Consider the following 57671-nt stretch of genomic DNA (forward strand, 5'->3'; position numbering starts at 1 on the left):
CATTGATTCTATAAACATAAGGAGGTGTAGGAAGTTGATAATAATCGCCTAACGTATTATTTTTTTTGAAAGATAAACAACTATTTAGAAAAACAACAAAAAATACCTTACTGCTTTGCCAAATAACTACCTATATAAATCCGCCCTTATACCAAACGCCTGAACTTTACTCTTAAATCATTAATAGTCAATATTCGAAAAGAGGTAAATTGATCAAAATGTGCCTTTGCTCGGTTTTATGAGTAAAACTGACAGAAAGCGATAAAAAAAAGATAGCTACTGCTTGATTGTTCAAGGTAAGTAAGGGTTAAGAAATAGAGCAAATGTTTCTACATTGAGAGTTAAATTAATAAGTGGTTAAGAATTTATTGAACTGGTGGTATGATGAGTGAAGTTATTTTATATAAAGATTGGATTGTAAACTTGTATGGTTATTAAGGCTAAAAGTCCAGCAGCATTTGCTGAAAAATACATTATTGAAAGTATTTGGAACGGTCGTTTCCCACCAGGGTCGATTTTGCCCGCTGAGCGTGAGCTTTCTGAGCTTATAGGTGTGACTAGAACAACATTGCGTGAAGTTCTTCAGCGTTTAGCTCGTGATGGTTGGTTAACAATTCAACATGGTAAGCCAACGAAGGTAAATAATTATATGGAGACATCGGGTCTTCATATTTTAGATACGTTAATGACATTGGTTGATGCGAACAATGCGACGTCAATCGTAGAAGACTTATTAGCCGCTCGAACTAATATTAGTTGTATATTCATGAGACAAGCCTTTAAAGCTAATAAAGAAGGTTCATTGCGTACTCTTGACCGTGTTATTGATTCATGCGAGCAACTTTTAGCGGCTGAAAGTTGGAATGCATTTATCGAAGAGTCACCTTTTGGCGCTAAAATTAAAGCTGAAGTAAAAGAAGATAATGAAAAAGATCCTGCTAAGCGTGAAGAAATCTTAATCGCTAAAACATTTAATTATTACGATTATATGTTATTTCAAGGCGTGGCTTTTAAATCTGGAAACCAAATTTATGGACTAATTTTTAACGGACTTAAAAAGCTATATGCACGGGTTGGTAGTTATTACTTTTCAAACCCAGAAGCACGTGAACTTGCGTTACAATTTTACCGTGATTTAAAACAAATTTGTGAAGAAGAAAGAAAAGACGCAGTAATGCCAAGAATGCGTCAATATGGTATGGAAGGTAATCTTATTTGGAATGAGATGAAACTGAACTTACCAAGTAACTTTAGAGAAGATGATAGTTAATTTATTAGCTAAAAATATAAAAAAAGCAGGCCATAAAAGCCTGCTTTTTTTATATCTGAAATTTGAAGATAAATGAAGGGATAACTAATACTGATTGTTATTTTATTTGAGTACAATAATTGTATTTTCACGATTAATTTACAAAATAAACCTAAAAAACCGTTAAAATGGTACGCCATGCTGTATGGTGTCTTTGTTATGTTCTAGAGTGTTTAAAATATACAAAGTAATAAAAAGGTTTTTATCGTGAATAAACTCGTAAATGGATTGATTGTTGGAGCTGCATTAGTTGCTGCTGCTAACGTAAGTGCAAATATTTCTCAATGGTCGATTGGTGCAGCAGCAGCCTATTCGCCTTCTTTTTATAACGAAACTCCTTCAAATACAACGGTAATTCCAGTTGTTGGTTATGAGGGAGAGCACCTTTTTTTACGTGGTTTTAGCGGTGGATATCGTATTTACCCTGTAGGAACACCTCAAAATATTATTCTTCGTTTTGTTTATGACCCACGTACCTTTAAGCCTGAAGATTCCGATAATATTCAAATGCAGAAATTGGATGAACGTAAAGCAACTATTTTAGGAGGTGTTACTTATCAAGCAATTACTCATATTGGCTTATTTGAAATAGGTGCAGGATCAGATATTGGTAATACGCATAATGGAATTTATGCAGAAGCAGTATGGAAATTACCAATTCGAAGAAAGGGCTGGGCAATTACTCCGTCATTGGGTTACTCATATAATAGTGAGCGCCTAAATAATCATTTATATGGCGTGTCTGCTGAAGAGGCGCAACGAAGTGGTATTGCAGAATTTGATGCCAATTGGGATGGACAATTCTTTGTTGGCTTATCTACTTATTTTCATTTAACGTCAAATATTCGTGTAACTGGTGGTCTTCGATATGTGAACTTAGAAGGTAATTTAGAAAAGAGTTCAATGATAGAGCATACGGCAAGTACGACGGGTAATGTTGGTATAGCGTATGTATTTTAGAGCAAGTAACGTGTTGAATACCAATAACGAAGTATTTTAATCAAGCACATTGATATGATTAAACTTTTGAAACAATTTAAAAGAATACTTTTATGAAAATAAAGTAAGTAGTAGAAATAAAAAAGCCACTTCAATGAGTGGCTCTTTTTGAATCAAAAGTATATTAATCTTAGATTAAGAAATCTTCTAGTGCTTTACCTGCATCTAGTTGAGTTTGTAGTGCTGATGGAGTACGACCTTGGCCTGTCCATGTTTTTTCTGTACCAGCATGATCTAAGAATTTGTATTTTGCAGGGCGAGGTGCACGTTTTTGTTTTGTTTTAACGGTAGTAGAAGACATAGTATCTAGTAGGTCTTCTGGAGCGATACCACTTTCAAGCATCATTTGACGGAACTCTTCAAGTTTTGCTTGTTTTTCAGCAAGTTGAGATCGTTCTTCAGCTTCAGATTCTTGGCGTTCAGCAACAACTGATTGTAATTTCTCAAGAGCTTCTTCTAGTTGTTCTAGTGTCATTTCACGAGATAATACACGAAGGCTACGTAGGTTTAATAGTGTTTTAATTGTATCAGACATGATTTATTCCATAATTATTTTGATAATACATTTATTATATAACAAGAAAATAATATAACAAACTTTCCAATAAAGAAATAAGAATTTAATAGTGATAGAAATATTAAAAGTGAGATTTAATAATACATTTGTAGCCTATTCACCAAGATAAAGTATCTCATTCTGATCGTGGTGATGGGTTAATGTTAAAATACTCAGATATAGTATTGCAAAATTGTGTTCAGTCCGTACAATGACTTTCACCTAAACGGGTAGAGGCGCATTGCCTAAGAGTAGATTGTTAGAGGGTGATTCTGATGACAGCAATCGAAAGGAGTCAGTGCCGAAGTTAATTACGTTAATCAGACGTGTTAGCTGGGGTTATTTCGAAAAGGAATAACACTGCCATAGTCAATTTTATTTTTTAACTATGGAGCGCTACTGTGGGGAATTGTTTTAACATTCACTTCCTTTAACGGCATTGCCGTATCAACAGTAGATCTCCAACCAAACTGGTTGTTGTAGATCATGAACTTAGCTGATTTTTCAAATTCTCCGATATCAATATTGCCCCCATTATTCGCATTGGGTTTAGCAATTTTAACTCGCCGAGTTTTACTTTCTCTTGGTGTTGGTATCGTTTTAGGCGCAATTTTGCTGTCTAATTATTCTATTTCTGGCACCGCTTCTTATGTATTTACTTCTGTTAAAGGCGTGTTCATCGATGATGGCGCAATTAATAGCTGGAACATGAGTATCGTTGCTTTCCTTATTTTATTGGGAATGACAACTGCGCTTCTGACCCTTTCTGGTGGTACTCGCGCTTTTGCTGAGTGGGCTCAGACAAGAATTAAAAGTAAACGTGGTGCGAAACTTCTTGCCGCCTTCCTTGGTGTTTTCATTTTTGTTGATGATTATTTTAATAGCTTAGCTGTTGGTTCAATATCCCGCCCTGTAACTGACCGTTTTTATGTATCAAGAGCAAAGCTAGCTTATATTCTTGACTCAACTGCTGCCCCTATGTGTGTATTAATGCCAGCATCAAGTTGGGGTGCGTACATCATTACTATTATTGGTGGTATTTTGGTGTCGCATGGTGTTACCGAATACTCTGCACTAGGTGCGTATGTTCGTTTAATTCCAATGAACTTTTATGCAGTCTTTGCTTTATTAATGGTATTTGCAGTAGTTTGGTTCCAACTCGATGTAGGACCAATGCGTGATCATGAAAATGAAGCCGCTCGCGGTAATGGGTTTGATGATCAAACTGTCAATAAAGAATCTAAAGATTTAAACGAAGAACTGAATATTACGGAAAGTGAAACAGGTAAAGTATCTGATCTTATTTTCCCTATTATCACGTTAATTGTTGCAACGGTATTCTTTATGATTTATACCGGTGGACAAGCATTAATTGCTGATGGTAAAGAGTTTAATATTCTTGGTGCTTTTGAAAATACCGATGTTGGCGCGTCATTGTGTTACGGTGGATTAATCGGCCTAGGCTCTGCGCTTATCACTGTTTTCCGTCAAGGTATTTCTTCAAGAGATATTGGCATGACAATGTGGATTGGTGCAAAGTCAATGTTCGGTGCTATTTTGATCCTTTTCTTTGCATGGACAATTGGTTCTGTAATTGGTGATATGCAAACTGGCTCTTACTTATCTAGTTTAGCGCAAGGCAGTATTGGTATTCACTGGATCCCTGTTATCTTATTTTTATTATCAGGCTTGATGGCATTTAGCACAGGTACGTCATGGGGCACATTTGGCATTATGTTACCAATCGCAGGTGATATGGCTGGCGCGACAGACATTGCTCTTATTTTACCAATGTTAGGTGCGGTATTAGCAGGTTCTGTATTTGGTGATCATTGTTCTCCAATCTCAGATACAACTATTTTATCTTCGACTGGTGCTCGTTGTAGTCATATTGATCATGTAGCTACGCAATTACCTTATGCTCTTTCAATTGCAGCGGTTTCTGCTGTTGGTTATATCGCACTTGGCTTTACTGCTTCAGTATTAATGGCATTCATTGCTGCAACAGCCGCATTCATCTGCGTGTGTGGTGGGTTAATGGTTATGTCTAAAAAACGAGCAGTAACAGCGTAGTGTTATTTATAATATAAACAAACCGGTCTATATGGCCGGTTTTTTATTGCTTTTTATTCATGAAGTCGCGATCATTATATTAAGTTATTTATGATTGGAGTTCTTCGTGTCTCGTTATACTTTACCTGTTATTGATAAACATTCTCCTTTTCAAATAGAGTTTGAATCTGTCATTCGAGATCTTATTCTGCATATTCGCTCAGCAGCCCCTAAATCGGTTCATAGTATTTACTTATATGGCAGTGTGGCACGACGTGAAGCAATTCCAACGCGTTCAAATTTAGATGTAACTTTAATAACCACCGTACCATTAACAAATAAAGAGCAAACCTTAATAAATACAATAAAAGTACGTTTTCAATCTAAATACCCACAAATTACTGGCGTGACATTTAATATCGGTGAAACAAACGATGTATTACAACTTGAATCTATTTTTAGTTGGGGCTTTTGGCTTCGTCATTGCTGTGTATGTATTTTTGGCGATGATTTATCGACTCGATTTGGTGATTTTGAACCAAGTTGGGAAATTGCTAAGAATATGAATATGGATATTGAAGAGTGGTTAGGTGCTTACACGAAAAAAATCTTAGCTAGCCAAGATATTGATCTACAAGTTGAGCTGCAAAAAACGATCGCTAAAAAGCTATTACGTAGTTGTTATTCTCTGGTTATGCATAAAGATAAAGGTTGGTATGATCACCCTATATTATGTGCAAGAAAATTTTTAGAATATTACCCAGAAAAACAAACGGAAATTGAACGTGTTGTTATGTTATTAAAGGGGCGTAAAATACCAAAACGCTCAACCATCGCTTTATTACAAGAGTTTGGTGGTTGGGTTGTTAGTGAATTTAATAAAATAGAAAGAAGAATAGGCTAAAGATTGAATTCACATCAGACAGGCTTTTTACTTACTCGACAAAACAAAGAAATAAATTCACAAAGCTTGGTCGATTTATGGGTTAAGTGTGATGACCATATTGCTCACCTTTTAATTGAGAGTGAACTTGCTGTCGCTTTTATTTTGACAGAGCGTTTATCTGAGTATAAGCGTGTTTTACATAGCCAACAGATCTCATACACACTTAAAGAAACACAATTAAGTACTTTTCATCATCAAGCCGTCACTGCTATTTATTTCTCAAGTACACATCAAAAGCGTCAAGTCGCTCAGTATTTTGAGCAAGCCGAATTACCCATTTTTGAAAACGATATTAGATTAGCTGATCGCTATTTAATGGAGCGATTTATTTGTGGTGGGCTTACTTTTATAGGCATTCCTATACAACGAAAAAACCATATTGAATATCGAAATGTCAAAATTAAAGCCGCCGAGGTAACTCCATCTTTCAGTAAAGTATCATTGGATATAGAGTGTTCTGAAAAAGGTATCCTGTATTCCGTTGCTCTACATAGCGACTTAGACACTCGTATCATTATGGTTGGAAAGCCAGAAGAAACAGAGTTATCGATTGAATGGGTAGAAAATGAAAAAGCATTATTACTTGCATTAGAGCATTGGTTTCAAACCTTTGACCCCGATATCGTTATTGGTTGGAATGTCGTTAATTTTGATTTTCGTTTGCTTATTCAGCGTGCTAAATGGCATAACCTCTCATTTCGATTAGGGCGAAGTAACAGTAATTTGTATTGGCGGGATTCAGATAAGAATCGCCAGCAAGGTTTTCTTTCGTTTCCTGGTCGAGTGGTTCTTGATGGTATTGATGCTTTAAAAACAGCGACTTATCACTTTTCGAGTTGGTCTCTAGAGAATGTTGCGCAAGAGTTACTTAATGAAGGCAAATCAATACATGACCCAAGCGATCGTATGGGTGAAATTAACCGTATGTATCGAGAAGATAAGCAAGCGCTTGCCAATTATAATCTTCAAGATTGTATTTTAGTGTCACGAATTTTTGATAAAACCCATTTGTTAGAGTTTGCAATTGAAAGAACAAAACTAACAGGGGTAGAGCTGGATCGCGTTGGTGGTTCCGTAGCTGCATTTACGAATTTATATTTACCAAGGTTACATCGCTCGGGCTATATTGCGCCTAATCTTGAAAGTGAAAATTGGATTGCCAGTCCTGGTGGCTATGTCATGAATTCAAAACCAGGATTATATGACTCCGTATTGGTGCTAGATTTTAAATCACTTTATCCTTCAATAATTAGAACTTTTCGTATTGATCCTCTCGGCCTTATCGAAGGACTAAAACAGGAAGTTGGAATTGGAAAAGACGAAGCAATTGATGGCTTTAGAGGTGGACGTTTTCATCGAACAAAGCATTTCTTACCGAGTTTAATTGAATCTTTATGGTCAGCACGAGATGTCGCTAAAAAGAATGATGAGAAAGCATTTTCTCAAGCGATAAAAATTATCATGAACTCTTTCTATGGGGTTTTAGGCTCGTCAGGTTGTCGTTTTTTTGATCATCGTTTGGCCTCTTCTATCACAATGAGAGGGCATGAGATAATGAAAACCACTCGTGAATTGATAGAAGAGAAAGGCTATGAGGTGATCTATGGTGATACGGATTCAACATTTGTTACATTAGGAAAAAAAGTATCTTCTAAAGAGGCTGACAGCATTGGACTCGATTTAGTGAAACATATTAATGAGTGGTGGAGCGAATATTTACTTTCGACCTACGCCATAGAGTCTTCACTAGAGCTTGAATATGAAACCCATTACCGTACTTTTTTAATGCCTACTATTCGTGGTTCTGAAACAGGATCAAAAAAGCGATATGCAGGTTTAATCCGAAAAGATGGCGTAGAGAAAATGGTTTTTAAAGGGTTAGAGACAGTTCGTACAGACTGGACTCCTTTATCACAAACTTTTCAAAAAGTGCTTTTTGACAAAGTATTCCATCAGCAAGAAGTAAAAGAGTATGTTCGTAATTATGTTGACGATACAAAATCAGGACGGCTGGACGAGCAACTTATTTATCGCAAGCGCCTTAGAAGAAAATTAGACGATTATCAAAAAAATGTACCGCCTCATGTTAAAGCTGCTCGATTAGCAGACTATTATAATCAGCAAGCGGGTAAACCTGCTCAATATCAATATGGTGGCTGGATTGAGTATGTGATAACAACAGCAGGCCCTGAGCCCATTGAATATATAAAAAATCCGATCGATTATGACCATTATGTTGAAAAACAACTAAAACCAATTGCTGATGGGATACTGCCTTTTATTGGTTTGGATTTTTCTGAGCTATCAGCATCGCAATTAGGTTTGTTTTAACAATCACTTATAAAGTCAATAGGATTTTAATAGTAAAAATTTGCGTCCTAACGCATAATCAATATGCGACAGTCTTATTTTTTAAGGTAAAATAGGTACTGAAATTAACCTCAAGTGAGGTTGCAGTAGATTTATATCGGAGTGTCAGTTGTGATTAAAGTTTTCCTTGTAGATGATCATGAGCTGGTTCGCACAGGGATTCGACGTATTCTTGAAGACGTCCGTGGAATTAAAGTAGTAGGGGAAGCTCACAGCGGTGAAGACGCCGTAAAATGGTGTCGAACAGAGCAGGCAGATATTGTCCTAATGGATATGAATATGCCTGGTATTGGTGGCTTAGAAGCCACTAAAAAGATCTTACGCTTCAACCCAGATATGAAAGTAATCGTATTAACTATTCATACTGAAAATCCATTCCCAACAAAAGTAATGCAAGCCGGAGCTGCTGGTTACTTAACAAAAGGGGCTGGTCCGGACGAAATGGTTAATGCCATTCGTATGGTTCAGAGTGGTCAGCGTTATTTATCACCAGAAATCGCGCAACAAATGGCATTAAGTCAATTTACACCTGATTCTGAAAATCCATTCAAGGAGCTTTCAGAGCGTGAATTGCAGATTATGATGATGATTACCAAAGGCGAAAAAGTGACGGATATTTCCGAGCAATTAAACTTAAGCCCTAAAACGGTAAACAGCTATCGCTATCGTTTATTCAGTAAATTGAATATAAGTGGGGATGTTGAATTAACCCATCTAGCTATTCGTCATGGTATTTTAGATGCCGAGACGCTTTAGTGCCTTCTTTTGATTCAAATGCTTTTTTAAAGTCTGTAACACATCAGCCCGGTGTTTATCGTATGTATAACACTGAGGCTGAGGTTATTTATGTCGGTAAAGCGAAAGACTTAAAAAAACGGTTATCCAGTTATTTCCGTAGCAATATCCCATCTGAAAAAACCAAAGTCTTAGTCAGTCATATTGATCATATTGATGTGACGGTAACTCATACTGAGACGGAAGCTCTTATTCTTGAACATAATTATATTAAGCAATATTTACCTAAATATAATGTGTTACTGCGAGATGATAAATCTTACCCTTATATTTTTATTTCAAACCATAAGCATCCTAGGATCTCAATCCACCGTGGCTCGAAACGAAAGAAAGGGGAATATTTTGGTCCATATCCTGATTCTGGAGCGGTACGAGAAAGCCTTCATTTAATTCAAAAGCTGTTCCCTATTCGTCAGTGTGAAGACTCTGTTTATTCGAATCGTGCTCGTCCTTGTCTAATGCATCAAATTGGTCGTTGTTTAGCACCGTGTGTAAAAGGCATTGTGAGTGACGAGGAATACAAAGAACAAACTGAGTTTATTCGTTTGTTTTTACAAGGCAAAGATCGGCAGGTGATTCAAACTCTTGTAGGGCAAATGGAAGAGGCGAGTCAGTCGCTTAAATTTGAAAAAGCAGCGATTATTCGAGATCAAATTCAAGCAATGAGACGTATGCAAGAGCAGCAATACGTATCAGACGACAGCGGTGATGATTTGGATGTATTAGGTTTTGCTATTGAAAATGGCTTGGCTTGCATACACTTATTAATGATCCGACAAGGTAAGATACTTGGAAGTAGAAGCTTTTTTCCTAAAATACCGGCTAAGACAGATAAAGAGGAAGTGTTTTCAAGTTTTTTAACTCAGTATTATTTGAACCACTCACAAGGGCGAACCATTCCTAATCGTGTTGTAACCAGTTTTGAGTTTGATGAAAAAGGACTAGAGCAAGCATTAACCGAGCTTTCTGGTCGTAAAGTACAATTTCAGTTAAACCCTAAAGGAATGAAAGGGCGCTATTTAAAGTTAGCTGATACCAATGCATTGACGGCACTAACCAGTAAATCAAACCATAAATTAACCATTTATCAACGCTTTAAGCAATTAGAAGAAGCACTGTCGTTAAATTCTATTCAACGAATGGAATGTTTTGATATTAGTCATACTATGGGGGAGAAAACCGTAGCTTCTTGTGTTGTGTTTAATCAGGAAGGACCAGTAAAAGCAGAGTATCGACGTTATAATATAACGGGTATTACAGGAGGCGATGATTACGCTGCAATGGCTCAAGTGCTTGAGCGTCGTTATAGTAAGCAGCTTGATGTAGATAAAATTCCTGACATTGTTTTTATTGATGGAGGGAAAGGGCAATTAAATCGAGCTTATGAAGTCATTTCTAAGCATTGGGTTGATTGGCCAAAGCAACCATTGTTGTTAGGTATAGCCAAAGGTGTAACACGTAAACATGGGCTTGAAACATTAGTCAAAGTATCTGGTGAAGAGTTTTCTATGCCAAGTGATTCTCCTGCGTTACACTTAATACAGCATATTAGGGATGAAAGTCATAATCATGCAATTAGTGGACATAGGGCTCAACGAGCTAAAGTGAGAAAAACCAGTACATTGCAAAACATTGACGGTGTTGGTCCAAAACGAAGACAAGCATTATTGCAGTATTTAGGTGGTCTACAAGAATTAAAAAGTGCAAGTGTTGAAGAAATAGCCAAAGTCCCCGGCATTAGCCGTTCTTTGGCAGAAAAAATACAGGATGCGTTGAAACACGGATAAAAAAAGCGCACCATAGGCCCAGCGGACCAAAACTAAAGAATTATTATGCGATTAACGATACCAAATATACTCACGTTTATCCGACTTGCACTTATTCCAGTGTTTGTTGTTGTTTTCTATCTGCCTTATGAATGGTCGGCTTTTGCCGCTGCAATGGTTTTTTGGGTTGCAGGTTTTACTGATTGGCTTGATGGGCTATTAGCAAGAAAGTTAGGCCAAACTTCTCGCTTTGGTGCTTTTTTAGATCCAGTAGCTGATAAAGTTATGGTAGCTGCTGCTTTAATTTTGATAACAGAGCATTATCATTCGATTTGGGTGACAATTCCAGCCATCACTATGATTGGGCGTGAACTGATTATTTCTGCCTTGAGAGAGTGGATGGCAGAGATTGGTAAAAGAGCCAGTGTTGCTGTTTCTTGGGTTGGTAAAGTAAAAACAGTTTCTCAAATGTTTGCACTATGGGTGCTAATTTGGCGCTATGATGATTGGATGATTTGGGTTGGTTATGTTGCTTTGTATGTCGCAACTATTCTAACGTACTGGTCTATGATCCAATACTTGGCTGCTGCGAAAGATGATTTGCTTAATGCAGACGATTGATTGAATTAAATATATGAAAAGCGAACTTAGGTTCGCTTTTTTTATGTTAATGCATTTCGTTTTTTATAGTGAATTGATATTCCTTACTTTTGTTGTCTCTTAATTGGAATGATTAGAGCTTATTTTTTAACTTATCTAGTGTTATCTGTGCCAAGAAATACATCTTTTCGTTTGTTTTATATTCATTTTGATCGCATTTTATCCAAACAGAGCAAAAACAGAAAAATAGTGTTGACTCTAAGTTCTGATTCAGTAGAATGCATCCCGTACCCAAGAGGAAGGCAGCAAATAAGCGGCTGGCCAATTGAGGATACATTGGCGCCTTGGCAGAGTGGCTATGCAGCGGATTGCAAATCCGTGGACCTCGGTTCGACTCCGGGAGGCGCCTCCAATCTCTTTTTAGAGATGACTTTGCGACACTAGCTCAGCTGGTAGAGCGCAACCTTGCCAAGGTTGAGGTCACGAGTTCGAGCCTCGTGTGTCGCTCCAAATTTGTAAAAGGCAGTCACGTAACATTGGCAGACTGTTTTAAAGATGGTGTCTAACCGTTCTTTTTAGAACACATTGGTTAGGAGCATCGCAATAAAGAATTGCGTGCCCTGGTGGTGGAATTGGTAGACACAAGGGATTTAAAATCCCTCGGCGTTCGCGCTGTGCCGGTTCAAGTCCGGCCCGGGGCACCATCTATAAAAGTCTATATTGAAAAATATAGCATGCGACACTAGCTCAGCTGGTAGAGCGCAACCTTGCCAAGGTTGAGGTCACGAGTTCGAACCTCGTGTGTCGCTCCAAATAAAAAAGCCTGTTCAGAAATGAACAGGCTTTTTTACGTTTAAAATCTCATGATTATGAATAAAAATTTCCAAAATATGAACAGCTGTGTTATTTTTCTTCACAATCTCGGAACTGTTCTGGGGGAGACGCGTTTTACCTTTATATTTGTCTAAAACTTAAAGAGTGAATACGTAGGGTAGGTATCAACAAAAGCTTGTTGATAGAAGGGATACTAGTGACGGAAACGTCATATTGATGGGAAACCCAACATTGAATACGTTTAAATTACACACTCAAATCTGCTTAATACTTCCATTATGCCCTGTATTAGAAACAGGGAGCATCACCGAGCCTTGATCCTTTAAAAACTTACTGTCTTTATGGCATATATCAATCCATATCTATTGTGCTATGGACAGCATTTCCACATCTTAAATTTCTTATTTAGACTATATCAATGCATATAGGCCTAACTAGAGATCACAGAAGTATAAAGAAAACGAGTTTTCAGGGTTATAAAAATGAGCACACTTATCGATGCGAATACTGTTATTTCTGTATCGCATTTATCAACTCAATTCGTAGAAGAAAATAGTCAAAAAGAGCCTAGCCAGAAGGAAAAATGGCAAAAATATTTTATTCAAACAGGTGAGGGGGGCAGCGATGAATTTCTTTCTATGTTGAATCATACTAATCGGACATTAGCTGCAGTATTTGAAAAAGTACAATCACCGTATTCAGGAGTAAAGCCTGAGCTGATTGAAAAAGCCATTCAAAGCGTAAATCTAGATAGTGAACCATCAGATCTACGACATGTTATTGATAGAACAACAGAGTTGGTTGTTAAAAACTCAATATTTGTTCAGCATCCAAACTGTATTGCGCATCTTCATACTCCGCCATTGCTTTCATCTATCGCTGCTGAAGCGATGATTGCAGCGCTTAATCAATCAATGGATTCTTGGGATCAAGCTTCGTCAGCAACCTATGTAGAACAAAAGGTAATCAATTGGGTATGTGAGAAATACCAGTTAGGTACACGCTCAGACGGCGTATTTAGCAGTGGTGGTACGCAAAGTAACTTAATGGGATTATTACTCGCTCGTGATTGGATAGCTGACAAAATAAGCCAACATTCAATTCAAAAAATGGGCTTACCAGAGTATTCAAATAAATTACGTATAATATGTTCTAAAAAATCACATTTCACCGTACAAAAATCGGCCTCTTTATTAGGGTTAGGTGAGCGTTCTGTATGCTGTGTTGAAATAAACTCAAATGGCACTATTGATATCAATTCATTAGAGGAAACACTTGGTGAATTGAAAGCAGAAGGGTTAATTCCGTTTGTTTTAGTGGGGACCGCTGGTACAACAGATCATGGGGCTATTGATGATTTATCTACGTTGTCTTCCATAGCACAGGCTGAAGGTATGTGGTTTCATGTAGATGCTGCTTATGGTGGAGCGTTGATATTCAGTCAGGACAAGTGGCGATTAACGGGTATTGAACATGCTGATTCTCTTAGTGTCGATTTTCATAAATTGTTTTATCAAACTGTCAGTTGTGGTGCGATCTTAATAAAAGATAAATCTCATTTCGGTTATCTACGACATCATGCTGATTATCTAAATCGTGAAGATGATGAACTGCCCAATTTGGTCGATAAATCCATCGCGACAACAAAACGTTTTGACGCCTTAAAAGTGTTTATGACAATGCAAAATGTAGGGGCAGAACAATTAGGACAAATGTATGACCATCTGCTAATTCAAGCCAAGCAAGTTGCAACCTTAATTCAAAATAATGATCGGTTTGAGTTACTGGCAGAACCATCACTTTCAACCGTATTATTCCGCTCTAAAAGTACAACGGTCAAAGAGTTAGATGATCTAAATAAAACGGTCAAGCTAGAAGCGTTAACGCGTGGTATAGCCGTTTTAGGCGAAACGATCGTTAATCATAATGTCGCGTTAAAACTCACCATCTTAAATCCATGTTTGAAGATGTCAGATTTTGAATCTTTATTGAAGCAAATTGATAACTTAGTAATTGAACAAGAAAAAATAAGGGTAAAACAATAATGTCTATTCTACAAATTGGTGCAGGTGGTGTTGGATGGGTTATTGCACATAAAGCAGCCCAAAATAATGACACACTGGGCGACATTACGATTGCTTCTCGCACAATTGAAAAGTGTGAAAAAATTATCGAATCAATTAAGGGCAAAAGCAACTTAAAAGATACGACTAAGAAACTGGAAGCAAAAGCTGTGAATGCTGATGACGTTGAGGCACTCCTTACTCTTATTAAAGAAGTTAAGCCTGATCTTGTTATTAATGCGGGTCCTCCTTGGGTTAATATTTCAATCATGGAAGCGTGTTATCAAGCAAAGGTTTCTTACCTAGATACATCAGTCGCAGTGGATTTATGCTCAGAGGGACAACAAGTACCCGAGGCTTATGATTGGCAGTGGAGTTATCGTCAGAAGTTTAAAGAAGTAGGCATTACCGGTATTTTAGGTGCAGGCTTTGACCCAGGCGTAGTCAGTGTATTTGCTGCGTATGCAGTTAAGCATTTGTTTGATGAGATTGAAACGATTGATGTCATGGACATTAACAATGGTGATCACGGTAAAAAGTTTGCGACAAACTTTGATCCTGAAACCAACATGCTAGAAATCCAAGGTGATTCTTTTTATTGGGAAAACGAAGAGTGGAAACAAGTACCTTGCCATACTCGTATGTTAGAGTTTGATTTCCCACATTGTGGTCGCCATAAAGTATATTCAATGGCACATGATGAAGTGCGCTCCATGAAAGAGTTTATTCCGGCAAAACGGATTGAATTTTGGATGGGCTTTGGTGATCAATATTTAAATTACTTTAACTGTATGCGCGATATTGGTTTGTTAAGTCCTGAGCCGCTGACATTGCAGGACGGTACAGTTGTTCAACCACTGCATGTATTAAAAGCGCTATTACCCGATCCAACTTCATTAGCTCCGGGTTATACCGGGTTAACTTGTATAGGTACTTGGGTGCAAGGCCAAAAAGACGGAAAAGAGCGTAGCGTATTTATCTACAATAATGCTGATCATGAAGTTGCGTATAAAGACGTAGAGCACCAAGCGATTTCTTATACGACAGGAGTGCCAGCGATTACTGCGGCGCTGCAATTCTTCCGTGGTGAATGGGCTGATGCCGGTGTATTTAATATGGAGCAGTTAAACCCTGATCCATTTTTAGAAACAATGCCAACTATTGGTTTAGATTGGCATGTGCAAGAGTTAACGCCAGAGCAACCAAAGGTTAATATTCTAAAATAATAATCAATAATTTATAGGCCGATGTATTACACATTGGCTTTGTTCGATTTTTAGAGAAGATAATAATGACAACTCAATTAAATAAAAATGAGTTAAAAACGCCATATTTCATGATCGATGAAGGCAAGCTAATCGCTAATCTTGAAGTCGCTAAACGCTTAAAAGATCTTTCTGGTGTAAAGCTTGTACTAGCATTGAAATGTTTTTCAACATGGGGCGTTTTTGACATCATTAAGCCTTACCTTGATGGGTCAACTAGCAGTGGTCCATATGAAGTCAAATTAGGCCATGAAACCTTTGGTGGAGAAACACATGCGTACAGTGTGGGTTACAGCGAAGATGATGTAAAAGAAGTGGTCGATATTTGCGATAAGATGATCTTTAATTCGCAGTCGCAATTGGCTGCTTATCGCCACTTAGTTGAAGGTAAAGCATCGATTGGTCTTCGCTTAAATCCAGGGGTTAGTTATGCAGGGCAAGATCTTGCTAATCCTGCGCGTGAATTTTCACGTTTAGGCGTACAAGCTGATCAACTCGATCCTCTTGTGTTTGAAAATTTGAATGGCGTTATGTTTCACATGAATTGTGAGAATAAAGACGTAGATGCATTTTCATCGTTGCTAGAGGCTATTTCAGCTAAATTCGGCACATACTTGGATGGCTTGGAGTGGGTTAGTTTAGGCGGCGGTGTCTTCTTTACTTGGCCTAATTATGATGTAGAGAAATTGGCGTTGGTGTTAAAAGCGTTTTCTGAAAAACATCAAGTTCAATTATACCTGGAACCGGGCGAGGCGATCATTACCAAAACGACAGACTTAGTGGTAAGTGTGGTAGATATTGTTGAAAACGGCAAAACAACGGCCATTGTAGATTCCGCTACTGAAGCACATCGTCTTGATACATTAATTTATAATGAACCAGCCTCAATATTAGAAGCGTCAGAGAAGGGGCAGCACCATTATTTTATTGGTTCATGTTCATGTTTAGCTGGCGATCAATTCTGCGAAACGCAATTTGATCAACCGTTAGCCATTGGTCAAAAGCTACACTTAGTAGATAGTGCAGGTTATACCATGGTGAAGCTAAATTGGTTTAATGGTTTGAAAATGCCATCAGTGTACTGTGAACGTACAACAGGAAAGATCGAAAAATTAAATGAGTTTGGTTACACTGATTTTAAACGTTCTTTATCCCAATGGGCGGTAAGCTCGTAAATTCTAAATAGATCAGATAATTAATGGAATTGGTGTAAGTATCAAACACAGTAAAAATGACCGTTTTTAGGCGGTCATTTTTTATGAGTTAACAAAAATAATCAAAGAGCTACGCTGGTTAGCATTAGATAACGGTAACGACCATATCTTCACTTAGCGCTTCGATCTCTGCGGCTAAGTCATTAATATTGGCGCTGATTGGTAGTTTTAAACTTAATGTTGCCGTAAACACGCTGCTGCCATTTGCGGGAACACCAATACGATGGCTATCCATATCTATCAATTCAACAGACTCTTTTTGCAGTATATTACTGATGTCATTTACGATACCAGCTCTGTCCTCAGCATCGACTTTTAGACGAGTGTGCTGATGCTCTACAATGGTTTCTAAGGCATCACTAAACGTAACGATGAGATCATCTTGAGAAGAAAAATAATCTTGCACGGCTTTTTTACGGCTTGTAGGTACTTCAATTTTAATGACCGCTGAAATATGCGCATCAAGATAGTGAACCTTACTGACTAACCACTTTCCCCCTTCTTCATGAGTTACAGAAGCAAGGCGCTTAATTAAGTCAGGGCTAGAAATACCAACAAACGCAGCAATAAATACACTTTTCATAGTGACGCCTCCAACAGAGTTATTATCTTTTTATAGTAAAGAGTAGCTACTATTTAGTGTAGACGTCTAAGTAGAAAAATGTTTGATAAGTATCAACTTACCGAGGTAAGACAATGATCTACTTCAAACTTTATCGCTCTACTTTTACCTCTTTAGTGCGTGAGCTTAGTATTTCAGACAGTGAATGCATTTCAGGTAAAATTTGATGAATTAAATGCAGTTGCTGCAGCACCATTTTTACTGAATTTTCATCCTCATCTCGCCATTCTGAGAGGCGTTGTTCAATACTTTCTTCAGCAATAATATTCAATTTATCATTACAATCCGTATTACTGAGTTGGCATTGAATTTGGTTCAAATGTGAATGGATAATGCGATGAGATTCTGCGACTAACTGATGTGTTTCTTCATCTTTTAAACGGGTTCGATGAGCACCAAGTGCCGAAATGTAACTCAGCATGGCATGACATAAACAAAGAAAACGGAATGACTCATCCACCGCTGTTTGATATTTACCCGGTTCAATCAACATATTACTGATGGCAGAGCTGAGTGCCGCCTCATTATTATGTGCTTGTCTGCGGGATAATCGATATTGTAAGGAATCTTTTTTACCAGCTCGATATTGCGAAATTATGTTAGCTAAATAATCCTGATGCGCATTCACTGTATCAGCCATTACCTTATGCAAACGTTTTGATTGCCAGTCGGGTAGGATATAAGTGACAGCGATAACCGCTAAAATACAGCCAACAATGGTATCTCCTAAACGAGGAAGGATGACTGCATAACCTTCACCTAATTGGTTAAAACAGAACAAAACCAAAATGGTGATAAAGGCTGTTGCAAAGCCATAGTTAGCAAGACGGAAAGCAAAAAATAACACTCCAGCGATAACCATGAGAACCAGTTGACTATCAAGAGAGGGAAACAGAACTAAGAGTGCCGTTCCTGCCAATAAACCAATAATCGTGCCTGCAACACGAGCGACTAATTTCTCTTTAGTTGCACTGTAGTTTGGTTGGCACACAAAAAGAGTGGTTAATAAAATCCAGTATCCACGTTCTAAATCAAACGCTTGGATAATGCCATAACCGGCAGTAAGTGCGAGAGCCATTCTAATAGCATGGCGAAATAGAACGGAATCAGTAGTCATATTGGCTTTTAAACGTTGCCACATTGCCTTTGGTGTGTGTGCTCCTTGGTCTGCTAATACCGTATCTTCTTCAATATCAAGACTACGTTCTGGATTACTAATATTAGCGAATTGACGCTCAACGGTTGCTAAGTTATTAAACAGATATTCAAGTTGAATAACGGAAAGTCGCCATTCAGGTCGTTGTTGTTCTTTTATTGCGATTAAAGATTGCTGTAGTTCATCTAATGCAAAAATGGACGTCTGTGCATGTTGGTAAGGTAAACCTAGAGATAAGCAGCGAGCAACCTCTTTACAGGCTAAAGATTGGCTATGAAGTAAATGCTTAAAACGAAAAAGAATGTCACTACGATTAAACGTGTTCGCAAGGTCTTGGTAGCGATAATGGCTAGAACTAACGCGTTCATGAATATCTTGAGCAATGAAGTATATTTTTAAAAATCGGTCGCTAGCACCGACAACATGCCCACCTTGAGCTCGAGTCAGTAATGAGGCTTTACTGTTATTTAATGCCGTTACCATTTGTGCATTATTCTTAGCTTCTTGAATGCGATAAGGCTGAGGCGTTAAGTTAGTGACAGGGTGAAACAGTTCACTTTTAATATCTAAATACTTTGCCATTGTTTCAAATACGGTCGCTAGATTTTGTTGTACCGGTTGCAGAGGCCAGAAAATCTGCCAAGTCAGGGATATCGAATAATACCAAGCAGCACCCCCCAGTAATAACATTGGTTGGTACCAAAGGTTTGGGCTGTCGGCTGCACCTAACATGGTATAAATAGCAATTAATAATGAACCAAACGCGATACTGGCGTAACGGGGTCCTAATGCACCAAGCATGATAAAGGAGACGGTTGAACAGAAGAGTCCAATCGCAAATAAAATAGGCGTATTGAAAAGCAACTCGATAGAAAATGCGGCAATAGCAAAACAGATAAAGGTTAAAAATAACGCTTTAAGTCGGCCTGATAATTTATCTTCTGTTTCAGCTAAAGCAACGGCGATGATCCCCAGAATTAAAGGAGTAATCGCTGTGTTTTGTTCCAAATACCAACATGGAATGACGGCACCGACTAAAGCGAGTAGTACACGAACACTAAAATTGATGGTTTTATTAGCCCAGTATTGGCGAAAAATTTGACGATAAGTCACAATAAGCAGCATCTAACGAGTGGAAAAAATCTATCATAACAAAGTCCTATCGATAAAAAAGTATAAGCGACAAGATCATTGTCTTAATACTGATCTGGGACAACAAAAAAAGAACCTGATATCCTAGGCACTCTTCGAGTTAAATTTTCTTTAGGTAGTATTGAATAATGCAGATCAAAGCAACCACTTTCGCTCAGTGGTTAGTTCAGGGTGATTATTATCAACTTGAATTAGAACCAGAGCAGCTGTTGTTTACCTCACATAAATTCCAAGTATCAGTCCCATTTGATAAATGGAGTGGGAAGGTGACTTTTCAAAGAGGGTTGGTTTGGAGTTCTCTTTGTTTTTACAATCGAAATGATCAGGTCGCATGGCGAGTTTCAGGGCTACCGTGGCAAGAGTGTGACGCTATTATTAATAACGTCTTAAATGCGTATGCCGATTGGAAAGAATCAAAGATAGTAATGTTAAATCAATTAAAACCACAAATGTTGGAATTGGTTGATGATTTTGTTTCTCAACGCCGTTTTCTTAAACAAACCGAAGCCTTAATGATGGTCGAAAAACTGTACGATCTTTTTGAGCAAACAGGCCTTTCAATACCATTGGCTGAGCAACTGCAACCAGGCAGTATTGCACCAGTATTAAATTGGTTAACTGAGCCTGAAGAACAGTTGAAAAAGTTAAATGAAGTATGGTTAGAAGAACAGAAAGTAGAGTGGAAAACCTTCTTTTCTGAGTGTGAGTCTCAGCCATTAAATGAATCTCAGCAAAGCGCGCTATTATTAAATGAAGACCATACGTTAGTACTTGCAGGCGCAGGCTCTGGAAAAACCAGTGTACTTGTAGCACGAGTGCGCTATTTAATTGAAAGTGGCCATGCACAAGCAGACGAAATTTTATTACTTGCTTTTGGTCGTCAAGCGGCACAAGAAATGTCAGCTCGTATTATCGAAAAATTGGGATTCGACATTGGACAAAAAGTAAAAGTCGCCACTTTTCATCAACTGGGTTTGGATATTATTCGCCATGTTGAATATCAACAGCCAAGACTTTCTTGTTTAGTAACGGATGTTAAATCGCGTAAAGAATGGTTTAGTCATGTACTTGATTCTGAATGGAAAAATGCGACAGCAAGTAATCGCTGGAAAAAACATCTTAAAAAGTGGCCAATTGCTTATTTGAGAGGGGATGTCGATTTAAAAGAAGAATCGCATAATGAGAAATTGCAAGAATGGCTATATAAGCAAATATGCCAATTGAATGCATTACAGCTTGATAAAAAAGAGATCATTGAACGAATTGAAACGCATATAGATGCTGCTCGTTTAAAAAGTGAGCTAAATATTGTTTGGCCATTTTTCAAAGCGTATGAGCGAACGTTAAAGCATGAAGATGCGATTGATTATGAATTGATGATATCAAAAGCGAAGCAGTACATTAATGATAAAAAATACGATTTGCCTTGGTCTTTTGTTATGGTTGATGAATACCAAGATATTTCACCTCAACGCTTGGATTTAATTGAAGCGATTTGTCATAACGAGAATACGCACAATACCAAAGCGACGTTGTTTGCTGTTGGTGATGATTGGCAAGCTATTTATCGTTTTGCCGGGGCAGATGTATCATTAACAACTGGGTTTGAGAAACGTTTTCAATCGACTCAAATTACACATTTATCTACAACGTATCGTTTTAATGATCAAATTGGTGCAGTCGCGAATCGCTTTATTCAAGAAAACCCTATGCAGCTTAAAAAAGAGCTGATTAGTTTTACTAAGCAGAAGAGAAAGGCAGTTAAAGTTATTGAGCATTGTTCAATAGAAAAAGAGTTACTGTCTTTGTCTAAAAATGCACGCAAAGGTGAAAATGTCGTTATTTTAGGGCGCAATCACAGCCATAAGCCAGATAATTTTGATGAATGGCTAAAGTATTATCCAGGCTTAAACTTAGAATATAAAACCTGTCATGCCAGTAAAGGAACAGAAGCAGATTATGTCTTTATTGTGGAGATGACCGATGGCCAGTTCCCAATGAAATCAAGAGCTGAGTCATTGGATGGCGCACTGCTTCCTCATGAAGAAGATTTTAGTTATGCAGAAGAGCGTCGTTTATTTTATGTAGCTCTAACTAGAGCAAAAAGAAAAGTGTGGGTGGTATACCATGGTAAGCCTTCTCCTTTTGTTCAAGAGTTAGTAGATAAAGATTATCCAGTGATCATTGAATAATTAACTAGAAACTAATAAAAAATCCCTTACTGAACTATTAATGCAGTAAGGGATTTTTTGTATTTGATTTCCACTAATATTTATAAGCGTTCAGCTAAATAAGCATCGTAATCAGGAATTTCAATTTCAACTTCTTGCGTCATATTAGGGGATGTGATCATTAATTTTGCGCTAGCACGGTTCATGGCAACCGGGACATTCCAAACCGTCGCAATACGTAGTAATGCTTTTACATCTGGGTCATGAGGCACTGCATTTAAAGGGTCCCAGAAGAAAATCATCATGTCGATTTTACCTTCAGAGATTAATGCACCTAATTGTTGGTCACCTCCCATAGGGCCGCTTAATAAACTCTTAATAGCAAGTCCTGTTTCACGGCTGAGTAGGTTTCCTGTTGTCCCTGTCCCAAATAAAAAATGTCCCTGTAATGCATCTTTGTTCTCCTTAACCCAGCGTAGTAGCTCTGGCTTATAATGGTCATGAGCGACAAGTGCAATATTTTTATGCGCAGGGATAATCCGTGTTGTTTTTTTCATTAAGGTTCCTTATTTAGTTTAACTTTAACTTTAACCTAGCCTAGTGTTTATTCATCTCAATTACATGACAATCATACTAATCTTGAGCAGCAACAAAGAATGTAGGTCGATATTCCGCTGGAGATAAAGAATCTTGCAATATATTTTTAGGTAAATGATCGGGTGTTAACGTTTCAATCGTTGGTGATATTTTAAAAGGCAAGGGGTGGTGGTTTAAATAGTCAATAGCTTGCTGAATGCTTAATCGACCTTGCAGTACCATTTGATCTGTAGGGGAAAATAACACACGTTCTCGCAATAAACCGCGATATACTGCATGACTTAGGTAAGTTGAAACTAACCCGACTTTATTTTGCCATTTTCTGCTAGCTAACTCACTGATAGCAACTTCAATAGCAACGGCTCCACCGACTAAGTAATCGAGTTTTTCATTTTCAAGTGCATCTTGAATTAAATTGCGCTGTAGCTCTTTGCTGTTATCTCCCCAATAGGTAGCGCTAATGATAATGTCACTGTCTTTAATCGCATCGTTAAACCCCTGGGTCACAGGTTTTGTTCCACCTCGAGTTTTAGGTCCTGGTAACCAACCAATATAGGTAATACCTGACCCTTTTGGGTGCTGCTTTGCTAGAAACTCGCCGGCTTTAAACCCCATGTTGTACCAATCTACTCCCACTTCACCAAGATGAAGAGGAGGGTGAGGTGGAAGTGAACTTACTAATTCGTTTACACTAGCAAAGACAGGGATATTTTTAGTTAGTTTTTTTAAGTCTGATTGAAAGGCAACAGGGTCAACGGTACCTAAAATTATCGCGTTTGCACCAATAGTCACACATTGTTTAATTTGTTCTTTTTGGCGGTTAACATTTGGGTATCCACCAGATTCATATACGGTGAGTTCAATGTTATTTTGTTTTGCTTCCTTGACCATACCGTAATTAACAGATAACCAATATGAGTCTTTTAGGTGGGGATAAATAGCACATATCTTCCAAGGTTCTTTTGCTGAGGCAATAGGGGATAAAAAAATGGAAAGTAATAGAATTGCTATTGAATGAAAAGTAAGTTTCATGGTCTCTTCGCACTGACTTTAGGTTGGTGATATGATACTCGCATTACTCTCTTTTCTAAAGTGCATTCAAGATTATGTTATTTGCTTCTACAGGGATCGGTCGCAAGCTGTTTCTTACTTTTATGGTAATGATTGCCCTCATGGCTTTTGGGTCAGTGGTGGGGGTTTTAGGCTTCTCATACGTTGAAAAAACCGAAAGAACCGTAATTGATTCTGCTATCCCAGCCGTCATTGAAGCGCGATATATTTCAGATTTAAGCACCAAGATCATTTATACCTCTCAACTGCTCTCTCAAGTTGATTCTGAAAAAGAGAGAAAAACTTATGGTAAAGAGTTATTCACCTCAATTGAAAGCTTATACGACCGCTTAAAAGGGTTAGGTGTTTATCCGTTTGATAAAGCCTTACTGACACGGTTGGATCATCAAGTACAAGATATTGTCGATAACTTAGCAACAATGGGAAATAACGTTGGGGAAAAGGTTGTTTTACATCGACTTATTCAAGAAAAAAGTAAAAAACTAACAAAAGCCGCATTACAGCTTGAGGAGCTATCTCGCTCCCAAGTATTGAACTCTAATACCATCACTATTGCCAATGTCGTTAAAATTTATGATTTAGTTGATAACGGAGATAAAGACTCTGTTTATAGAGCACTTGATACGCTTGTTGAAATTGACCTAGACCTAGCGGAACGATTACATGAATTGCGTTTATTGACGTTCAAAGTCGTTAATACTCTTGATGATGCAAGAAACAGTAATGATATTGCTAAAGTCGAAAAATTGCGTCAAGACTTTACTCGCGATATGACCATCATTACTCGTCGTGTGCAAGCGGTTGAAGATCCGAGTCGCACTCAACAAATGTTAATGTTGGCAAATAACCTAACAAAAAGTGAACGTCTTTTTAGTGAGCTTATTCAGCTAGTTAATATTAATAAAAAATTGAAAGCATTAAGTGATGAAAATATACATAAATTTCAAGAGTTAAACCTTACGATTGCTCAACTACTTGACCAAGCTAATGATGTGACTCAGCAGGCGGTTGCTGATGTGAATTTTGTTCTTAAAGTGGTACAACAACTGCTTATCTCTATTACTTTGTTAGGGCTCTGTTTAGTTATCTATATCATGTGGCGTTATGTCTATGCCAGAGTGATCATGAGGTTGAACCAATATGAACAAGCGATTACGGATGTTGCTAATGGGCATCTTGATATTGAATTAGATACCTCCGGTGATGATGAATTAGCACAAATGGGACGATCAATCTTAGTTGCTCGCGATACCGCTCAAGAGCTTCAAGATTATAAAGACAGTTTAGAGTTACAAATTGCTCAGCGAACACAAGAGCTTAAATCAAGTAATGAAAGACTAAATGTTGAGATCATTAATCATGATAAAGCGCGAGATTTAGCCGAACAAGCTAACCGAGCTAAATCTGCTTTTTTAGCCACAATGAGTCATGAAATTAGAACACCTCTTAATGGCGTTTTAGGTACGGGAGAACTCCTTCGTGGCAGTGGTTTAACAGCACAGCAAAAGCAATATGTAGATATTATTAATCGCAGTGGTGAAAACCTTCTTGATTTATTAAATGATATTTTGGATTACTCAAAAATAGAAGCCGGTCATTTATCGATCCGAACGGTGAACTTTAATGTCCATTCAATGATCACCGATGTCCATCATTTATTTAGCTCAAGAGCGCAACAAAAAGGAATAACCTTATCATTTGACGTGCCTGCTGATATCCCGGCATGGTGGTTAGGGGATTGTACTCGAATTAGGCAAGTTCTTAATAATTTTGTGGGAAATGCGGTTAAATTTACCCATACCGGAAGCGTGACTATCCAGTTGCATACTATTTTAGACAGTACTTTATTATTTGAAGTGGTGGATACTGGTGTTGAGATTGCTGAGCATGAAATTAATAGTTTATTTGAGGCCTTTACTCAAGCAGAAGAAGGCCAGAAAGTGTATGGCGGGACAGGATTAGGATTAGCTATCAGCCAGCGCCTTATTGAGGCAATGGGTGGTGAAATTGGGGTGGACTCTAAAGAAGGGTTAGGCAGTACTTTTTGGTTCTCTTTAGATTTAGAAGAGGGCCATAGTATTACAACCTCTAATGATGAAGGAATAGAACCTACTGTGGCGCCAGCCCATTTACTTTTAGTTGAGGATAACCCTGTTAATCAAATGGTCGCAGTTGGTTTTCTTGAGCGTTTAGGCCATAAAGTAACGGCGGTAGATACAGGATCTCTTGCGGAAAAAGCAGTGAAAGAGACGCAGTTTGATATGTTACTTCTAGATATTAATTTACCAGACACTGATGGCGTATCATTACAAAAAAGATTAAGAGATATTGAGAAATCAAAAGAGAATACTGAAGGAAATACACCGATGTTGGCTGTTTCTGCGCACGTATTTAATGAAGATGTTGAGAGTTATTTAGCAGCAGGGTTTGATGGGTTCTTGGCAAAACCATTGGTGGAAAACCAACTTATAAAAATGTTGAATCGTTTTTTGAGTGATACCCATCAAGCTTCAGAATTGAGTAAGATTTCTGAGTCTGAAAAAGTGATTCAAATGAATAATTGTGTGGAAGAAGAGACAATAGCAATGATATTAGACGAGAAAGTACTTCAAAGTGATTTAGCGGTATTAGGTGAAGATCGAATGCTTAAAATCATTAATTTATTTAAACAGTCTTCTAAAGAGAATGTCCTTCAATTACAAGAAGCGATAGATGGTGCTAATGCGCATCAAGTTAATCAGTTAGCACATAAATTAAAAGGTTCAGCTGGGAGCTTAGGGTTAATGCAGCTTCATGCTCTTTGTCACGCTTATGAAGAAAGTGGTAAGCAAGGGGAGTTATCAGAGTGTAGCTCAGAAGCACTCAATAATATTTACGACGCTTCAGTATTGGCTATTGAACAGTTTTTACAGCAGTGAAAAGAATAGCCTACCATCACGGTAGGCTATTTTTATTTCTGAGTAATAACGACAACGGTTCCTTTGGAGGAGTTATAAGAGATTTTAATTTGTGACTCTTCAGGGTTACTGCTATTAAAACCGTACAAGCGATTAATGTAATAACATGAATCTTGAAAACTTTGCCCTTCACTGCGATAACGAACTGAAAGAAAATCGGTTTCATCCCTCTGGCGATGAGATACGGTTGGTGGATCGATCAAAAGAGCATTCCATAAATCATTGCAGCCTTGTTTACCCTTACCAATATTTTTAGGTTGGGCCATAACTCGATTCTTTTTGATACCAAGAGGAAAGCCCAATGTATTTACATCTAAGTCCTCACTTGCAAACCCTTCAAGATCTGTTTTTGCAATTAAATTCCCGCTAGTTATCCAGCGATATTGCGTAAAAATAACAGACTGTTCAAAGTTAGCGGCAATTCCCTCTGCTTGGGATACGTAGGCATTATAGGAATAGTTAAGAAATTTAGGCACGGCAATAATCGTTAGAATAGCAATAAGAACAATACCTACTATTAACTCAATAAGCGTAAAACCAAAAGTCTTCTTTTTCATATAAACCTCCGTGTCCTATGGCATACACAAAGAAGTATCGGTATTATTTTGCGTCTAACACAAAAGAAGCAAAGCGTTCTTTCGTTTCTTTATCTGCTTTTTCATACCAGTAATGCAGCATTTGTTCAGCAGTATTCTCGCCTTGTTCGTTTTTAATTTCTTTATGAGTTACCGTTACCATGCCTTCTTTAAAGGCTGCTGGCGCATCAGTGGAATTAAATTGAGCTAATTCAAATTGAATATTTCGACCTACTTGAACACCATGATGAATTAATTGCGCCTGAGTAAATGGGACAGTTTCGCCATTTTGGTCAATTAAATTCCAATTCAGTTCAGTATTAAAGGCTTCGGCTTTCTCTGGAGAATTATACGTAGGGAATTTAAAGGCTAACTCTTTATCTGAAGCTGAAAATTTAGAGATGATAATATCACTAGATACAATAATGTTGTCTTTACCCTGCTTAAATACAGGATTGTATCGGAATGCAATTTGATGCTCGCCATTCTCTAACTCAAGGGTTGATGTGGTTGAGAAAAAAGAGCTCTTCAGCTCAACTTCTTGGTTATCAACTAATAATAGTTCAACTTCGTCTGGAACCGTTAATTGAATGGCAGCGTTAGCTGACATGGATGAAAGAAGACAGAAACTAGCACCAAAAAGAGAATGAATTTTCATTGAGTACACCTCATCATAATAATTTTAATTAAGTGTACTTAGATTATGAAGATAAGGAAATGGTTATAAAAGAGAATGTGGAAAACAAAAAAGCCCCTAACTAGAGGGGCAAGAGTTTCCATCGCTTTGTTATTATTCTTTGAATCAATTAACCAAAGTCACCGTTTACATAACCTTGTGTACGGTCATCTTTTGGATTTGAGAAAATAATTTGAGTGTCATCGTGCTCAACCAATTCACCCATTAGGAAGAAAGCTGTTTTATCTGAGATGCGGCGCGCTTGTTGCATTGAGTGAGTCACAATAACAATGGTGTAATCTTTCTTTAGGGTTTCCATTAGCTCTTCAATTTTATGCGTTGCTATTGGATCAAGTGCTGATGTTGGTTCATCCATTAAAATAATGTCTGGTTGCATTGCAATCGTTCGTGCAATACATAGACGTTGTTGTTGACCACCAGATAACCCAAAAGCATGTGATTTTAGACGGTCTTTCACCTCATCCCACAAGGCTGCACTACGTAATGATTTCTCTACTACAGTATCTAACTCTTTCTTATCCTTAACGCCTTGTGCTTTTAAACCGTAAGCGACGTTTTCATAAATGCTCATTGGGAATGGATTCGCCTTTTGGAAAACCATTCCAACTTTGATGCGTAGGTCAGCAACATCAATATTGCCGTAGATATCATTACCATCTAGACTGACAAGACCTGTGATTTTTACGCCTTCAATCAAATCATTCATGCGGTTTAAACAACGTAAAAGTGTTGATTTACCACAACCAGAAGGACCAATAAGCGCAGTTACTTGCTTTGCAGGGATTGGTAAATTGATGTTTTTAAGTGCTTGGTTTTGTCCGTAAAAAAGGTCTAGGTTTTCAATATTAAATTTGTTCATTTTATTTTCCTTATCAGCCGCAACTTATTATCGTGCCACTGATTCAATTTGATAACGTTATATTTTAGTAAGATGCTTTATTAATTTTTTGAGCCAATAGTTTGGTTAGCATATTAATGACAAGAACAAGAACGATAAGTACGGTTGCCGTTCCGTAAGCTTGGTTCCACTCGTCGATAGTAAATAATTCTGTCGTTAGCTTATAAAGGTGAACGGTTAGCGTACGTCCTGAATCCAGTAATGAATCAGGAATACGAGCCACCATACCAGCTGTTAAAAATACAGGTGCAGATTCACCGATAACACGACCAATACTTAAAATAACGGAAGTTAAAATACCTGGCATTGCGCTTGGTAAGATTAAGCGCCAAATCGTATAAATTTTTGATGCGCCAAGCCCGTATGAACCTTCACGAAAGGTTTGAGGTACAGCCATTAACGCTTCTTCTGTTGTACGAATAATTACGGGCAGTATTAAAATACTCAGTGTTAGAGCACCAGATAGGATAGAGAATCCAAGACCTAGAATACCAACAAAGAAAGTCATACCAAATAAACCAAAGATAATCGATGGAATACCCGCTAACGATTCAGTACAGAAACGGATTACTTTAACGAGCTTACTACCTATCTTTGCATATTCGGTTAGGTAAATTGCCGTCATGATCCCAAGCGGAGCAGCAACAGCAATAGAAGCAAGCACCATGTATAAGGTTGCGACTATCATAGGGAAGATACCGTGCTCTTCACCTGTTCGTGTGTAATTATCTGTAATAAATGACCAACTTACGTGTTGCATACCATTCGAAAGGATGTACCAGATAATCCAAAATAGGAAACCTACGGTAATTGCAGCAGATAACCAAATGAATCCTGAAGCAATCTGGTCTTTAATTTGACGCTGTTTCTTTAATTTATTCATGATCTTATTTCGCCGTTTCACGGTTTAAGTAAAGAAGAATGCCATTAAGAGACATGATAAATACAAGTAATACCACTCCGGTTGCGTACAGAGCGTTGGCGTGAATACCACTTGCGTATGACATTTCAATTGCGATGTTTGCGGTTAATGTTCGTGCTGAATCTAAAATTCCTTCCGGCATTGCAGGGGCGTTACCCATTACCATGATGATTGCCATCGTTTCGCCTAATGCACGAGCAATACCAAGAATTACGCCTGTCATGATCCCTGAACGAGCAGCAGGAAGAAGAATGCGGAAAATAGTAAATATTTTAGAAGCCCCAAGTGCCAATGAACCTTCTCGGTATGTTGATGGAACCGCACGAATAGACGTTTCTGATACGGTGATTACCGTTGGAAGGATCATGACACCAAGAACGATAATACCAGCAAGAATAGTGTTACCTGCAGGGACTTGGAATATGTCTTGAATTAATGGAACAATAATAACAAGGCCAAAGAAACCATAAACAACCGATGGAATGCCAGCTAGAAGTTCAACGGCTGGACGAATAATGTCAGCGACTCGTTTAGGTGCAATTTCAGCAATAAAAATAGCCGTAAGAATGCCAACAGGAACACCAACTAATACTGCACCAAAAGTAGACACAACAGAGGCAACGATCATGGTGAATACACCATACAGTGCAGGTGGTAACCAATCTTGGCCTAATACAATGCCACTCACGCCAGCTTGCTGAAATGCAGGGATACTTTCTTTAATGATGAAATAAGCGATAGTCGCTAGTGAAACAATACCAATAACAGCACAACTTAAAAATAAGCCGTGGAAAATGCGCTCTCTCCAATCCACTCGTTTCTTTTTTCGTAATGGACTGTTAGATGGTTTTACTTGATTTTCTGTATTTTGATTATTCATTGCGATGGTCATAATAAATACTCACATGTCGAAAAATTCGAAATGGAAAAATGCCCAACCTTCGCAGGTTAGGCAATAGGGTAGAAATTAGTTAACTGAGATGTAGCCTTTCTTTTCAACAAGGTTTTGAGCGGTTTCAGCTGTCATCCAATCAAGGAATTTTTGTGCTTCAGCTGATGGTTGGCCTTCTTTGTATAGAACAAGGAATGGACGTGATACTTTGTATGTGCCGTTTTTGATGTCAGCAACACTTGGTTCTACATTATCAATTGCTAGTGCGTGTACTGAGCCATCAACAGTACCTAAAGAGATGTAACCAATTGCATATGGGTTACTTGCTACCATTGTTTTTAGTGCACCGTTGCCGTTAGCAACTTGAGCGCGTTGTGAAATTGCTGATACTTTCATGCCTGATACTTTTTTCTTTAGGCTCATGATGTCTTCAAATGCGCCACGTGTACCAGATGCAGTATCACGGGTGATAACAACAACTGGTTTGTCTGCGCCGCCTACTTCTTTCCAGTTTTTCACTTCACCTTTGTAGATAGCCGTTACTTGTTCTGATGTTAACCCTTTAAGTTTGTTACTTGGGTTTACTACAACAGCGATGCCATCATGAGCCACAATCAGCTCTTTAAGTGCTGGCTCTTTTTCTGATGATTTTAGATTACGTGAAGACATACCTAAATCAGCAGAACCATTTTTTGCTGCTTTTACACCAGCAGAGGAGCCTGGACCTTGAACTTCGATAAATACGTTTGAATGGTCTTTCATGTAAGTTTCAGAAAACACTTCCATAAGAGGAGTGACACTGCTTGAACCTACTGCAGAAATGGTTTCCTTTGCTAAAGTTGGTGCTGCTACTACTGAACTAATAATTGCTAGTGCGCCGATTACTGACTTTTTCATTTTCATTTCCTTTGTCTGGCATTCATGCCGTAATTAAGTTGACGAGGTCACTTTAGGAAAATTATGTGACAGTTATATTTCAGTTTTTTTAAATGTGTATTACATGAGAAGAAAGGTTAACTCTGATTCTTACCATTTCGAGGAGGGAGGTTTATATTTGTATTTGTTTTTATTGGAGAATTTATAGATATTGAAAATAAAAAAGGCGGTAACCTTTTATGGTTTCACCGCCTTTAAATAAATAATTAAATGTGTTTTTAATGACTGCAAACAGAGCAATTAGGCATTTTAGCCAACTTCATTTCACGCCAATTCATCGATAGGGCATCAAGAATTAGCAGTTTACTGATTAAAGGTTGACCGTAATTGGCTAATACTTTTATCGCTTCTAGGGCTTGGACTGAGCCAATAATTCCAACAACAGGAGACATTACCCCCGCTTCTACACAAGTTAATGCTTGTTGGCCAAATAAGCTGCTTAAACATTGGTAGCAAGGTTCATCACTTTGATAAGTGTAAACACTGACTTGACCTTCCATACGAATTGCAGCACCAGAAACTAATGGTGTTTTAGATTCAAAACATAATCGGTTTAATTGGTTACGTGTATCGACATTATCGGTGCCATCAAGGATGAGATCATGAGAGGCAATCAAAGCTCGTAATTCATCATCAGATAGACGCTTATCAATGGTGTTAATGTGGCAATTGGGATTAATTCGATTTAACGCCATTTTAGCTGATACAACTTTCTTTACACCAATGGTCTCATCACTGTGTAATACTTGTCGCTGAAGATTTGAAAGCTCTACGGTATCATCATCAACAAGCGTTAGAGTACCAACACCCGCCGCCGCTAAATATTGGCTGGATGCGCAACCAAGGCCACCGGCACCAATAATAAGTATAGAGCTTGCTTTTAATGCTTCTTGGCCATCAAAATCAAAATTACGTAAGATGATCTGACGGTTATAACGAAGCATTTCATTATCAGTTAATTCACTCATGAATAAGCTCTTAGTATAGTGATGCGTTGAAAAGTTCGATGTTAACCGTTTCACCCGCTTCAACACGGCCACGCTCACGCTCTAATACAACGAAGCAATTGGCAACACTCATTGAACTGAAGGCACCAGAACCTTGATTACCAGTCGTCGATACCTCAAATTGGCCTTGTTCATTAATAGAATAAATGCCACGTTGATAGTCAGTACGGCCAGGGTGTTTTTTAAATGTAGATGTTGCTTTTGCAGGGATTGATTTTGGTGCTTCCCATTTTGTATGACCCGCAAGTTTTGCAAGCATTGGTTGTACAAGTACATACATGGTTAACATTGCTGATACCGGGTTTCCAGGTAAACCACAGAAGTAAGCGTTAGGTAACTGGCCAAACGCAAAAGGTTTGCCTGGTTTAATGGCCAATTTCCAAAAACCGATCTGACCTAATTCATCCAAAATATCTTTAGTATAATCCGCTTCGCCAACACTTACGCCGCCAGAAGTAACAACAACATCGGCTTCTTTATCTGCTTTTAAAAACACTTCTTTTAGTGTTTCTGGGCAGTCAGGGATAATACCAAGATCGATCGCTTCGCAACCAAAACGTTCAATTAATACTTTAATACCGTAGCGATTACTGTCGTAGATTTGACCATCTTCTAGTGGTTGACCAAGGGGCTTAAGCTCGTCACCTGTTGAGAAGAAAGCAACTTTTGGCTTATCTACTACGGGAATATCATTGATGCCTAGTGAAGCAATTAATGGGATATCACGTGGCGTTAAACGATGACCTTTAGCAAGGACCGTTTGACCTTGAGATACATCGTCGCCAATCGGACGAATGTTCGCCTGTGGTTTTACATCTGCAAGATTAAGTTCAAAGGTAATGCCAGCATCTGATTCTGCTGTTAATTCTTGCATAATCACCGCATCACAGCCTTCAGGGATTTTAGCTCCTGTCATAATGCGAATGGTAGTTTGTGTTTGCCATTCACCTTCAAATGGAACACCAGCAAAAGATTTACCAACAACGGGTAAGGTTAAAGATTGCTCTAAATCTGCAATACGTACCGCATAACCGTCCATTGCCGAGTTAGCAAATGGGGGAACATTAATAGGAGAACGAATATCTTCAGCTAATACAAAGCCAATTGCGTCAGCAAGGGCTAAAGAATGGGTCTTTGATACTGGAGAAACTTGAGATAATAAGGTTTCTAAAGCGGTTTCTACTGGAATTAAACCTTGAGTTGCACAGCAATCCATTAGGGTACTCTCTACATTAATCGTAATAATGATTGAACATTACCATATTTTGACCTTTAACATCTAATAGACCTAATAAAATCAGGGTGTATTTATTTGACAGAGCAGGTATCCTTAGCGAAGTTCAATTGATTATGGAATTTTGGAGTATACGATGTCATCACTTAGTGAATCAGCCGTATTAGTGCGTGATGCCCTTGTTGCACGTGGTCTTGAGACGCCAATGAAAGAAAATGGTGTTAGTCGAGAAGAAAAAAAAGAGCGCATAGAAGAGCATATGCGTGAAATTCTAACGCTATTAAGCCTTGATCTTAGTGATGATAGCTTAGAGGAAACACCACACCGTATTGCAAAGATGTATGTGGATGAAATTTTCTCTGGTTTAGATTATGCAAATTTTCCGAAAATCACAGTGATTGAAAATAAAATGAATTGTGATGAAATGGTGCGTGTTAATGATATTACGCTAACCAGTACTTGTGAGCATCATCTAGTGACTATTGATGGTAAGGCAACGGTTGCTTATATCCCACGAGGAAAGATCATCGGATTATCTAAAATTAATCGAATTGTTCGCTTCTTTGCTCAACGCCCTCAAGTCCAAGAGCGTATGACTCAGCAAATATTGGTGGCTTTGCAAACCTTATTAGGTAGTGATGATGTCGCTATCACAATGGAAGCGACGCACTATTGTGTTAAGTCTCGTGGCGTTATGGATGCAACAAGCAGCACAACAACGACTGCGCTTGGTGGGATATTTAAGAGAAATCCAGCAACAAGACATGAGTTTTTAAGCGGTATCCGCTAGATATTACGACAGCATAGACAGTAAAAAGCCCGTAACTTAGCCAATAAGTTACGGGCTTTTTTATATGTATTTAAAGCAACGGGCTGAACATTGAAAAGAATCGTTCAGTAAAGCGATGAGGCAAGTTGCGCTGTTGCCATATCGCGAGTTCTATTGGGGTAGATTGTTCTAGATAACCGTTTAATACCCATGATAATTGTTTGGTAAATTCAGGATCATCAACGATCAAACTGACTTCAAAATTTAACCAAAAGCTACGCATATCTAAATTTACGGTACCAATAATACAATAGCTATCATCAATCACTACTGATTTGGTATGTAGCAGACCGCCATTAAACTCATAAATATGAACGCCAGCTTTTAATAGCGTTTCAAAAAATGATTTAGATGCCCAACTAACCATTAAAGAGTCATTTTTCTTTGGTAAAATTAGTTTTACCTCCACGCCACGATGAGCCGTAGTTCGTAACGTATGTAGCAATATTTCACTAGGTACAAAATAAGGGGTAGTAATAGTGATTGATTTTCTTGCTTGATTAATCGCGGTAATCAATACTTGTTGAATAATATCGTCAGGCATCCCAGGGCCTGATGGAACAACTTGTGTCGTATGGTTGAATGGGTCAATCGATATTGGACATTCAGGCAGGGCTGGTAATTCACGGATCCCTGTTTCTACTTCCCAATCCCATGCATGAATCGTATTTAAAACAGCAACATTAGGGCCAGTAATGCGGATCATGACGTCAACCCATTGCCCAACCCCTGAATTTTGCTTGAAGTATTGTGGGTCAACGAGATTCATTGAGCCTGTGTAAGCAACCTTATTATCGATAACCACAATTTTACGGTGTAGGCGTAGATCCAGTCGACGAAAGAACATACGAAATGGACTTACACTTAACGCTTCTACTATGTTAACACCTGAATCTTTAAGCAGCTTTGGCCAATGACTTTTGAAAAAATCGATACTGCCTGCCGAATCTAAAAGTACGTTGACTGTCACTCCACGCTTAGCTGCTTTAATTAATGCACTAGCAACACTGTCAGCTAACCCGCCATGGTGCCAAATGTAAAATTCCATATTGATTTCATGTTCAGCTTTTTCAATATCTCGAACAATAGCGGTGAGGATCTCTGATGGTGTATTAAGTAAAGATAAAGTGTCTCCACTGAGTGCAGGTATGCCCACACGATTTGAGCAGAGATTATGTATTGACGAAATTCGATGAGAGATTGATTGTGGTTGGTGGTGCTGACAATGGTGGACTTGTGCAAACCATTCCTCATAAGGCGTAAACATGGCCTTTGCACGCTCCCCCCTTGTTCGTCCTAAATTTAGCTCACCGATCAGAAAGTAGGCGATAACACCAAGAACAGGAATGATATATATGATCATTAGCCACGCAAGTGAGACACCAACAGGTCTTGGCTTGAAAACCACACGTATTGTTACACCTGCTACTAATAACCAATATAAGATGAAACCGATAAGAGTAAGCGCTTGATAAAATTTATCCATTAACCTTGATCGCAAGAGTGGTAAGTGAATCTATATTAAATCAGGAGTCGAAGGAAATAAGTAGGGTATAAGGAAAATATTTACAAAATAAAGCGTATTGATGATTTTGTAAACACTTAAGTTAAAAAAGAGGGTTATACGTTAAAAAATATAACTAACGGGGTTTCAATTTTATTCTCAAACTGTTTTACTTGCAAATATTGAGCGTTATTCAACATTTTTTAGAGTGTACATAATTTTATACACCATTTTGATGCTCATATATAAACACAGTGCATACACAACAATATAGAATATTTGGAGAATTTGTGGCTATGAGTAATACCACTAAGCCCCGTGATACCTGGGGTTCAAAATTAGGATTTGTAATGGCTGCAGCAGGTTCTGCTGTTGGTCTAGGTAATATTTGGAAATTTCCATATACAGCGGGTGAGAATGGTGGTGGTGCATTTGTTGCTATTTATCTATTCTTTGTGATCTTTATTGGTTTTAGCGTAATGCTAACCGAGTTTGCTATCGGCCGTCGTACTCAAAAATCGGCAGTTGGTGCATTTAAATCGACGGATCGTCGTTGGACGTTTGCTGGTGTGATAGGTGTCGTGAGTGGTCTGTTGATCATGGGCTTTTACCCAGTTGTTGGTGGTTGGGCAATTGCTTATATCGGTAAAGTAGGGACAGGTCTTTTAGATGCTCCTGAGGCGATTGGAGATAGTTTCGGTGGATTCATTTCTGATCCGGTTCAACCGTTAATGTGGATGGGCGCATATTTACTTCTAAACATCGTTATCGTAATGAAGGGTATTTCAGGCGGTATTGAAAAAGCGGGTAAGGTATTAATGCCGTTACTTTTCATTATCCTGATTATTGTTTCTGTTAAGGGACTCATGCTTCCAGGAGCGATGGCGGGTCTTGAATTCTTGTTCAGTCCTGACTTTTCTAAAATTGATAGTAACGTTATTCTTGCCGCGCTTGGTCAAGCATTCTTCTCATTATCTCTTGGTATGGGTTGTATGATGACATATGGCTCTTATCTGAAGAAGAAAGAAAACCTAGTTCAAACAACAGCAATGGTTACAGCAATGGATACGGGTGTTGCGATCCTTGCTGGTGTAGCAATGTTCCCTGCAATGTTTGCGTTTGGTATGGCACCAACAGCTGGCCCAGGTCTTGTATTTGTAGTTGTACCTCAGCTGTTTGCTGAAATGGGTGGTGTTATTGGTCTTCTACTTGCATTGATGTTCTTCATTGGTTTAAGTGTGGCTGCATTAACATCTTCAGTTTCACTATTGGAAGTTGTGGTTTCTTACTTAATTGATGAGAAAGGTTTATCACGAGTTAAAGCGGTTATTGCAGCAAGTTCAGTGATGGCAATTCTATGTATCTTTGCTTCACTATCTTTAGGTGGTGTTGGACCAACATTGTTTGATACTGGTGCGTTCGATATCTTCGATCTTCTAACAGATAAGATCTTCTTAGCGGTTGGCGGTATGTTGGTATGTATCTTTGCAGGTTGGAGATTGACGCGTGAAGATTTAGAAAATGAAGTGACAAACGGCGGCGAAGTGAAGTTCCCACTGTTCGGCTTATGGTACGCTTTAGTTAAGTACGTTATCCCTGTTGCAATTGCAATCGTTGCATTCATGGGAATTTCATCTGGATTTGATAGTGGCAAAGGTCCTATCATGTTATTGGGTGTCGGTATCATTGCTGGTTCGGCGTTAATCTCGAAGAAGTTTTAATTTGAGATAACCAGTAAGTAAGCAATAAGTAGAAACGAGAGCTTTGTGGCTCTCGTTTTTTATATAAACATAAAAAAGCCTGATAAATAATCAGGCGTTAATTTTTCAATATGCATGTTCAATTAGGTTATTCAACTTCACCATCAATGTAATACCATTTTCCATCTTCCTTTAAAAAACGAGAGTGCTCTTTCAATTGATGCAATTGACCATCTTCTGAATAGGTTGCTTTAAATGAAACAAAACCTTCATTATCGACTTGAGCAGACAGATGTGCAGAGGTTACCTTTAACTTACGCCAATCGAGTTGGATTGAATCTTCAATACCTTCTTTAAACTCTTCGGCGTTACAAGTTGGGTGATAAGTATCAATAATATATTGAGTAAGTTTTTTTACATGAGCACTGTAGCGTGAGCGCATCAATAACTCTGGTGTTATTGCTAAAGCATGGTTGTTGTGAATAGGCTCACAACAAACAGAATAATTTTTTTTAGTACCACACGGGCAATGATTCGATTTAGACATTGATAATACTTGCTCTTTAATTTTCCATGTCATCTACCCATTCGGCAGATTCTTTGTAGCAATTTGTAAATTCTTCTTCAGTAATCTTCAAGGTGGCACAGCATTTTGAAACGATGTCCCAATTAGCTTTCTCATAACTTTCAATTGCTAAAATGAGCATACCAAGTGCACCTTTGCGTTCAGTAAGAGCTAGTTTTATTTCTGTTGAAATAGGTAAGTGCTGAATTAAGCTATTTAAAGGTTGGTCTAATAATGGTTCTAATAATGAAAATAAACCGACTAAGAATGCTTGGCTTGGTTCAAGTTTAATATTTGTTTTTGTTACGATAAGCTCACACAATTTCGCTCTATGAATCGACAATGTATACAGTGATTGCGGTTTATGTTGCGTGGCATGAGCAACGGCAACTAAAGAGATAAATTGACGTAACTTAGTTTCACCTAAATAAACTAGCGCTTGTTTAAATGAAGTAATCGGTTTGTCGATAATTGAAGAAGCATTAACAAAGCGCAATAACTTATAAGAGAGAGAAACATCTTGAACTAGATATTTTTCGACTGCGTTAAAATCGACAATAGGCGCTGATATTTCTTGGTACAACTGCATTATAGACAACTGGTTTGGCTGAATTGCTCTTTGTTGCAACATTTCAGGTTTGCTAAAGAAATAGCCCTGAAAATAAGTAAAACCCGCGGCTTTTGCTTGTTCGAATTCTTCGTAAGTTTCTACTTTTTCAGCTAAAAATGAGATGTTATATTTTTCACAGTGGCGAATAAACAATTTTGCTTTTAATATTGGGATCGCTCGAATATCAAATTTGATGATATCGATATAAGGTAAAAAAGGTGTCCATAGTGTGTTTGGTTCAAAATCATCTAGAGCGAGTTTATAGCCACGCTTAGATAATGTTTTGACGGCATCAAGCAGTTCTTGATTTGGAATGCAATCTTCGAGGATTTCAACCACTAAATTATTAGAGTTGAATAGTGTCGGTACTAAGTTGATTAAGCTTTGATGAGGAAAGTTTACAAATCCAAGTTTGTTATTTGTCGCATTACACTGAGAGCTTAAAAAATGGTCTGACAGTAATCGGCTCGTTGCTGCTTCTGCTTCAACTGCAGGAAAGGTGTTTTTTGGACCATCACGGAACAATAATTCATAACCAATCGTATTTTTTTTCAAGTCTAGGATCGGTTGACGAGCAACATATGAGTACATAACAACTATTCTCTACAGCGTGTTGAATCGAAACTTGTTTCATCATAGTCTTTTTACGGTAAAAAGACTATAAATCTCCTTATTGGATAGATAAGGACCGGTAATTAATGTGATTTATTTAAAACTTTTATTCTGAAGTGTATATTTATTGTTCTTAAATTCAAGAATAGATCCTTGAGTGTACCAATCACCAAGCACAATACGCGTCATTTCTTCTGAGTTGTGATTAAAAGTATGCACATTGGGACGATGTGTATGCCCGTGGATCAGTCTTTTAACGCCTTCTTCTCGCATTACTCTTTCTACTTCACTTTGAGTAACGTCCATAATCGTGAGTTTTTTGTGCTGTTTCTTTTCTTTGATTTTATCCTGCACATTTTTAACAATACGTTGGCGAATAAACAGAGGAATACGGTTAAATACCCATTGTAACCATGGTTGATGGACTTTAGCGCGAAACTCTTGATATTTGATATCATCAATACATAAGGTATCACCGTGCATGATAAGTACTTTTTCGTTATTGATATCAATCACCGTGTGATCGGCTAGGAGTTGAACTCCTGTTTCTTTACAAAAGCGTTTATTTAATAAAAAGTCACGATTACCCTGAATGAAGTAACACTCAACGCCTTGTTGGGTTAACGCTTGAAATGCCTCTTTAATTACCACATTAAAGGGAGAGTTATCATCATCACCGATCCAAAACTCAAACAAATCACCTAACACGTACAGTTTCTCGGCATGGATAGCCTCTGTATTCATAAAGTCTAAAAAACAATCAGTAATATCAGGGCGAAGAGGTGAGAGGTGAAGATCAGAAATAAATAAAATAGTCATAGAATGCTTTTTGTTGGAGTGGTGAAGTTGCTAGCCCTTAAGAAATAAGAGCCAGCATAAACAGAATTATTCTGTAATTGTAGTACCAGTAATGAATACTTCTTCAACTGGAACATCTTGGTGTACGTAACCGTAGTTACCAGTAGCAACACCTTTGATCTTATTTACTACGTCCATGCCTTCAACTACTTCAGCGAATACACAGTAACCCCAACCATCCATAGACTCAGATTTAAAATCTAGGAATTTATTGTCGTTTACGTTGATGAAGAATTGAGAACTTGCTGAATGCGGTTCCATAGTACGAGCCATTGCTAATGTACCTACTTTATTGCTTAGGCCATTATTTGCTTCATTTTTGATCGTAGCACGACCTGTTTTCTCTTCAAGACCAGAAGTCATGCCGCCGCCTTGAACCATAAAGCCATCAATTACACGGTGGAAAAGTGTATTGTCGTAAAAACCATCTTGACAGTATTGTAGGAAGTTAGCACAAGTTGCTGGTGCTTTATCTTCATGAAGCTTAACTGTGATGTCACCAAATGATGTGTGAAGGATGATCATGAAATTACCTTTGTAATTGTATTTAAATAGAATTTGATTTTACCTAAGATTAACGAGGATCTACAGGGAATTTTCTTGCTATCATTACTTAATATAGGTTTAATAGCCTTTATATATCCTTTAAACAAATAATGAGTAAAAAAAGAGCATGTTGAAAATATATAACTCAATTACACGTCAAAAAGAAGAATTTAAACCAATTACCGAAGGTAAAGTCGGTATGTATGTGTGTGGGGTTACCATTTACGACTTGTGCCACATTGGTCACGGCCGTACGTTTGTCTCTTTTGATGTGATTTCTCGTTATTTACGTTTCTTAGGTTACGACCTTACTTTTGTGCGTAATATTACCGATATTGATGACAAGATCATTAAGCGTGCTGCTGAGAATGGTGAAACATGTGATGCACTTACTGAGCGTTTAATTGCCGATATGCACGCCGATTTTGATGCGTTAAACATGAAACGTCCAGATGTTGAACCAAGAGCGACTGAATACATTTCAGAAATTATTGAATTGGTTGATCGTCTAATTGAACGCGGCTTTGCTTATGTTGCATCAAATGGTGATGTAATGTTTGAAGTGAAAAAATACGATGAATATGGTCGCCTTTCTCGCCAAGACCTTGAACAGCTTCAAGCAGGCTCTCGCGTAACCATTGAAGAAGCAAGCGTTAAACGCAGTGGTATGGATTTCGTTTTATGGAAAATGTCTAAGCCGGGTGAACCTACGTGGGAATCACCTTGGGGACCTGGTCGTCCTGGCTGGCATATTGAATGTTCAGCGATGAACTCCTCTATTCTGGGTAATCATTTTGATATTCATGGTGGTGGATCTGATTTAATGTTCCCACACCACGAAAATGAAATTGCGCAATCATGCTGTGCTCATGACTCTAAGTATGTAAATACATGGATGCACAGTGGCATGGTTATGGTTGATCGTGAGAAGATGTCTAAATCATTAGGTAACTTCTTTACTATCCGTGATGTGTTAGCACACTACGATTCAGAGACGGTTCGTTATTTCTTAATGTCTGGTCACTACCGTAGCCAATTAAACTACAGTGAAGATAACTTAAACCAAGCTCGTGCGTCATTAGAGCGTTTATATACGTCATTACGTGGTCTTGATTTAACGGTAACTCCTGCTGGTGGCGAAGAGTTTGTTACCCGTTTTTCTACGGCAATGAATGATGACTTTAATACGCCTGAAGCTTATTCGGTATTATTCGAAATGGCTCGTGAAGTAAACCGCCTGAAGACTGAAAATGTAGAAGCCGCTTCTAAATTGGGTGCGTTAATGCGCGAACTTGCTGATGTGTTAGGTTTGTTATCGCAAGAGCCAGAAGCTTTCTTACAAGGTAATAATGGCAGTGATGATGAAGTTGCTGAAATTGAAGCGTTAATTAAAGCACGTAATGACGCTCGTGCCGCAAAAGATTGGGCAGCTGCTGATGCGGCTCGTGATGCAATTGCTGCACTAAATATTGTACTTGAAGATGGCCCTGAAGGGACGACATGGCGTCGTAAGTAATCTTAACTAATTTTATTAAAGGGGCTGGTTTTCCAGCCTTTTTTATTGCCAATTTTATAAATTTTTAAACTTTAATAGAGGACACATTTGTGGCTCAAATGTACTTTTATTACTCAGCAATGAATGCGGGTAAATCAACGACACTTCTTCAATCGTCTTTTAATTATCAAGAACGAGGTATGAATCCTGCTATTTTTACCGCAGCGATTGATGACCGTTACGGTGTGGGTAAAGTAAGCTCTCGTATTGGTCTAGATGCTGATGCGCATTTATTTAATACTGATATGAATTTATTTGAAGCAATTAAAACGCTTCATGAAAAAGAGAAACTTCATTGTGTGTTAATCGATGAATGCCAATTCTTAACGAAAGAGCAGGTTTATCAATTGACTGAAGTGGTTGATAAATTAGATATTCCAGCATTGTGTTATGGTTTAAGAACGGACTTTTTAGGTGAGTTGTTTGAAGGCAGTAAATACTTATTGTCTTGGGCAGATAAATTAGTCGAGTTAAAAACGATTTGCCATTGTGGGCGTAAAGCGAATATGGTTATTCGTACTGATGAGCATGGGGTTGCTATTGCTGATGGCGATCAGGTTGCTATTGGTGGTAATGAATTGTATGTATCAGTTTGCCGTTTGCATTATAAAGAAGCGCTAGGTAAGTAAAGCTTACTTAAGTAATTCTATTGTTTTGAAAAGAAAGACCAAGCTCAGATGAATGAACTTGGTCTTTTTATTATTTATAAGGTTAATGTCGAAGGTTAGTTACAAGTAGAAATACCGACTTCTTTCCATACTCCCCACTCACCAGATTTTGATGGCTCATCACCTTTTGTCCACCATTTCGCTTCCCATACTTTACCTGCTTGTGATACTTGATCACCACCAGTATAAACGGCTGAAGCATCCCATGCGTTGTCACAAGTTAATGGTGGGTCACCAGCATCTTTCAGAACAGTTACGGTAACATTTGAAGTATCTGATGCCTGACCATCATTAACTGTTACAGAGAAGGTGAAAGGCGTATCTACAGTATAAGAGCCTGCTGTAAAGGTTACTTGAGAACCAATAACAGTAGCATCAATACCAGTAGGGATTACCCATGAATAGGTTAATGGATCATTGTCTGCGTCAGTTGATGTTGATGCGTCAAGAGTAACAACATCGCCTTTGTTTACCGATGTTGGAGCAACGATAACAGCTACAGGCGCGGTATTTACCGGTCCTGTACCTTCAATTGTTACTGAGACTGCTACTGAATCAGATGCCGCTGCACCTTTATCATCTGTAACGGTTAACGTGAACTGAAGTGTTTCAGATTGAGCAAAGGTATCAGTAGCAAAGCTTGGGTTAACTGAATCTGCACCAGTTAATGTCACTTTTGGTCCAGAAGTTTGTGTCCATGCATAAGAAACGATAGAACCGTCACTGTCAGATGATAATGAACCATCAAGTTGTACAGATGCAGGTGCAGTCACTGAAAGATCTACGCCGGCTTTAGCTATAGGTTTTTTGTTTGCAGGAGGCGTAACCGTTCCGTCGCCAGCAAGACCTTCTTGCATCGCATTTAGAATGTCACCATTATCTGCATCGATTTCCCATGCAAATAAACCACCTAAGCCAAGTGAACGAACGTATTCACCTTTAGCGAGTACAGATTGTTTATTATCATAAGTGATTAAGTCACCATTGCTTGGGTCATAAGCGTAAGCGGCTTGAGCAATATCATCATAACCCACTTCAACGCCTGCTTTATTTACGTAATTAGTCACCACATCTTTGTAATCAATTACGCCAGCTTCCCATGAGCCTGCAACTTTACCGTTACCAACCCCTGTCATTGGATTTGTCGGATCGGTCATGCTATCACGTGTAACACCAGTCCAACCACGTGCATACATAGCAGCACCTACAACCAGCTTCTTAGCATCAACACCTTGAGCAAGTAATAAGTCAATCGCATTAGTGATTGTATAAGCAGGTCCTTTACGAGGTTCGCCTTTATCATCAAGACCTGTACCATCACATTCGCCTTGAGACATATGTGTTCCACAGTTTAGCGCTGTTTGGTGACCAACAACATTATTCCAACCGCCGAAGAAATCGTATGTCATTGCAAAGATGTAATCCATATATTGAGATGCAGCAGCATAGTCAACATCTTCAATTTTGTCATAACCAGCACCGATTGCTGAGGTTAACTCATAGGTTTTTCCTGTTTCGGCACTTAATTCATCAAGCATTGCTCTTAGTTCTTGCATTAAAGCAACGTAAGCAGGACCGTCATTAACAGGGTCACCACCGGTTGCACTTGCACCGTCACCACCAGGGAATTCCCAATCAATATCTACACCATCATAAAACTTCCATGTTTTAAGGAACTGTTTAACTGACGCGACAAAAATATCTCGCTTGGATTTATCAACAAAGTCATAGAAAGGGTCTGATAAAGTCCAACCGCCGATTGATGGAACAATTTTAAGATCTGGATAGCGTTGTTTCAGCGCCATCATTTGACCATAAGTCCCTTTATAAGGCGTACTAAAAGAATGGCCTGATTGAGGTTGTGGCATTTGAACTGCAGCCCATGGGTCATGAATAACGACTTCATAATCAGGCGTCCCAGCACAAGCGCGGTTTAATGCTGCTAGGCTATTACCATTTTCAATTTCACCTAAAGAAGGGTTAGGGCCACAGATAGGAACAAACCCATAAAGAATATGCGTTAGATTCTGTGCTGGAATTTGGTCAACGGCAAATTTACGACCATAAACACCCCATTCAACAAAATAAGCTCCAGAAACCATTCCATCAGGTGTGGTGTAATTTCCATTGGCAGGATCGACATTCATTGGTAGCGGATCTAAATGGCTACCATCAGTATCGGCAACAACAATTGCTTTGGCTGCACTGGTGCTACATTCTTCTGTTGCACCTGAACCATTACAAAGTTCTACCGTCATTTCGTATTGGCCACCTTGACGAACTTGTAGAACTGTAGAGGCTTTTTGTGAAGCAGTAGGAGAAATCGCTTCTTCATGAACAACAACGCCATTTAATAACACGCGCCATTTTTCTGCAGATTCACCAGACCAACGATCCCAAGTAACAGGGACTTCAGCAAAGTCTTTTACTGTTACAAGATTTTTATATGATGTTGCGGCTTGATCAACTTCAATAATGGCAAAATCGGTTTCCATCCAAGAGATAATCGCTTGGCCTGGTGCTGCAGCATAGGTAGGCATTGATAGAGCAAGAGCGACAGCTCCAGAACAAAGCCCAAATTTTTTCTTTAACATAAATAACATCCTTGATAATGAATCCAAAAACGGATTACCGCAAAATATTCGCAGTGCTATTTATAATTATTCATATTTTATAAACTTCCAGTTGGTTGTGGCTGTTTGGCAGCAGCCTAAAAGTATTGAAGAGGTCAATTTGTAAGCGATGATTTTTTTTGAAGGGTGGTTCTAAATTATGATTTTTAAATATTGCATTAGATGCATCAGGCTTATTTCGCTTTTAAAAATATAAATATCTGTCTAATTTGTGTTCATTTATATTGTTTTTTAATGCGACATGTAGCATTTTTGTTGGGTTTTTATTCTAAATAATGAGTGTTTTTTAGATTGATTAGCGATGGATTCTATATTTTTATAGTTTTCTATATATTCAATCCGCAATAAGTTTAAAAGTTGGTCATTTATGCTGTTAATTGTGATGTTTTTAAAAATTATCAGGTGTTTTGTGACAAAAATGTGGCAAATTCCTTCAATGATTGATAATGTTGCCCTCGAATCTTCGATGGATTTATCTTTTTTAAGACGTATTTAACGTTTTTTAGATGATAAATGATTGGCAAGTCGTTCTGCCCGAAGTATGTCATGGATGCAAAATAGAATGTATTGGAGTTAATGCATGTATAAGAATAAAATTACACAAGCAATCTTGCTTGGTGGCCTGTCACTAACACTAGCTGGCTGTGGAGATAAACCTGCAGAGCAACCAGTGAAAGAAACAAAACCTGCTGAAAAACCAGTATCAACAGAAGTTGTTTACGCTGACGTTCAAGAACTGACTCGTGGTAACGGTACTGAAGTTGCAACGCTTGATCCTCATAAATCGCAAGGTGTTCCCGAATCCCACGTAATCCGTGATCTACTGGAAGGTCTTGTAAATCAAGATGCTGACGGTAATACGATCCCAGGTGTGGCTGAAAGCTGGGAAACGACAGATAACAAAAATTTTGTTTTCCATTTACGTAAAGATGCTAAATGGTCAAATGGCGATCCTGTAACAGCAGATGATTTTGTATACAGTTTCCAACGTGCTGTTGATCCTGCTACAGCATCGCCATACTCTTGGTATATGGAATATACTAAGATGGTAAATGCAAAAGACATCATTGCTGGTAAAAAAGATAAGAGTGAATTAGGTGTTAAAGCGATTGATGCAAATACACTAGAGATTCAGCTTGATACAGCAGTACCATATTTTGTAATGATGATGGGCCACACAACAGTGAAGCCTGTGCATCAAGCAACAGTTGAAGAATTTGGCGATAAGTGGACTAAACCAGGTAACTTTGTTGGTAATGGTGCATTTGTTGTTAAAAACTGGGTTGTAAACGAGCGCTTAGAGCTAGTTCGTAACGAACAGTACTGGGATAATAAAGATACAAAACTTGATAAAGTAACGTTCTTACCAATCGAAAACCCAGTAGCTGAAATGAACCGTTTCTTATCTGGTGAAATCAGCTTCACTTCTACGCTTCCAACAGAGCACTTTAAGCGTCTTCAAAAAGAAGAACCAGAGTCTGTATCTGTTGAAGGCAGCCTGTGTACTTATTACTACTCGTTCAATACTCAAAAGAAACCATTTGATGATGTACGTGTTCGTAAAGCAATCTCTTACGCTATCGACCGTGATATCGTGTCAGGTGCTATCTTAGGTCAAGGTCAAAAACCGGCTTACTTCTTAACACCTGAAATCACAGCGGGCTTTAATCCTGAGCTTCCTGCTTACGGTAAGATGACTCAAGAAGAGCGTAATGCTGAAGCGAAACGTTTACTAGCAGAAGCTGGCTTCGGTCCTGAGAATCCACTTAAGTTTACCCTTCTATACAACACATCTGAAAACCATAAAAAGATCGCAGTTGCCGCTGGTTCTATGTGGAAGAAGACGCTTGGTCTAGAAGTTTCACTAGAAAACCAAGAATGGAAAACGTACCTAGACTCAAAAGATCAAGGTCAATTTGAAGTTGCCCGTGCCGGTTGGTGTGGTGATTATAACGAAGCGTCTTCTTTCTTAACTTTAATGGTAAGTAAGAACACAACAGGTGGTAAACACTACCTAAGCGCTGAGTATGATGCATTAATTGACAAAGCACTAAAATCAACATCTGAAGAAGAGCGTACTGCTATCTATCTACAAGCTGAACAGCTTTTAGCAGAAGACATGCCAATCGCACCTATCTATCAGTATGTTCGTTCTCGTCTATTGTCTCCACAAGTAGGCGGCTTCCCAGCAGAAAATGCGGAAGAAAAAATCTACTCAAAAGATCTATACATCAAAGCTAATTAATCATTAGCAAATAAAACTATAAAAAAAGTCACTGCACGCAGGATAGCGTGTAGTGACTAGATCTACCTCTATTTTATTTTTGTCACAGACTGGAAGAGTGAATTATGTTTCAATTCATTATCAAACGGATCCTTGAAGCAATCCCAACTATGTTGGTTTTGATCACTATCTCATTTTTCTTAATGAGATTCGCACCGGGTAATCCATTTTCTACAGAGCGCCCACTTCCGCCTGAAGTAATGGCGAACATCAATGCAAAGTATGGTTTAGATAAGCCTGTCTTTGAACAATACACAACGTATCTTGGAAACATTCTGCAAGGTGATTTTGGACCATCATTTAAATACCAAGATTACACAGTTAATGAGTTGGTTGAAGCGGCGTTACCTGTATCTGCAAAAGTGGGTTTCTTTGCCTTTATCTTTACCGTTGTACTTGGTGTATCTATTGGTACCTTAGCAGCATTAAGGCAAAATACCTGGCTCGATTACAGTATCATGTCCACCGCCATGGTCGGGGTGGTAATGCCATCCTTTGTGTTGGCACCAGCCCTTATTTATTTATTCTCAATTGAACTTGGTTGGTTCCCTGCAGGTGGGTGGCATGATGGTTCATTCAAATACATGTTCTTACCAATCTTGGGTATGTCATTTCTTTACGTTGCAACTTTCGCTCGTATTACCCGCGGTAGCATGATTGAAACTCTTAACAGTAACTTTATCCGTACAGCTCGAGCAAAGGGATTAAGCTACCGCTATATCGTTCTAAAACATGCGTTAAAACCAGCAATGCTGCCTGTTGTTTCTTATATGGGTCCTGCGTTTGTAGGTATTATTACCGGCTCAGTCGTTATCGAAACTATTTTTGGTCTACCAGGCATTGGTAAGTTATTCGTAAACGCAGCCTTTAACCGTGATTATTCGTTAGTAATGGGGGTGACCATCTTAATTGGTTTCCTATTCATTTTATTCAACGCCATTGTTGATGTGTTACTAGCAATAATTGACCCGAAAATTCGTTATTAATAGGGAACGGACGTATGTTAACTAAAAAAGAAAATTTAGAAGCGATCGAAAAGTTCTCAGAAAATCTTGAGATTGAAGGTCGAAGTTTATGGCAGGATGCTCGTCTGCGTTTTATGCGAAATAAAGCGGCGATGATCAGTCTTTTTATTCTTACTTTAATGACGTTAGCGGTTATTTTTCTGCCGATGTTCAGTCAATATGCATATGATGATACCGATTGGTATGCGCTGCATGCTGCTCCAAGTGCAGAGCATTTATTTGGCACCGATAGCTTAGGTCGTGATTTGTTTGTTCGTACTTTAGTTGGTGGCCGAATCTCATTGATGGTTGGTATCTTAGGTGCGTTAGTTGCGGTACTTATCGGAACTCTTTACGGCGCAACATCAGGGTTTGTTGGCGGTAAAGTTGACCGAGTTATGATGCGTTTCATTGAGATTTTATACGCGGTTCCATTTATGTTCCTAGTCATCGTATTAGTGACATTCTTTGGTCGTAATATCGTACTTATCTTTGTTGCTATCGGTGCGATTGCTTGGCTAGATATGGCTCGTATCGTTCGAGGCCAGACACTGAGTTTACGTAGCAAAGAGTTTATCGAAGCTGCACACGTGTGTGGTGTGAGTAAGTGGGGCATCATCACTCGCCATATCGTACCAAACGTATTAGGTATTGTTGCTGTTTATTCAACATTGCTTATTCCAAGTATGATCCTAACTGAATCTTTCCTATCTTTCCTAGGTCTAGGTGTTCAAGAGCCGATGACAAGTTGGGGTGCCTTGCTTCAAGAGGGCTCTCAAACAATGGAAGTGGCAATTTGGCAGTTAACTTTCCCCGCTTTATTTATGGTCGTTACCTTATTCTGCTTTAACTATGTGGGTGATGGTTTACGTGATGCGCTGGATCCAAAAGACAGATAACTCTCTGTGTGGACAGTTAATTATTAAACAAATTTGAGCAGGAAAGAATTATGAGTTTATTAGATGTAAAAGATCTGCGTGTAGAGTTTACAACTCAAGATGGTAACGTAACCGCAGTAAACGATTTAAACTTCTCACTTCAACAAGGTGAGACATTAGGCATTGTTGGTGAATCTGGCTCTGGTAAGTCACAGACAGTATTTGCACTAATGGGCCTATTAGCTAAAAACGGTATTATCACGGGTAGTGCAAAGTTTGAAGGCAAAGAAATTCTTAACCTTCCTGAAAAAGAGCTAAACAGTATTCGTGCTGAACAGATGGCGATGATTTTCCAAGATCCAATGACATCGCTTAATCCGTACATGAAAGTTAGCGACCAGCTAATGGAAGTATTAATGCTACATAAAGGCATGGGTAAAGCAGAAGCGTTTGAAGAATCTGTCCGAATGCTAGAAGCGGTTAAAATTCCAGAAGCTCGTAAACGTATTACTATGTACCCACATGAATTCTCAGGTGGTATGCGTCAGCGTGTGATGATAGCAATGGCATTATTATGTCGTCCTAAGTTACTTATTGCAGATGAGCCAACAACTGCTCTTGATGTAACTGTACAAGCACAAATCATGGAATTATTAAATGAGCTGAAGAGTGAATTTAATACGGCAATTATTATGATTACCCACGATTTGGGTGTGGTTGCAGGGTCATGTGACAAAGTGCTTGTAATGTACGCTGGCCGTACAATGGAATACGGCACAGTAAATGAAATATTTTATGAACCAAGTCACCCATATGCAGAAGGTCTATTAAAAGCGATTCCGCGTTTAGATCAAGAAGGTGAGATTTTACCAACGATTCCTGGTAATCCACCTAACTTACTTCGTTTACCAACGGGTTGCCCTTATCAAGAGCGCTGCCATCGAGTAATGAGCCGTTGTAAGCAAGAAGCTCCGATCTTATTGCCGTTTGGTCAAGATAGATTACGTGCTTGTTTTTCTGATCAGGAGACGTGGTAATGTCAGCAGATAAAAATTTAATCTTAGATGTAAAGAATCTAAAAGTTCACTTTAGCATTGCATCAAAATCAGTATGGCCATGGGCTAAACCTGCGAACTTAAAAGCAGTAGATGGTGTAAATGTTCGCTTATATGAAGGCGAAACACTGGGTGTCGTAGGTGAGTCCGGCTGTGGTAAATCAACGTTTGCTCGTGCAATTATCGGTTTGGTAGAAGCAACAGAAGGCGAAGTAGTTTGGCTAGGTCAAGATCTAACTAAGCTAGAAGATGAGCCTCTACGTCAGAAGCGTAAAGAAATTCAAATGATCTTCCAAGATCCATTGGCCTCTCTTAACCCACGTATGACAGTTGGCGATATCATTGCTGAGCCACTGCAAACCTTCTACTCGAAGTTAACGAAAGAAGAAGTGAAAGATAGAGTAAAAGAGATGATGGCGAAGGTAGGCTTATTACCTAACGTAATTAACCGTTACCCTCATGAATTCTCTGGTGGTCAGTGTCAGCGTATCGGTATTGCTCGTGCACTAATTCTAAAGCCTAAAATGATCATCTGTGATGAGCCTGTATCTGCTTTAGATGTATCGATTCAAGCACAGGTAGTAAACTTACTTAAAGAGTTGCAAAAAGAGCTTGGCTTAAGTTTAGTCTTTATTGCCCACGATTTATCTGTCGTTAAGCATATCTCAGATCGCGTATTGGTTATGTATTTGGGTAATGAGGTTGAACTTGGCGAGTCTGATGCGTTGTTTAGTGACCCTAAGCACCCATACACTAAAGCGCTGATGTCAGCGGTTCCAATTCCAGATCCAAAGCTTGAGAGAGCAAAAGTGATTGAGATGCTAGAAGGGGATTTACCTTCACCTATTAATCCACCATCTGGTTGTGTATTCCGTACTCGTTGCCCTCAAGCTACAGATATATGTGCACAGACTAAACCAGAGCTAAAAGGAACAGATGTACACGCCGTTTCTTGTTTAGCGGTAACCGATATCTAATGTAAAAAGCCATCATAATTCGATGAATTATGATGGCAATTTCAGTTTTTAATCATTCAGCCTGTGACAGGCTTAAGCGCGATAATCTATTTATATCGCGCTTTTTTTATGTCTATACCAATCTACATAAGTATTTGATCATTCTTACTTGTGAAAATCGATTATATCTGCGTTATAACTTTTGTAATTAGATCCACTAGTTACTGCAATTTATGCCTTGCTCTAATCGATTTTTCCTACGCAATTATCTGAACAACTACTTATCCAGAATGGTATTATTCTGCTTCGCCGTCAATGTCAGCAAACCAGTAACCGATATTTACAAATTGCAGTAAATTAGCCACTGAATGTGGATCTTGCAATAAACCCTCAATATCGAGTTGTGTGAATTCTGACGTTTCACATAAAGCAATCACATCATTTTTTACGCTTAAAGGGAAAACATAGCTTTCACCATCAATATAAAGTGTCATGTTATCTTCACATGTTTCGACTTCATGATAGAAAGCTCGAATTCCAGCGACTTTAATCAGAGCTTGACCTGACTGTAAATAGCTAATTAATTCCTCAGTTGTCCATTTTTCAGAATCAGGAAGGATATTTAAATGATGGCGTGAATTACTTAAATATTCACCCATAAATTGCTTTAGCGTTTGTTCATCCGACATAGCATTTAACATCATTGCTTTTAAATCTTCAAAGCTCTGCGTGCTAATTTCAGTACCGTGACTTTGCGCTTGAAGATCTGGATTGTGGTAATGCACATCACCTTTGTCATTCTCAATAATGAAGTCAGCAAAGTTACTCACTAGCTCTTGTTCTTTTGGAGAACGAAAACCTGCAGAATAACTCATTGATGGTTCTAATGCATAACCGTCATGTGGGAAGCCTGGTGGGATATAAAGAATATCACCAGGTTCTAAGATTTGATCGATAATAGGGTCAAAACCCGTGATTTGTTTTAGTGCACTATGGCGGTGTTCTTCTTGATATTCGCCAATATCGCCAACTCGCCAGTGGCGTTTCCCTTGACCTTGAATGATAAATACATCGTATTGATCAATGTGTGGACCTACGCCACCATCAGGTACTGAATAGCTGATCATGATGTCATCAAATAACCAGTTTGGCATTTGTTTGAATGGCTTGAATAGTTCAGCCGCACCTTCGTGCCAGTGGTTAGCCGCTTGAACAATAATAGACCAATTGGTTTCACCAAGCGTATCGAACAGTTCTTCGCTTAATGGGCCGTGTTCCGCTTTCCATTCGTTGTTTAAGTTAGAAACAAAGCGAGAATCCACGTCATTTTCTAGCGTTAAGCCAGCGAGTTCCTCAGGTGTAACAGGATCTTGAAAATTTTCAAAACCGCCTTTGATAATGACGGGTTTCTTTTGCCAATATTCAGCAAGGAATTCTTTTAACGAAAAGCTTAATTGATACATAATTGTTTCCAATAAAAATGCCCGATAGTCGGGCATTTAAAATAAATGTAAAGTGAAAGTAGAGCTTAGAATTTCACGTTATTATGGTATTGGCTCAGGATCTCTACCATTTTTTCCATGGTTTCTTTAGAAGGAGGATTAACCCCTTCAAGAGGGTAATCAAGTCCCATAGCTTGCCATTTGTGGGCACCTAATTGGTGGTATGGAAGCAGCTCTATTTTCTCAATGTTGTCCATGTCTTTAATGAACTCACCAAGTAGATGAGCGGATTCTTCATCATCAGTGTAACCTGGGACAATAACGTAACGGATCCATGTTTTTTGGCCGATTTTATGTAAATAACGAGCAAAATCAAGAACTCGAGTGTTAGATACGCCAATAAACTCTTTATGAACATCATCTTTCATTTGTTTTAGATCAAGCATAACAAGATCTGAAACTTCTAATACTTCATCAATCACATCAGTGTGTTTACGAATGTAGCCATTCGTATCTAGGCAGGTATGCATACCTTCGGCTTGTGCAGCACGGAAGAAGTCACGTACAAACTCAGGTTGAAGCATTGCTTCGCCACCAGAACAGGTAATGCCACCGCCAGATGCTTTCATAAAGTGACGATAGCTTTTTGCTTCTTCAATTAATTCAGTAACGGTAACTTCTTTACCTTCATGCGTGTCCCAAGTATCGCGGTTATGGCAATACATACAACGCATTAAACAACCTTGTAAAAAGATGATAAAGCGAATACCTGGACCATCAACGGTACCACAAGATTCAAAAGAGTGAATACGACCTACAGACATGACGACATTTCTCCGAACTATAATTATGTGGCCATTTTATTACACTTTGGACCAATTAAGTAGGGCAAACCAGAGAGAAATAGGGGGAATTATGAGGAAAGTGGAAATAAAAAAGCCCCACCAAAATGGCAGGGCTTAATGCTACTTAATTAACGCTGAAATTATAGAGTTTCAGTGAAAGTACGTGCGATTACGTCTTTTTGTTGTTCAGTAGTTAGAGAGTTAAAACGCACAGCGTAACCCGATACACGGATAGTCAGTTGTGGGTAGTTCTCTGGGTGCTTAACTGCGTCTTCTAGAGTTTCACGGTTAAGAACGTTTACGTTAAGGTGTTGACCACCCTCTACGTTAGCTTCGTGGTGGAAGTAACCATCCATTAGGCCAGCAAGGTTAGAACGACGGTTGTCATCGTCTTTACCTAGTGCGTTAGGAACGATAGAGAATGTGTAAGAGATACCATCTTGTGCATCAGCAAACGGTAGTTTACCTACTGAAGTTAGAGATGCTACAGCACCTTTCTCATCACGGCCGTGCATTGGGTTAGCACCAGGAGCAAAAGGAGCACCTGCTTGACGACCATCTGGTGTGTTACCAGTTTTCTTACCGTATACAACGTTAGATGTAATAGTAAGAATTGATTGAGTAGGGATAGCGTTACGGTACATTTTAAGCTTACGGATTTTACCCATGAACGTAGAAACTAGTTCACATGCGATATCATCAACGCGAGCGTCGTTGTTACCAAATTTAGGGTAATCACCTTCGATGTCGAAATCGATAGCGATGCCATCTTCGTCACGAATTGGTTTAACTGTAGCGTACTTGATTGCAGCTAGAGAATCGGCAGCAACAGATAGACCAGCAATACCACAAGCCATTGTACGACGAACGTCACGGTCATGAAGAGCCATTAGAGACGCTTCGTAGCTGTACTTGTCGTGCATGTAGTGGATAGAGTTCAATGCTGTAACGTATTGAGTTGCTAACCAATCCATGAAGTGATCTAGACGATCCATTACTTTAGCGTAATCAAGAACTTCATCAGTCATTGGCGCTTCTTTAGGGCCAACTTGGATTTTTAGCTTCTCATCAACACCGCCGTTGATTGCGTAAAGCATAGTTTTCGCAAGGTTAGCACGAGCACCGAAGAACTGCATTTGCTTACCAACGATCATTGGAGATACACAACAAGCGATTGCGTAGTCATCTGATGCTAAGTCAGGACGCATTAGGTCATCATTTTCGTACTGGATAGAAGAAGTATCGATAGATACTTTCGCACAGAAACGTTTGAAGCCGTCAGGCAGTTGCTCAGACCAAAGAACCGTGATGTTTGGCTCTGGAGAAGGACCCATTGTGTAAAGGCTGTTTAGGAAACGGAAGTTAGTACGTGTAACTAGAGTACGACCGTCAAGACCCATACCACCCATAGATTCTGTAGCCCAGATTGGGTCACCAGAGAATAGTTCATCGTATTCAGGAGTACGTAGGAAACGAACCATACGTAGCTTCATTACGAAATGGTCGATCATTTCTTGAGCTTGTTCTTCAGTTAGAAGACCAGCGTCGATATCACGTTGGATGTAGATGTCTAGGAAAGTCGAAGTACGACCTAGAGACATTGCAGCACCGTTTTGAGATTTAACAGCAGCTAGGTAGCCGAAGTAAGTCCACTGAATTGCTTCTTGCGCAGTAGTTGCTGGCTCAGAGATATCACAACCGTATTTAGCTGCCATAACTTTGATTTGACCTAGAGCACGGTGTTGCTCAGCAATTTCTTCACGAAGTTGCATTGTAGCAGTTAGATCTTCGCCTTTTTCAAAACGTTCTTGTAAAGAAGCGAATTGAGCTAGTTTGTCTTTGATTAGGAAATCAATACCGTAAAGTGCAACACGACGGTAATCACCAATGATACGACCACGGCCGTATGCATCAGGAAGACCAGTTAGAACACCTGATTTACGACAGTTTAGGATGTCTTTAGTGTAGATATCGAAAACACCAGCATTGTGTGTTTTACGGTACTCAGAGTAGATTTTTGAAACCATAGGATCAAGTTCGCGATCGTATGCTTTACAAGAACCTTCAACCATACGCACACCGCCGTTAGGGATGATTGCACGTTTTAGAGGCGCTTCTGTTTGAAGACCAACGATTGTTTCAAGGTCTTTTTCAATGTAACCCGCATCGTGAGATGTGATGGTAGAGATAACTGAAGTATCAAAATCAACAGGTGCGTGAGTTGCGTTTTCCTGTTTGATGCCTTCCATTACTTTAGCCCAAAGCTTGTTAGTTGCTTCAGTACCTTCAGAAACTAGGAATTCTTCGTCACCTTCATAAGGTGCATAGTTCTTTTGGATGAAATCGCGAACGTTAACTTCGTTTTGCCACTCACCGTCTGCAAAACCTGTCCAAGCTTTAGCAAATTGCTCTGCCATGATATACCTACCTTTTTAGTAGAAAAAATTCGTACTATTCATAATGGGCTTGAGCTGCCCACATCCTCGTTAGAGGTAAAACAGTACACTCAATTTAATAACAATATAAATGATTATAAAATTTAGCCTATAAGCATTTATATTGCGACTAACCGTTCGATTTTTCAATACTACCTTAAACTTTTTTTGCAAACCTTAAACTAAATCAATAAATCTTCAATTTTTTTAATAAAATGGGGTAATTTATTTTATTACCCCATAAGTATTATACGTGAGGTGTCACTATTATAGTAGTGCCTTGATGCCGTATTGACCTTCAAGCATGCCAACTGCAAGCATTGCAATTAAACAAATTACTAATACACCGCCAGGAATAACAATACGGTCAACAAAAGAAAGTGTCTTAGGACGTTCTTTATCACCAATCAAACCATTGTTATCAAGAAGCATAGTCATAGCCCAAGCTAAAACTGGGTTTGCTACTGCTGCGGCAAAGATACAAATACCTGCAGATTGTGCGTCTTTGTTTTCTTTAACCATTTGAACACCGGCTTCAAGCATTGGTAAGAATACACCAACTAATAGAGCCATACACATTACTGGTGGCCATACTGCAACATCCATAGGGAAGCCAAGGATAGCAATAATCATTACGATTGTACCAAGAAGGATAGCACCACCTGGGATCGGACGCTTAGCAATTGCTGCTGGGATCATATACGTACCCCAAGAAGATGTGATGTTACCACCACCAACTGCAGTACCTACCATTTGACGGATAGAACACATTGTCATCGTGTCATCAACGTCCATTAGTACTTTTTCAGTACGACGAGGGTAGTTAAGTTCTTGGAAGATACGGTGACCAAGGAAATCAGGTGACCACATTGCAACCGCTAGGATAGCAAAAGGTAGAGAAGCTAAGAAGTGCTGCAGGTTTGGTAAACCAAGCATCCAACCTTCTTCAGTTGACCCCCACCAGTAAACAGGGTTTAGGTTAGGGATACCCATCTCAGTTTCAAACTTAAGATCAAAACCAGCACCAAGAGCAAGT

At 38.7% G+C, this 57671-nt stretch carries 44 protein-coding genes, 4 tRNA genes, 1 pseudogene and 1 riboswitch (1 of these 50 running past the window's edge); of the genes and pseudogenes, 26 read left to right on the plus strand and 23 right to left on the minus strand.

What is annotated here, in order from left to right; genetic code table 11:
- Nucleotides 1-427 precede the first annotated feature (427 nt).
- Nucleotides 428-1270 carry a fatty acid metabolism transcriptional regulator FadR gene (gene fadR / locus PVK71_RS17175; protein WP_130047410.1) on the plus strand — a complete coding sequence of 281 codons (843 nt, stop codon included), beginning with the start codon at nt 428-430 and terminating at the stop codon, nt 1268-1270.
- 246 nt (nt 1271-1516) lie between these two features.
- Nucleotides 1517-2269, plus strand: a complete 753-nt coding sequence (locus PVK71_RS17180) for a MipA/OmpV family protein (RefSeq protein ID WP_274419716.1) — start codon at nt 1517-1519, stop codon at nt 2267-2269.
- Between the two features lie 169 nt (nt 2270-2438).
- Here PVK71_RS17180 and PVK71_RS17185 read toward each other — a convergent pair whose 3' ends face one another.
- Nucleotides 2439-2843, minus strand: coding sequence for an H-NS family histone-like protein (locus PVK71_RS17185; protein ID WP_274419718.1), 405 nt, complete (start codon nt 2841-2843; stop codon nt 2439-2441).
- A gap of 244 nt (nt 2844-3087) precedes the next feature.
- Nucleotides 3088-3271, plus strand: a riboswitch (Lysine riboswitch).
- 79 nt (nt 3272-3350) lie between these two features.
- Here PVK71_RS17185 and PVK71_RS17190 point away from each other — a divergent pair.
- From PVK71_RS17190 to nspC, 13 genes and pseudogenes are all read left to right on the plus strand, one after another.
- On the plus strand, nt 3351-4937 hold the full coding sequence (locus PVK71_RS17190; RefSeq protein ID WP_274419719.1) for a Na+/H+ antiporter NhaC family protein: 1587 nt from the start codon (nt 3351-3353) through the stop codon (nt 4935-4937).
- A 106-nt stretch (nt 4938-5043) separates the two neighbouring features.
- On the plus strand, nt 5044-5820 hold the full coding sequence (locus PVK71_RS17195) for a nucleotidyltransferase domain-containing protein (RefSeq protein ID WP_274419720.1): 777 nt from the start codon (nt 5044-5046) through the stop codon (nt 5818-5820).
- A 3-nt stretch (nt 5821-5823) separates the two neighbouring features.
- On the plus strand, nt 5824-8193 hold the full coding sequence (locus tag PVK71_RS17200) for a DNA polymerase II (protein WP_274419722.1): 2370 nt from the start codon (nt 5824-5826) through the stop codon (nt 8191-8193).
- Nucleotides 8194-8343: 150 nt separating this feature from the next.
- Nucleotides 8344-8988, plus strand: coding sequence for a UvrY/SirA/GacA family response regulator transcription factor (uvrY, locus tag PVK71_RS17205; RefSeq protein WP_060991346.1), 645 nt, complete (start codon nt 8344-8346; stop codon nt 8986-8988).
- On the plus strand, nt 8988-10814 hold the full coding sequence (gene uvrC / locus PVK71_RS17210; protein WP_274419723.1) for an excinuclease ABC subunit UvrC: 1827 nt from the start codon (nt 8988-8990) through the stop codon (nt 10812-10814). The genes uvrY and uvrC overlap by 1 nt, the downstream gene beginning before the upstream one ends.
- Nucleotides 10815-10859: 45 nt before the next feature.
- Nucleotides 10860-11414, plus strand: a complete 555-nt coding sequence (pgsA, locus tag PVK71_RS17215) for a CDP-diacylglycerol--glycerol-3-phosphate 3-phosphatidyltransferase (protein ID WP_130047417.1) — start codon at nt 10860-10862, stop codon at nt 11412-11414.
- Nucleotides 11415-11731: 317 nt separating this feature from the next.
- Nucleotides 11732-11805 (plus strand) — tRNA-Cys (locus PVK71_RS17220).
- A 22-nt stretch (nt 11806-11827) separates the two neighbouring features.
- Nucleotides 11828-11903 (plus strand) — tRNA-Gly (locus PVK71_RS17225).
- A gap of 107 nt (nt 11904-12010) precedes the next feature.
- Nucleotides 12011-12097, plus strand: a tRNA-Leu gene (locus PVK71_RS17230).
- A gap of 32 nt (nt 12098-12129) precedes the next feature.
- Nucleotides 12130-12205: transfer RNA gene (locus PVK71_RS17235), tRNA-Gly, on the plus strand.
- Between the two features lie 567 nt (nt 12206-12772).
- A pseudogene (locus PVK71_RS17240) lies at nt 12773-14272 on the plus strand (pyridoxal phosphate-dependent decarboxylase family protein); the annotation flags it as partial.
- Nucleotides 14272-15516 (plus strand): carboxynorspermidine synthase, encoded by a 1245-nt coding sequence (locus PVK71_RS17245; RefSeq protein WP_274419724.1) that lies wholly within the window; start codon nt 14272-14274, stop codon nt 15514-15516. The pseudogene PVK71_RS17240 and the gene PVK71_RS17245, both read left to right, overlap by 1 nt.
- Before the next feature lie 65 nt (nt 15517-15581).
- Nucleotides 15582-16730 carry a carboxynorspermidine decarboxylase gene (nspC, locus tag PVK71_RS17250; protein ID WP_274419725.1) on the plus strand — a complete coding sequence of 383 codons (1149 nt, stop codon included), beginning with the start codon at nt 15582-15584 and terminating at the stop codon, nt 16728-16730.
- 124 nt (nt 16731-16854) lie between these two features.
- Here the strand turns inward: nspC and PVK71_RS17255 are convergent, their stop codons facing one another.
- Both PVK71_RS17255 and yccS read right to left on the minus strand, forming a co-directional pair.
- A complete protein-coding gene (locus tag PVK71_RS17255) occupies nt 16855-17352 on the minus strand; it encodes a glycine cleavage system protein R (RefSeq protein ID WP_151655294.1) in 498 nt (165 codons plus the stop codon).
- A 130-nt stretch (nt 17353-17482) separates the two neighbouring features.
- Entirely contained in the window at nt 17483-19660 is a 2178-nt protein-coding gene (yccS, locus tag PVK71_RS17260) for a YccS family putative transporter (RefSeq protein WP_274419726.1), read from the minus strand.
- Nucleotides 19661-19827: 167 nt separating this feature from the next.
- Here yccS and helD point away from each other — a divergent pair, with 167 nt between their 5' ends.
- On the plus strand, nt 19828-21891 hold the full coding sequence (helD, locus tag PVK71_RS17265) for a DNA helicase IV (RefSeq protein WP_274419727.1): 2064 nt from the start codon (nt 19828-19830) through the stop codon (nt 21889-21891).
- Between the two features lie 80 nt (nt 21892-21971).
- Here helD and PVK71_RS17270 read toward each other — a convergent pair whose 3' ends face one another.
- Together PVK71_RS17270 and torT are read right to left on the minus strand one after the other, a co-directional pair.
- Nucleotides 21972-22427, minus strand: coding sequence for a methylglyoxal synthase (locus PVK71_RS17270; protein WP_130046070.1), 456 nt, complete (start codon nt 22425-22427; stop codon nt 21972-21974).
- Nucleotides 22428-22503: 76 nt separating this feature from the next.
- A complete protein-coding gene (gene torT, locus PVK71_RS17275) occupies nt 22504-23499 on the minus strand; it encodes a TMAO reductase system periplasmic protein TorT (protein WP_274419728.1) in 996 nt (331 codons plus the stop codon).
- 74 nt (nt 23500-23573) lie between these two features.
- Here torT and torS point away from each other — a divergent pair, with 74 nt between their 5' ends.
- The gene (gene torS, locus PVK71_RS17280; RefSeq protein WP_274419731.1) at nt 23574-26456 is read left to right on the plus strand and encodes a TMAO reductase system sensor histidine kinase/response regulator TorS; all 2883 of its coding nucleotides are present in this window, start codon (nt 23574-23576) and stop codon (nt 26454-26456) included.
- A gap of 32 nt (nt 26457-26488) precedes the next feature.
- On the opposite strand, the gene PVK71_RS17285 is transcribed toward torS, so the two are convergent.
- From PVK71_RS17285 to moeA, 8 genes are all read right to left on the minus strand, one after another.
- Nucleotides 26489-27052 (minus strand): pilin, encoded by a 564-nt coding sequence (locus PVK71_RS17285; RefSeq protein WP_274419732.1) that lies wholly within the window; start codon nt 27050-27052, stop codon nt 26489-26491.
- A 43-nt stretch (nt 27053-27095) separates the two neighbouring features.
- Entirely contained in the window at nt 27096-27728 is a 633-nt protein-coding gene (locus tag PVK71_RS17290; RefSeq protein ID WP_274419733.1) for a YccT family protein, read from the minus strand.
- A 148-nt stretch (nt 27729-27876) separates the two neighbouring features.
- On the minus strand, nt 27877-28626 hold the full coding sequence (gene pstB, locus PVK71_RS17295; protein ID WP_274419734.1) for a phosphate ABC transporter ATP-binding protein PstB: 750 nt from the start codon (nt 28624-28626) through the stop codon (nt 27877-27879).
- A 64-nt stretch (nt 28627-28690) separates the two neighbouring features.
- Complete coding sequence (pstA, locus tag PVK71_RS17300; RefSeq protein ID WP_274419735.1) at nt 28691-29548, minus strand: phosphate ABC transporter permease PstA; 858 nt, start codon at nt 29546-29548, stop codon at nt 28691-28693.
- A 4-nt stretch (nt 29549-29552) separates the two neighbouring features.
- Nucleotides 29553-30479, minus strand: coding sequence for a phosphate ABC transporter permease subunit PstC (gene pstC / locus PVK71_RS17305; protein ID WP_274419736.1), 927 nt, complete (start codon nt 30477-30479; stop codon nt 29553-29555).
- Between the two features lie 75 nt (nt 30480-30554).
- Nucleotides 30555-31376: a phosphate ABC transporter substrate-binding protein gene (locus PVK71_RS17310; protein WP_274419737.1), complete on the minus strand. Its 822-nt coding sequence runs from the start codon at nt 31374-31376 to the stop codon at nt 30555-30557.
- A gap of 257 nt (nt 31377-31633) precedes the next feature.
- A complete protein-coding gene (gene moeB / locus PVK71_RS17315) occupies nt 31634-32383 on the minus strand; it encodes a molybdopterin-synthase adenylyltransferase MoeB (RefSeq protein WP_274419738.1) in 750 nt (249 codons plus the stop codon).
- Between the two features lie 10 nt (nt 32384-32393).
- Nucleotides 32394-33638, minus strand: a complete 1245-nt coding sequence (gene moeA / locus PVK71_RS17320) for a molybdopterin molybdotransferase MoeA (RefSeq protein WP_274419739.1) — start codon at nt 33636-33638, stop codon at nt 32394-32396.
- Between the two features lie 154 nt (nt 33639-33792).
- Between moeA and folE the strand changes: the two genes are divergently transcribed.
- Nucleotides 33793-34446 (plus strand): GTP cyclohydrolase I FolE, encoded by a 654-nt coding sequence (gene folE, locus PVK71_RS17325; protein WP_130046081.1) that lies wholly within the window; start codon nt 33793-33795, stop codon nt 34444-34446.
- Between the two features lie 70 nt (nt 34447-34516).
- Here the strand turns inward: folE and cls are convergent, their stop codons facing one another.
- Nucleotides 34517-35971, minus strand: a complete 1455-nt coding sequence (gene cls / locus PVK71_RS17330; protein ID WP_274419740.1) for a cardiolipin synthase — start codon at nt 35969-35971, stop codon at nt 34517-34519.
- A 308-nt stretch (nt 35972-36279) separates the two neighbouring features.
- On the opposite strand from cls, the gene PVK71_RS17335 reads away from it, so the two are divergent.
- Nucleotides 36280-37710 carry a sodium-dependent transporter gene (locus tag PVK71_RS17335; protein ID WP_274419741.1) on the plus strand — a complete coding sequence of 477 codons (1431 nt, stop codon included), beginning with the start codon at nt 36280-36282 and terminating at the stop codon, nt 37708-37710.
- A 127-nt stretch (nt 37711-37837) separates the two neighbouring features.
- On the opposite strand, the gene PVK71_RS17340 is transcribed toward PVK71_RS17335, so the two are convergent.
- From PVK71_RS17340 to PVK71_RS17355, 4 genes are all read right to left on the minus strand, one after another.
- The gene (locus tag PVK71_RS17340; RefSeq protein ID WP_274419742.1) at nt 37838-38269 is read right to left on the minus strand and encodes a YchJ family metal-binding protein; all 432 of its coding nucleotides are present in this window, start codon (nt 38267-38269) and stop codon (nt 37838-37840) included.
- On the minus strand, nt 38253-39455 hold the full coding sequence (locus PVK71_RS17345; RefSeq protein WP_274421870.1) for an EAL and HDOD domain-containing protein: 1203 nt from the start codon (nt 39453-39455) through the stop codon (nt 38253-38255). Before PVK71_RS17345 ends, PVK71_RS17340 begins: the two co-directional genes overlap by 17 nt.
- A 114-nt stretch (nt 39456-39569) precedes the next feature.
- Nucleotides 39570-40295, minus strand: coding sequence for a UDP-2,3-diacylglucosamine diphosphatase (gene lpxH / locus PVK71_RS17350; protein ID WP_274419744.1), 726 nt, complete (start codon nt 40293-40295; stop codon nt 39570-39572).
- 66 nt (nt 40296-40361) lie between these two features.
- Nucleotides 40362-40859 (minus strand): peptidylprolyl isomerase, encoded by a 498-nt coding sequence (locus tag PVK71_RS17355; protein ID WP_130047438.1) that lies wholly within the window; start codon nt 40857-40859, stop codon nt 40362-40364.
- Nucleotides 40860-41007: 148 nt separating this feature from the next.
- On the opposite strand from PVK71_RS17355, the gene cysS reads away from it, so the two are divergent.
- Both cysS and PVK71_RS17365 read left to right on the plus strand, forming a co-directional pair.
- The gene (gene cysS, locus PVK71_RS17360) at nt 41008-42396 is read left to right on the plus strand and encodes a cysteine--tRNA ligase (protein ID WP_130047439.1); all 1389 of its coding nucleotides are present in this window, start codon (nt 41008-41010) and stop codon (nt 42394-42396) included.
- 89 nt (nt 42397-42485) lie between these two features.
- Nucleotides 42486-43064 (plus strand): thymidine kinase, encoded by a 579-nt coding sequence (locus PVK71_RS17365; RefSeq protein WP_122033096.1) that lies wholly within the window; start codon nt 42486-42488, stop codon nt 43062-43064.
- Between the two features lie 95 nt (nt 43065-43159).
- On the opposite strand, the gene PVK71_RS17370 is transcribed toward PVK71_RS17365, so the two are convergent.
- Entirely contained in the window at nt 43160-45697 is a 2538-nt protein-coding gene (locus PVK71_RS17370) for a glycosyl hydrolase family 18 protein (protein WP_274419747.1), read from the minus strand.
- Between the two features lie 619 nt (nt 45698-46316).
- Here PVK71_RS17370 and PVK71_RS17375 point away from each other — a divergent pair.
- The 5 genes from PVK71_RS17375 (at nt 46317) to oppF (ending at nt 51934) form a co-directional block, all read left to right on the plus strand.
- Nucleotides 46317-47981 (plus strand): ABC transporter substrate-binding protein, encoded by a 1665-nt coding sequence (locus PVK71_RS17375; RefSeq protein WP_130047441.1) that lies wholly within the window; start codon nt 46317-46319, stop codon nt 47979-47981.
- Between the two features lie 104 nt (nt 47982-48085).
- On the plus strand, nt 48086-49006 hold the full coding sequence (gene oppB / locus PVK71_RS17380; RefSeq protein WP_130060003.1) for an oligopeptide ABC transporter permease OppB: 921 nt from the start codon (nt 48086-48088) through the stop codon (nt 49004-49006).
- A gap of 14 nt (nt 49007-49020) precedes the next feature.
- Complete coding sequence (gene oppC, locus PVK71_RS17385; protein WP_130047443.1) at nt 49021-49923, plus strand: oligopeptide ABC transporter permease OppC; 903 nt, start codon at nt 49021-49023, stop codon at nt 49921-49923.
- Nucleotides 49924-49973: 50 nt separating this feature from the next.
- Nucleotides 49974-50939, plus strand: coding sequence for an ABC transporter ATP-binding protein (locus tag PVK71_RS17390; RefSeq protein ID WP_130047444.1), 966 nt, complete (start codon nt 49974-49976; stop codon nt 50937-50939).
- Entirely contained in the window at nt 50939-51934 is a 996-nt protein-coding gene (oppF, locus tag PVK71_RS17395) for a murein tripeptide/oligopeptide ABC transporter ATP binding protein OppF (RefSeq protein ID WP_274419748.1), read from the plus strand. Before PVK71_RS17390 ends, oppF begins: the two co-directional genes overlap by 1 nt.
- Before the next feature lie 275 nt (nt 51935-52209).
- Here the strand turns inward: oppF and PVK71_RS17400 are convergent, their stop codons facing one another.
- The 4 genes from PVK71_RS17400 to PVK71_RS17415 all read right to left on the minus strand — a co-directional run.
- Nucleotides 52210-53376, minus strand: a complete 1167-nt coding sequence (locus tag PVK71_RS17400; RefSeq protein ID WP_274419749.1) for a cupin domain-containing protein — start codon at nt 53374-53376, stop codon at nt 52210-52212.
- 65 nt (nt 53377-53441) lie between these two features.
- Nucleotides 53442-54179 (minus strand): pyruvate formate lyase 1-activating protein, encoded by a 738-nt coding sequence (gene pflA / locus PVK71_RS17405; protein ID WP_130045549.1) that lies wholly within the window; start codon nt 54177-54179, stop codon nt 53442-53444.
- A 161-nt stretch (nt 54180-54340) separates the two neighbouring features.
- A complete protein-coding gene (gene pflB / locus PVK71_RS17410; protein ID WP_130045550.1) occupies nt 54341-56617 on the minus strand; it encodes a formate C-acetyltransferase in 2277 nt (758 codons plus the stop codon).
- Between the two features lie 285 nt (nt 56618-56902).
- Nucleotides 56903-57671 carry the 3' portion of a DUF3360 family protein gene (locus PVK71_RS17415; protein ID WP_130045551.1) on the minus strand. Its footprint extends 740 nt past the window's final position, so the window shows 769 of its 1509 coding nt (coding positions 741-1509); its start codon lies off the right edge, out of view; its stop codon occupies nt 56903-56905.

Source organism: Aliivibrio sp. S4MY1, assembly GCF_028765545.1.
In the GTDB taxonomy this organism is placed as follows: domain Bacteria; phylum Pseudomonadota; class Gammaproteobacteria; order Enterobacterales; family Vibrionaceae; genus Aliivibrio.

Bases quoted from the DNA above. Each gene is read 5' to 3' on its own strand.
- fadR (WP_130047410.1), top strand. From the start codon at position 428: ATGGTTATTAAGGCTAAAAGTCCAGCAGCATTTGCTGAAAAATACATT.
- PVK71_RS17185 (WP_274419718.1), bottom strand. From the start codon at position 2,843: ATGTCTGATACAATTAAAACACTATTAAACCTACGTAGCCTTCGTGTA.
- PVK71_RS17190 (WP_274419719.1), top strand. From the start codon at position 3,351: ATGAACTTAGCTGATTTTTCAAATTCTCCGATATCAATATTGCCCCCA.
- pgsA (WP_130047417.1), top strand. From the start codon at position 10,860: ATGCGATTAACGATACCAAATATACTCACGTTTATCCGACTTGCACTT.
- PVK71_RS17245 (WP_274419724.1), top strand. From the start codon at position 14,272: ATGTCTATTCTACAAATTGGTGCAGGTGGTGTTGGATGGGTTATTGCA.
- nspC (WP_274419725.1), top strand. From the start codon at position 15,582: ATGACAACTCAATTAAATAAAAATGAGTTAAAAACGCCATATTTCATG.
- PVK71_RS17255 (WP_151655294.1), bottom strand. From the start codon at position 17,352: ATGAAAAGTGTATTTATTGCTGCGTTTGTTGGTATTTCTAGCCCTGAC.
- helD (WP_274419727.1), top strand. From the start codon at position 19,828: ATGCAGATCAAAGCAACCACTTTCGCTCAGTGGTTAGTTCAGGGTGAT.
- PVK71_RS17270 (WP_130046070.1), bottom strand. From the start codon at position 22,427: ATGAAAAAAACAACACGGATTATCCCTGCGCATAAAAATATTGCACTT.
- torT (WP_274419728.1), bottom strand. From the start codon at position 23,499: ATGAAACTTACTTTTCATTCAATAGCAATTCTATTACTTTCCATTTTT.
- torS (WP_274419731.1), top strand. From the start codon at position 23,574: ATGTTATTTGCTTCTACAGGGATCGGTCGCAAGCTGTTTCTTACTTTT.
- PVK71_RS17285 (WP_274419732.1), bottom strand. From the start codon at position 27,052: ATGAAAAAGAAGACTTTTGGTTTTACGCTTATTGAGTTAATAGTAGGT.
- PVK71_RS17290 (WP_274419733.1), bottom strand. From the start codon at position 27,728: ATGAAAATTCATTCTCTTTTTGGTGCTAGTTTCTGTCTTCTTTCATCC.
- pstB (WP_274419734.1), bottom strand. From the start codon at position 28,626: ATGAACAAATTTAATATTGAAAACCTAGACCTTTTTTACGGACAAAAC.
- pstA (WP_274419735.1), bottom strand. From the start codon at position 29,548: ATGAATAAATTAAAGAAACAGCGTCAAATTAAAGACCAGATTGCTTCA.
- pstC (WP_274419736.1), bottom strand. From the start codon at position 30,479: ATGACCATCGCAATGAATAATCAAAATACAGAAAATCAAGTAAAACCA.
- PVK71_RS17310 (WP_274419737.1), bottom strand. From the start codon at position 31,376: ATGAAAAAGTCAGTAATCGGCGCACTAGCAATTATTAGTTCAGTAGTA.
- moeB (WP_274419738.1), bottom strand. From the start codon at position 32,383: ATGAGTGAATTAACTGATAATGAAATGCTTCGTTATAACCGTCAGATC.
- moeA (WP_274419739.1), bottom strand. From the start codon at position 33,638: ATGGATTGCTGTGCAACTCAAGGTTTAATTCCAGTAGAAACCGCTTTA.
- folE (WP_130046081.1), top strand. From the start codon at position 33,793: ATGTCATCACTTAGTGAATCAGCCGTATTAGTGCGTGATGCCCTTGTT.
- cls (WP_274419740.1), bottom strand. From the start codon at position 35,971: ATGGATAAATTTTATCAAGCGCTTACTCTTATCGGTTTCATCTTATAT.
- PVK71_RS17340 (WP_274419742.1), bottom strand. From the start codon at position 38,269: ATGACATGGAAAATTAAAGAGCAAGTATTATCAATGTCTAAATCGAAT.
- PVK71_RS17345 (WP_274421870.1), bottom strand. From the start codon at position 39,455: ATGTACTCATATGTTGCTCGTCAACCGATCCTAGACTTGAAAAAAAAT.
- lpxH (WP_274419744.1), bottom strand. From the start codon at position 40,295: ATGACTATTTTATTTATTTCTGATCTTCACCTCTCACCTCTTCGCCCT.
- PVK71_RS17355 (WP_130047438.1), bottom strand. From the start codon at position 40,859: ATGATCATCCTTCACACATCATTTGGTGACATCACAGTTAAGCTTCAT.
- cysS (WP_130047439.1), top strand. From the start codon at position 41,008: ATGTTGAAAATATATAACTCAATTACACGTCAAAAAGAAGAATTTAAA.
- PVK71_RS17370 (WP_274419747.1), bottom strand. From the start codon at position 45,697: ATGTTAAAGAAAAAATTTGGGCTTTGTTCTGGAGCTGTCGCTCTTGCT.
- PVK71_RS17375 (WP_130047441.1), top strand. From the start codon at position 46,317: ATGTATAAGAATAAAATTACACAAGCAATCTTGCTTGGTGGCCTGTCA.
- oppB (WP_130060003.1), top strand. From the start codon at position 48,086: ATGTTTCAATTCATTATCAAACGGATCCTTGAAGCAATCCCAACTATG.
- oppC (WP_130047443.1), top strand. From the start codon at position 49,021: ATGTTAACTAAAAAAGAAAATTTAGAAGCGATCGAAAAGTTCTCAGAA.
- PVK71_RS17390 (WP_130047444.1), top strand. From the start codon at position 49,974: ATGAGTTTATTAGATGTAAAAGATCTGCGTGTAGAGTTTACAACTCAA.
- oppF (WP_274419748.1), top strand. From the start codon at position 50,939: ATGTCAGCAGATAAAAATTTAATCTTAGATGTAAAGAATCTAAAAGTT.
- PVK71_RS17400 (WP_274419749.1), bottom strand. From the start codon at position 53,376: ATGTATCAATTAAGCTTTTCGTTAAAAGAATTCCTTGCTGAATATTGG.
- pflA (WP_130045549.1), bottom strand. From the start codon at position 54,179: ATGTCTGTAGGTCGTATTCACTCTTTTGAATCTTGTGGTACCGTTGAT.
- pflB (WP_130045550.1), bottom strand. From the start codon at position 56,617: ATGGCAGAGCAATTTGCTAAAGCTTGGACAGGTTTTGCAGACGGTGAG.